Raw genomic sequence first — 57,671 nt, 5'->3', positions numbered from 1 at the left:
ATACAATACTTATATGACAAATGGGTGCATAACTTACAAAACACACTTACTCAAGCATTAGAGTTTGCAGATAAATCAGGCGAAATTACATGCACTTCTCCGTATTACTCTTCACTGATGTACTTTGGAATTTTACGTGATATTGAATGGCGTATGATTATGGGCATGCCCGCTCTGCCAGATGAGAAAGAAGCTTTTGATTATATTGAATATTGTGTAGATATTTTCTTAAAAGGCCATCATAAAGTCTAATTCTTTTGCATTTTAAAATGCTTATAGTATAGTAGACTTCTTTTTTCCCACATCCACCCAGCCAACAACAGATAATTGTTGTATTTCAAAACAATTATTATGGAGTAGCTACATGGCTCTAAGACATTTCCTGACTTTACGTGATCTATCCACTCTAGAACTTAATCGCATTTTAGAACGCGCAAGCGAACTTAAAAAAATGCAACATGACAATAAGGTCTACCAGCCTTTTGTCGGTAAAGTATTGGGAATGATTTTTGAGAAATCAAGTACGCGTACACGTATCTCTTTTGAAGCAGGTATTAACCAATTTGGCGGTAGTGCGATTTTTTTATCGCCTCGTGACACACAATTAGGCCGTGGTGAACCAATTGAAGACTCAGCACGTGTAATTTCAAGTATGCTTGATATTGTGATGATTCGTACTTTTGGTCATGACATTGTTGAACGCTTTGCATCTTATTCAAAAGTTCCTGTAATTAACGGCTTAACTGATGATCATCATCCATGCCAGTTACTTGCTGACTTACAAACTTATATTGAACACCGCGGCAGCATTGAAGGCAAAACCGTTGCTTGGATTGGTGATGGTAATAATATGTGTAATTCATATATTGAAGCTGCACACATGATGGGTTTCAAACTCAAAATTGCATCGCCAAAAGGATATGAACCTAAACCTGAATTTTTAGCAGAGTTTGGTCATTGTGTTGAGCTTTTTGATAATGCGGAAGATGCAGCAGTAAATGCTGATCTTATTGTGACAGATGTATGGGCAAGCATGGGCCAAGAAGAAGAGCAAAAACTTCGTGAAAAGGCCTTTGCTAATTTTCAGGTTAACGAAAAATTAATGAGCCTTGGTCACCCTGACTGTTTATTCATGCATTGCTTACCTGCTCATCGTGGTGAAGAAATTTCTGAAACCATGCTCGATCATAAAAATGCAGTCGTATGGGATGAAGCAGAAAATCGTCTTCATGCTCAAAAAGCTTTAGTTGAATTTTTATTGAATGAAAATCTAAAAGCTTAACTATTTAAATAAAAAAACAGCATCTTTATGATGCTGTTTTTTTATTTTAAAAGACTTGTACTTTTCCAGTTAATTATTTTTAAAATTTTGATAACGTTGTCGAATATATAAGCAGGCTGTATTTCAACTATTCTCTAGAATCGTGTATAACATTCTACACAATAAGCTAAGCCTACTCTTGTAGAGTGCGATCATGACAACCCTTGAACAATCATTATCTCAAATTCCCGCATTTTCGATTATTCATGAACATTTATTTAGTTCGGGACAGCCTTCTGTTGAACAACTAAAATTGATTAAAGAGTATGGCTGTAGCACAGTCATTAATCTTGCTTTAACTAATGCTCCAAATCATATTGAGAATGAAGATCGTATTTGTTTAGACCTTGGTTTAAATTACATCCATATTCCAATTGATTGGGAAACCCCATCAGCAGAACAATGTTTACTCGTGCTTGATCTGATTGATCACTTAGTTCAAAACGAGATTATTTGGGTGCATTGTTCCAAAAATGATCGTTCAAGCTGTCTAATGTATGTTTACAGACAGTTTTATATGAATATGGATATGCCCACTTCTCAAGATTTACTACACGAAATTTGGGAGCCTAATGAAACTTGGACAGGACTCATTCATAGTATTACCTTACAGCTACAAGGCCGTAAGGCAACTTTAGAACTTCAGCAGTCTTTACAGCAGGCTGATCACTTAGTGTGATGAGAAACTAAAACAGTCGCTGTAGCCAAAATACCTTCTTGACGACCGGTAAACCCAAGTTTTTCGGTTGTCGTTGCTTTAATGCTAATTTGATTAATATCTACATTTAGAACATCAGCAATGCTTTGACGCATTTGTAGATTATGCTTAGCTAATTTTGGACGCTCACAAGCTACAGTAATATCGGCATTATTTAACTGATAACCACGGTCTAAGATCAATTGATAAACATGCTTTAACAATACTCGGCTATCTGCACCTTTGTATTCTGGGTCAGTATCAGGAAAATGTTGTCCAATATCTCCAAGCGCTAAAGCACCTAATAAAGCATCACATAGCGCATGAAGTACAACATCACCGTCAGAGTGTGCTTTCAAACCATGTGTATGTGGAATTTGAATACCCGCCAATGTAACGAAGTCCCCCTCTTCAAAGGCGTGTACATCCATTCCTTGTCCAATACGAATCTGAGCAACCATATAAATTATTACCTTCCATAAAAACTTAAGAAATCTTGTATTCAGCCGTTCTGTTTCGCTATAGTACACCTAGCAAAGTAGACTGAAAGTATAAGCGATCATGCTGTCTAATACTGATATGAATCAATTGAAAAGATTAAGTTTTGTCGTGACACTGAGTTGTTTATGTTCACCTTTTGTCTTTGCAGAATCAATAGACTGCTCCAATACTGGAGCTGAGCTTAAAATCTGCTCAAAAACATTTAGTGAATCAAGAAAAGAACTCAATAATAAATATCTTTCTGCATATTTAGTTACTGATGCCCCCTTACAGCTCTTACAGGATACACAAAAGTTATGGTCTAAACATACTCAGCAATGCAAGAGTAATACATGCATTCAACAACAGTTTGATTTACGTACTGATGACTTAAATTTTTATGCGTCGCTTAAGCAAACGCTTACCCAGCATTATCTTAAGTTTGAAAATGGACATATAGCAGCTCAGCCTGTACACATTCAAGTCCATCAACTCGCGAAAGATAAAATCAAAATTGAAGGGATAGCATACCGTAATCCAAATAACCGCAAGGAAACTCAAACGATTTCATTGATGGCCTATAGTTCACCTGAACAAAAAAGTGAAATTTTAGACAATGAGCACAACTGTAAATATCAGTTTAATTTTCAAAAAGCCTTACTTAATGTGAAAACCCAGCAAAAAGGCTGTGAACGTTTTAGCGGAATCTACCGCTTATATGATTAACTCTTTAAATAAAAGCCAGTGTTTGAACACTGGCTTTTTACTTTCTACACTGGATATTTTTGAGCAATATCCTGACCGACTAAAACTGCGGTTGCCGCAGACAAAGTCCAACCTAAATGTCCATGCCCTGTATTATAAAAAACACGAGGTTGTTTAGATTGCTTAACAACAGGCAACATGTTTGGCATCATCGGTCTTAACCCTGCCCAAGGCACTACATGCTCAGTTGAAATATCAAAGTTACGATTAACCCAATTCACTAATGGTTGAATACGATCAGCCCGTATGTCGCGGTTATAACCATTGAACTCAGCAGTCCCCGCTACACGCAAACGATCCTTACCTAAACGAGAAGTCACGATCTTTGCACTTTCATCTAGCAAGCTCACCCAAGGAGCATTGTTTACACTGTGCTCATCTTTTAACTGCACAGTAATTGAATAACCTTTTACTGGGTAGACATTTACTCGCTCTCCAATCATATCGGCGAGTTGATAACTTCCTACACCACCGCAAACTACAAGCACATCACCCTCAAGTTGAATGTTATCGGACTCAACCAGATAAGGATGCTCCGCACTTGGCTGACAAGTCACGACTACTTTGTCTACGCCGCACTTAATATCCATAACTTCTAGGCCGAACTTATATTGAACGCCATATTGTTTAGTCTTCTCAGCCAAAGAGGTTGAATATTTATGAATATCACCCGTTGCATCACTTGGCGTGTAATAGCCGCCGAAATAGTCACCTGTCAAAGATGGTTCTATTGCTTTCATTTCATCAGGTGAAACCGAATAGCGTTCCAATGTACCTTTATTCAATACGTTATTGACTTGTTTAGCAATCTCGTAGTCAGCCTTACTATGATACATATGGAGAATTCCACGCTTCTCCAAGTCAAACTCGAGCTGTTCTTTTTCAGCAACTTCAAACAGACGCTTACGAGCGAGTAATGCCAAACGGACTGTCTCTATCGTATTCGCTTCATAGTTTTTAATATGTGATAGAAATTCAACTAGCCAACTATACTTATGCAAACTAAATGAAGGGTTTAACAATAGAGGAGCATCTTTTTGTCTCATCCATTTAAAGCCTTTAATCACGGTGGCTTTTTGGTTCCATACTTCGGCATTACAAGCCGATAGTTGCCCTCCATTGGCAAATGACGTTTCCATTGCAGGATACAAATGTCGATCAATCACTGTGACTTGATAACCCAGTTGCGATAATTCATAAGCAGAGGTAACCCCTGTGATTCCCGCACCTATCACAATAACATGTGGCATAACAGACTCCTCAGAAATGCAAAACATTTCATCAGTACAGCCCATCTGTCATTGGTACCTGAGAGTTTCGACCTCAACGTTACCTTTTAACGTTTAGATCTTCCCCTTCGGTGAGTTTATAATTTATAAGTTATTGTTTTCCATTCTTATAAATCTAAGCTTCTCTCCAGATTTTTTAATTATTACAGTCCTTTTGCCTGAGAGTTTCCGGGCTTGTTGCTCCTTCGGCGGGTTCTTAATGAACCTCTCTCCCGCAATAATTTTGTATTTATATAAGCAATGTATCTGCCACATTGAAAAAAACGCATTCTTTTCTTGTAAACTTTTGTATAAGCATTCTTAAAATTATAAGATATTGATTTAATTAATAATAAAAAAGGTGAATCTTTATAAATTCACCTTTTGTACTTAAATTAAAGTTTTCCGTTGAGTACTTGGTCTGTAACTGTACCTTTCCATTGCTCACGCAAGGTTGGTAAGTAGAATTTCTCACCAATAGTGACCAGTTCAGCATCAATCAATGCATGAACTTCGTGCATAAAAATATAATCTAGAGCAACTAAAGAAAGCTGATGATTTTTTTGTGCTGTTTTCTTACGTTTTACCTGTGCTTGTTTCACTAGCTCATTTGCAAAGTTTTTATCTTTATAAGCAGTAATTGCATTTAAACGAAGCTCAATAACACCCCATCCCGCTAATAGCTTTTTAAAGATTCCAAAATCTTTTGAGGTTGATTCCCATGTAACATTTTCCAAATTATTATCTTCAGGTAAAACTGGTAATAATAAATCCGCTGTACTTGGGAAAATCTTTTTAAGATTTAACAGAAACTTAACTGGCTGATCACTAGGATAATCATTAAATTGCACATGTTGTTGGGTATCTGTCAAATAAATAGAGAGCATTCAAAAATCCTTAACTAAGCAGCTGTTTTTAATAATTTTATCTCTAACTTTGCAAAATAAATGCAAAACAAAAAACAATATAAAAACAGGACAAGGTGGGCATTTTAACAATTATGACAGCTTATTCAACGCCAATTCTCTATTAATTAGTGAAAGTTTAGCTTTGTGATAAAAAGCTCTCCGAAGAGAGCTTAACTTTAAATAGAAAACTTAAGATCCACTTTAATCCCTAGTTTTGATTAAACTTGGTATTGATCAACTTTGTGATTGGGTTGATCTACAAGCAATTTAATAAAAGAAGGAATAGAAGTAGTGTTAAGCAGATATGGATTAAACTCATCAACATGATGATGATGAAAGAAATCTTTTATTTTCGTATTAATAGGAGCAAATTTCATACTCCAGTGTTTAAATAGCCGTTGTTCGGATCGTTCTGAAAAAATGATTTCACAGTTCTGGTGTCTCGAATCTTTCAAAATTAAATTATAAAATAGCGATTCGACCTGCTCTTTCTCACCTTCCAAATACTGCAAGAAGTATCCATTACCGTAGTAAAGCACCCCTGTAATATCATTATGAGAGTTAAAGCTAACTGCCTCTGTGAGAATATCAATTAAATCTTGTTTTATTTGACTATGTTCACTATTGGTTTTACTTGCATACATAAAGCCTATTAAACTCATAGCGATACTCGAAAATAGATTGAATATATTCTGACATCTACACTCTCTTCTTACAATGTAAGCTATTTAAAACCTTGTATTTCAAAAGTAAAGATTTTTTTCATTTTGAAAAATGACAAACTTTAACAACCCGAAATCTTTTGTAAATTAATGCCAACTTAACAACTTAATCTAACAGCATTAAGTTTAGTACAATTGAAAATTATCTTTAATGTATGGATGTCTAATGGAGAATCATGAAATTATTCTTCAAGACGAACATCATAAACAGTTTAAGATTGTGAAAGTTCAAGATGTTCGTTTTGATAAAAATACGCTTAACAATAGTTACCAATGGTTATGGATATTTGATCATAGTTCAGAGTTTTTTCCATTTGAATTATGGGATCAACTGGATCATGCAACTATTCATCAAAAGATCAAACTTGGTAATCAAGTTTTCAGAATTATTAAGATCCTTACAAAGAAAACGAAAATTAGACCCTCATAAAAGATAAGTACTTAACCAAGTTGAAATCACTGAAACCAATATCTTCGGCTGTTCAATCGGAATCATATGGCCCGTATTTTTAATTATCTCAAGCTTTGCATGTGGCAACTGATCTAATAATTCTATCGCTTCTTCCTTAGAACGCAGCTGGTCCTCTGCACCAGAAATAATTAAAGTTGGGCATGTGATCTTACTCATATCATAAGAACTTCTATCTAACATAGATTGTTTAACGAACTCTTCATAACCTAAAGCCCTGCCCATCTCTTGGATTCTTTTTACAAGAGCGCGATTCTGAACATTCGATGGATGAAGTGTTTTTTCAATCGATATTGAACTTAGCCCATGGAAATTTTTCCCCGTGTTAAGTTTAATCGCCGTTAACTTTTGATTTTTCTGCTCTTCTGTATCTGAGCGTAATGAAGACGCTATTAAAACAAGCGCCTTAACTTTTTGAGGAAATTGCTCCACTATAGATCTCGCAATGTATCCTCCAAGTGAGAATCCAATTAGTACAAAGTTCTCAGGCGCATTTTTAGCAATATTCTGAGCAATCTCTTTTATTGTTTGTCCTTCTTTTAAAGTAGCTCGATATGTATTCCACTCTTTAGGCACCTCATTTATGACTTCATTCCACAGAGATTCGTCAAGCATATAACCAGGAATTAAAACAACTGAAAGTGGCTTTTGATTCATAAGTTTTTTAATACCTTACTTGTAAATTATAGCTAACAGCATTTTATGCTAATAAAAAAATCGATAACTAGAATATTGAAGTAAAAAATAAAATCACTATATAAATTAAACAGTATTAACTTTAGAAGCGCGCCAGACTAAAGCATTCTATTACGCTTGAAGGAGGTACACATGAAAGTTAGAGCATCACGTACGTATTCCGCCTCAGCAAATAATTATTTTATTTCCAAAGAATATGACTGTACTGTTATTCCTGTAAAAGGAATGTGTTTTATCGACTCTGGTTTAACTGAGAGTGGAGTGATTCAACCCGTAGAAATTATTGAAGTGACCATAGAACCAGAATCTAACTCGTACCATGTTCTTTTAGCAGGCGATCCTCATGACCACGAAAAAGAAGAGCTAAAAAAGAAATTTGAAGCGATGAAATCTCATGGTTGGGAATATATAGAAGGCTTACTTTGATATTTTCCTATCTCAAGCTATAAGTTAGTCTCTACCTATAAAAGCCCTCGGATGAGGGCTTTTATATACACATTAATGCTTACATTGTTTTAGTGATTACTTGCTATTTGGTGAAACCATTTTTTCAGGTTTTACCACTTCATCAAATTGCTCTGCTGTAACCAAACCAAGCTCAACAGCAACCTGCTTCAACGTTTTATTTTCTTTATAAGCAGTCTTTGCAACTTTTGCAGAGTTTTCATAACCAATCACTGGGTTTAACGCTGTGACCAACATGAGAGAGTTATGTAAGAAGTGGTCAATCTTATCGCGATTAGGCTCAATTCCTACCGCACAGTGGTCGTTAAAACTATTACACGCATCACCAAGCAATTGAATAGACTGCAATAAGTTATAAGCAATTACAGGCATAAATACGTTTAACTCAAAGTTACCGGAAGCACCAGCCACGTTAATGGTCGTATCATTTCCAAGCACTTGCGCGACAACCATGGTCATTGCTTCACTTTGTGTCGGATTTACTTTCCCCGGCATAATGCTTGAACCAGGTTCATTTTCAGGAATACGGATTTCACCGAAACCACAGCGTGGACCACTGGCCAACCAACGAATATCATTCGCAATTTTATTTAAGCTTACAGCTAAAGTTTTCAATGCACCTGATGCAAAAACAGCTGCATCACGCCCCGCTAGTGCTTCAAATTTATTAGGCGCAGTTACAAATGGCAAACCTGTAAGTAGAGCAAGCTGAGCTGCTGCTTTCACTGCATAGTCAGGATGTGCATTTAACCCGGTTCCTACAGCAGTTCCGCCCAATGGCAACTCATATAAACCACTTAAGGCTTGTTGTAATCTAACCAATCCATGCTCAAGCTGAGAAACATAGCCACTAAACTCTTGGCCTAAAGTTAATGGTGTGGCATCTTGCAAATGGGTACGGCCAATTTTGACGATGTCTTGAAATTCGTCAGACTTTTTTTGCAAAGTCGCTTTAAGTTGCTCAACGGCAGGGATGAGTAATTCGTTAATTTGCAAACTTGCTGCAACATGAATAGCCGTTGGAAACGAGTCGTTTGTTGATTGAGCACGATTGACATGATCATTTGGATGTACTGGTTTTTGTGCACCTAAAGCTTGCCCTAATTTCTGGTTTGCAATATTGGCAATCACTTCATTACAGTTCATGTTACTTTGCGTACCAGAACCCGTTTGCCAGACAACTAAAGGAAACTGTGAATCCCATTTGCCATCAATGACCTCTTCAGCTGCACCCACAATATATTGGCTCAAATCTTGTGGTAATTGTTCAAGTTCAGCATTGGTTATTGCAGCAGCCTTTTTGACCAAACCCATTGCTCGAATCATGGCACGCGGTAATCGTTCTTGCCCGATTTTAAAGTTCTGCAAGCTGCGTTGAGTCTGTGCCCCCCACAATGCTTCATTCGGAACTTCAATCTCACCCATCGTGTCATGTTCAATTCGTGTTTGCATAGAAACCTCGGTTATCTCAATAAAGAACTCACGGGCTGAAGCAAGTATTTGCTCTGGCTAGTTAATTTTGAATATCCTACTCAACCATACCAGCATTGTAAATAAGAATCATTATCTTATCTTCCATTTAGCGTATTTTGATAAAAGCGCCATTCATCTTCGATCATTTGTTTTAACGTGCGTTTTGGCGACCATTGCAATAAGGTTTTTGCTTTCCCAATATTAGCCCCAACTTGACCTAACTCAACATGTTTATAAATTGCTGATTGTGTCGGAATCTCAGCTTGGGTGGCTTGGGAAATTTCATCGAGTAATTGACGAATTGAATGAACTTGATCATGGGCAATATTAAATGCTTCACAACAATGTGTTTGATCACGCAGCCAATGTAAACTCGCGCTCACCGCCTCGCATAAATCTAAAACATGTAGAAAACTACGTTCAGTCGTATGATCTGACGTTTCGGCTTGATCTTGTAATTCAATCAAATCACGCTGCATGGCTGCGACTTGCATCGCAAGTGGTACGATATTTTTAGGGAGCTGAGCGACATACTCTCCGAGTACACCATGTTCAAATGCACCTACAATATTAGATAAGCGCAAGATTGCAATTTTCCACTCATGGTCAATTTTATAAGTATCACGGATAATTTCTTCAATCATCTGTTGAGACTTAATATAAGGATTAGGATAAGCGTAATTAAATTCTTCTGTTTCGCTTAATTGCAACCCAGATTTCCCATAAGCTGCAAGACTAGACAAGTGAATAAAGTGACGAACACCTGTACGTTGCATGGCGCGTAATAAACTCATGATGCAACTGACATTATCATTGTAATATTCAAGAGGTTTAAGGTTAGATTCTTCAATTGATTTGAATCCGGCAGTATGAATAACCGCATCAATTGAGTATTGCTCAAACACCTTATTCAATGCTGGTGTATTACGTACATCAAGTTTGACAAATGGAACGTACATACCAGAAATAAATTCTAGCCGTTCAAGCGTTTGCAAGGTCGAATTAGCCAAATTATCGACGATTACCACTTCTTGCCCTTGAGCCATAAGACTCAATGCAATGTGTGAACCGATAAAGCCTAAACCACCTGTCACTAAAATCATTGTATACTTACCTTTCTCTTAATGTATCTACGCCCATTTAGACGTATGACCATAGTGAATTCTCAATGAGTACATTACTACTAATTACCTCTGCTCCTACTTCCATTCATGCTTGGCATGCGTTAGGGCTTGCTCAGGCACTCAAAAGTAAAAATGAAGACTTCCGTGTATTCTTTTACCAAGATGGCGTGCAGGTTGCTAATGATTTTCAATGGGTTCCTGACGACCAGCGTAATTTAACGCATGAATGGCAAAAGCTTGCGATTCGTCTTCCTGTTTGTGTGAGTGCTGCCCTCGCTCGTGGTATTACAGATGCAGAAAATGCCAGTCGCCATCACCTTACTCATCACAACCTTGCCAAAGACTTTGAACTTGTCGGGTTAGGTGAACTTGCTGATGCAGTACAGTCAGCATCTCGTCTTATTCAATTTTAAGTTACTTTGTTTGCTTAGATTGTTGCTTTTAAAAGGTATATTGTGTGAAATCTGTACTCGTCATTTTAAGCCAAGCCAATTTAACCAGTCTTCAAATCAATGAAAGCCTTTCCGCTACTATGGTTTTAGCAACCTTTGGCTCACCCGTCAAAGTATTATTGAAAGATGCTGCTCTTAGTCTTTTGCAAAATGATTTGAGCTTTGATCAGTTTGCTCAGGCTTTTAAAGTGGCTTCAAATATGGTCGAAAGTTTTGAGTTCTACGACTTGAGCCCCATTCTGATTGAAAGTAAAAATCAGCAACATCCTCTTGTACAAAAAACCGAACAAGAGATTGAATTTGTTCAGTTGAATGCTGAATTTATTCAATCTTTTGATCATGTTCTATATTGGTAGATGAAGGTGTAAGTTTAATGAATCCATCAACGCTTTATCTTGTGCAATCTTCTTACCACGCTACGCCTAAGATTATTGATGAGTTAAGTCATCTTTTTCAGGCAGGTGACCAGATTGTTTTTATGGGTGAATCAGTTGCACAGCTTTCTGCTGAAATGATTCAATCATTTGAATCTGTTTCATGTTTAAGCGTCGAAAAAAACTTACTTGATACCGATACTTTAGCTCAGATGAATGTATTAGATTATGATCAATTTGCTGATCTGATTTTGACGTTTAATCGCTGTATTTCTCTTAAATAATATATTTAGGCTGGTTTCATGAATCTAGAATTAGACCAAGATGGTCATTTGGTTGATTACACAATTTGGAATCCCGAAGTTGCACAAGAACTTGCCAAATCGCTTGATCTTGAACTCACTGATTGGCATTTTGAAGTCTTAGCGGCTGTACGTCAGTTTTATCAACAGTTTGGACATTCTCCAGCAACTCGCCCACTGATTAAATTTTTAATGAAAACGGTAAGTCCAGAGATTAATAATGCTGTTTTACAGCAACAATTTAATACTGGTTTAGTGGCGCGTCATTTAAGTCGTTTAGCAGGGATCCCTAAACCAGCAAATTGTTTATAAAATTAAGTAAACTTTTTGGCGGCAGCAACGCATAAAATAGTTGCTGCTGTAACCACCAACATTGACCAACTTACTTGTTCGTTTAACAAGACCGCAGCAATACCTAACCCCATTAAAGGCTGTAAGAGTTGTAGTTGGCTAATTGCAGCAATTCCTCCTTGAGCAAGCCCTTTGTACCAAAAGAAAAAGCCAATCAGCATACTAAATAAAGACACATAAATAAGGCCAACTAAAGCTGACGTAGACACGCTCTGAAATGAAGCTGGCATATAAAAAACAGTCAGAAACAGCATAAAAGGTAGTGACAAAATAAGCGCCCAACAAATGACCTGCCACCCACCTATTTTGCGCGAAAGTACGCCACCCTCAGCATAGCCAAAGCCACAAAAAATAATTGCCATTAACATATAAAAGTCACCCATCCCAAGTGATGTATCACCAGAAATGAAAAACATATAAGCGAAGACAACCGCACTCCCCAAGACTGCAAATATCCAGAAAAATTGATTTGGTTTTTCGCCTCCTCTCAATACAGCGAATATTGCTGTTGCAAGGGGTAAAAGGCTAACAAAAACGATAGAATGAGCTGCATTCATGTACTGCAGGGCAAGTGCTGTAAATAGTGGAAAACCTATCACCACACCTAAAGCAACAATGACAAGAGGCCACCAATCTTGCTTAGCTGGTTTCTCTTGTTTTAAAACTAATATCAGAATAAGACCTAAAATCCCGGCAATTGCCGCACGTGCTGCGGTTAAAAAACCAGGATCGAAACCCATTACAGCGACACGTGTTGCTGGCAATGAACCCGCAAAAATAGCTACGCCAATAAAACCATTCACCCAGCCATTCATAAACCTATTCATAATTTTCTCCGTCACTATACGAAGAATTTAAGCTGTGCTAAGGTGATTAAACCAGATACAAAGCAGTACAATTTAAAAGAACTGTTATGTACTAATAACCAGTACAGTTGGGATTTTAAGTCAGTGAATCAGAGCAAAACAAAAATTGAAATTGTTATTTCAGAGATTGAGCAACAAATAAAAAATCGGTCTTTAATGCCTGGAGCACGCTTACCTTCTGTTCGTAAGTTAGCAAATGACCTCGGCTTTTCTGTATCAACGGTTGTAGAAGCATATGAACGATTAATTGCTTTAGGCAAAATCGAATCAAGAACTGGATCTGGTTTTTATATTGTTGGTCCGCTCGCACCTTTAACTTTAAGTGAATTAGGCCCACAATTAGATCGCTCAGTCGATCCATTATGGATTTCACGTCAATCTTTGGAAGCAAAAGCAGATGTTTTTAAGCCTGGCTGCGGTTGGTTACCCGATGACTGGATGCCATTAGACAGTATTCGTAAAGCATTAAGATCAGCTGCAAGAAGCCCAGATGATTGCTTGATGAGTTATTCAACACCGTTAGGATTACCCGCTCTACGTGACTTACTGGCAAGACGCGCTCAAGCAAAAGGGATAAACGCAAACCTTAATCAGGTGCTTTTAACAGACTCAGGGACTCAAGCGATTGATCTGGTTTGCCGATTTTTATTAAAACCTGATGATGTGGTTTTGATTGATGATCCTTGTTATTTCAATTTTCATGCTTTACTTAAAGTTCATCAAGTCAAGGTAATTGGCATTCCCTACACACCCACAGGCCCTGACTTAGAGGCATTTAAAGAAGCAATTGAAACTTATAATCCGCGTCTTTATATAACCAACTCAGGAATTCACAATCCAACTGGAGCAATACTTTCTCTTTCTACGGCGCATCAATTATTAAAGCTTATTGAGCAATCCAATTTGATTGTTGTTGAAGATGATATTTTTTCAGATTTTGAATATAGCCCTGCTCCTCGGCTTGCTGCTTTGGATAATCTTTCACGTGTAATCTTTATTGGAAGTTTTTCTAAAACGTTATCAGCATCTATTCGCTGTGGTTATATTATTGCAAAACCAGAATGGATTGATCAGCTCACTGACCTAAAAATTGCCACTAGCTTTTCTCACAATGGAGTATCGGCTGAAGTTTTATTAAGTGCTTTAACAGATGGATCTTACCGTAAACATATAGAATTACTAAAGGTTCGTTTAACAAAAGCGATGCACGATACGATTACTAAACTTGAACCATTAGGTATCAAGCCATGGATTAAGCCTCAAGCTGGAATTTTTGTTTGGTGTCATTTGCCAGAGGGAGTTGAAGCTTCAAAAATTGCAAAATATTGTATTAACCATCAAGTTATTCTTGCACCAGGAAATGCGTTTAGCCAAGCTCCTAATGCTGGTCAATTCATACGTTTTAATGTAACGCAGTCAAATCATGACCACATCTATAAGACTCTAGCTGATGCGATTCAACAAGAGTCTTCATAATTAGTAATAAATTAGGCTTGTTTCTGTTTTTGCTGCATATATGCAAAATAACCCGGCCCAGCTGAAACCTGAACTTGTTTTGCATGTAAAGGTTCACGGCAAACCGAACACACCATCACTGGTTCAAACTTATGACCACAATTTTTATGACGATATTCTAAAGGTTTACCCAAACCCTGATCCATCCATTTATCTGCCCAATTTGCCATAGATAAGATAATTGGATAAAGCTCAAAACCTTTATCAGTCAATTTATATTCAAAACGTTCCTGACGGTCAAAATAAGGAGCTTTGACTAAAATTTCATATTCAACTAAACGCTTTAGACGATCCGAAAGGACATGACGAGTTACACCTAATGACTTTTGAAAATCGTCAAAACGGCGTATTCCCATAAAAGCATTACGTAATATTAGCATCGTCCATCGATCGCCAATTACTGATAGCATACGAGCAACCGAACAAGGTTGATCACCGATGTCGTCCCATTTCATCTTTATGCGTTCCTCGATATTTACTAGCCTAATGGCCCTATTATTTATACCCTAAACCACTTAGCACGATTTATGCAAGATTCATTATAAAAATAACTTCTTATGAATTTTATAAAAGAATTATCATTATAAAAAAATAGAAAGTTATTATATAAATTTGCTTAACAAATATAACTCACCCAATTGTATAGTGAGCCATATTTATCATTAATTTGAAATGAATACACCTTTCAATATATAACCCGCTTCCAATTTTACATTTGCCGGAATTCGGACCAGACAATTGGCCTGCATTAAATTACTGAGCATGTGCGATTGTTGTTTTGCCAGACTTTTAACTTTGAGTTGTCCATTGTCAAAATAAGCATGCATTCGTAGAAAGCGCTCACGTCCATCTTCTTTTAAATCATGATCCAAAATTGCACTAAACCACTCTGGCCCTGCCGAGTTTCCCTGCAAAGTGTCAAGCAATGCTTTACCGTAGACCTGCATACAGACATAGACCGCAGCAGGATTACCCGGCAATCCTAATAAATAACACTGATGATCTTTTTCAGGTTGAGAATATTCAGCAAAAAAGATTGGCTTACCCGGCTTTTGTTTTACTTTCCAAAAGATTTGTTCAAAACCAACTTCAAAAGCGCATGGTCGAACAAAATCATAGTCGCCTACAGACACTCCGCCTGTGGTTATGATGACATCATGACTATCTTTTAATCGGTCGAAATATTGTGTGACCTGTGCTGCCTCATCTGCTACATGAATAATTTCAACCTCTAAGCCATAATCTTTAAACCAAGCTTTTAATAATGGACCATTTGCATCAAAAATTTTACCTTCGGCAAGATCTTCTGCTTTTTCGGCAACTTCATCACCAGTAACTAAAACAGCGACTTTCGGTACACGGTAAATCTCAACCGTTTGTACACCTGCCATACTTAAAGCAGCCAAGCTTCCAATATTTAGAAACTGTCCAACTTGTGCAAGCAACTGTCCGTTCTGGATTTCTTCGCCAGTAAAACGGATATCAGCTTGAGAGCGAATATGTTCAGTTAACGAAATTTCTTGTGCTGAAATGACCTCTACTATTTCTTGCCTCGCAACATGTGTTGTGCCTTCAGGAATTTTACCCCCCGTAAATATACGAATTGCCTGACCTTCACTCAAAATGTCATGACTTTCGCTTCCAGCACGAATTTCACCAGTAACCTGAAACTTTTGATTATTTAAATCTTCTGCATGGCTACACAACGCATAACCATCTACAGCACTTTGAGAAAAGCTTGGCAAATTAATTTCTGAATAAATTTCTTTAGCAAGATACCTGCTTAGGCTATTTTGAAGCGCTTGCTGAATTGAACCTAATTTTTTAGGATGATTACTCATCAGCTCAATTGCTTCATCGATGCTAATCAACCCACGTTCTGTGCCACAACCTGACATTATTCATAGCCTCCCGGATGTGGTAAATCACGGCAAACATCAAAAATATGTACTAATGCTGGTAGGATAGCAGCCATTGATTCACTTGCTCCACCACGGCTTCCCGGTAAAGTCACCACTAAAGAACGATCAATAAAACCAGCTACTCCACGCGACATTGCAGCATATGGCGTGCGTTTTTGTCCAAAAGATCGTGCAGCTTCCATTAACCCATCTAGCTTACGTTCAAGAAGTGGCTCTAGCGTATCAACCGTAATATCACGCTTACCAATTCCAGTACCGCCAACGGTCATAATGCAAGCATATGATTTGCTCAGCTCAAGCACTAAGTTTTTTAAAGTATCCGCTTCATCTGGCAAAATTTGGTAATGAATTGGGTCGAATCCTGCCTCGGTTAAAGTTTCAACTACAGATTTTCCGGCAGTATCTGGCTTTCTACCCGCAGCGACAGTATCGGACAGCACAATAACAGCCGCCGAAACAGGCTGACGAAGAACTCGCTTAAAGTGTGATTTCCCACCTTTTTTCTTAAGCAATTTACATTGATCCATCCAGAGCTCTTCTGGTTCACAATGCGGTTTTAACATATCATAAATGGTTAACCCTGCAAGACTGGCAGCAGTTAAGGCTTCCATTTCTACGCCAGTTGGACCAATGGTTTCAACCACGGTAATAATCTTTACAAAATCATGTTCTAATTCATATTCAACATCTGCACGATAAATCGGCAGTGGATGACACAAAGGAATCAGCTCATCAGTTCGTTTTGCTGCCAAGATTCCTGCAACACGTGCAGTTTTTAATGCATCCCCTTTTTCAGTATTTCCTTGTCTTAATAATTCGATACAGTGTGGTGGTGCATATAAAATGGCTTGTGCTTCAGCAACACGATAACTTTCCGGCTTCATTCCTACGTTTTTCATTATTTATCCTAGTCGTGCTTATTTCAGTGTGAGTGTTCATGGCCGGTATGATGGTGATGTTTGTGTTCGTGCGGTGCATCCTTACGAATACAGCAGCCTTCTACATAGTGACTCGTGCCATCTGTAAAGAACTCTTCTTTAAATACAGGTACTTCATGCTTTACGCGCTCAACTGCTTCTTCACATGCTTGAAAAGCTTCACGGCGATGGGCTGCATAAGCAATTGCAATAATTGCTGTTTCACCAACATCTAAATATCCAATCCGATGAATCACTCGCACATAAGATACCTGATACTTTTTCTCAATTTCCAGTTCAATTTCACGTATCATTTTTTCAGAAAGCGGTTTATAGGAGGTATATTTCAACGCCTTAACAGCCTTGCCTTCATGATGATTACGAACCGTACCCATAAAAATATCAATTCCACCGCATTCAGGAAATGATTCAATTGGATCAAAGGTATCTAGACTTAAAGCCTGCTCTTGTATACGGGCAAAATCTCGCATGGCTTAGCCTCCTGCAACTGGTGACAATAAGACCAAAGTACACGGCTGACTTAAGGCAGATTGTCTGGTTATAACGTTATCCTCTATCGCACACGCACATTTTTCCATGGCCTGTGTACATTCTGGATGTAAACTAACAATTTGATCTAAGACATCTTTCACTAAAATATTGGTAGGACAAACAATCGAAAGATTTTGGGGAAGCAATTTTTCAATTGCACCGAACGATTCGATTTTAATTTGGATAGATTGCTGCATTTATCCCCCAAGCATATGCATACTGATTTTACGGGTTTGTTGATGTTGTAAGGCATGAAAGCCTTTGGCTTTGTTCCAGATATACGGCATAACTCTCTCTTTTAACTGCTGACTATGTAGCAGATGATCGCTTGAGTTCTGTGCGCGCAATAATGCTTGAAGCTGTGGCTTAATATTTAAACCCTGCTGCGCAAATAGACAGTTATACAACTCACCTTGTGCTGTTAGTCGTATGCGATCACATTGGTGGCAAAATGAATGAGTAATGGTTGAAATGATGCCTAGAGCATAGCTATTGTTAAGCAGATATTGGCGCGCTGGTTCATGCTGCTGCTCGATAACTTGTACTGAATAATGCGGTTGTAAAGCCTGTAAAATATCAGCTTCACTCACCACATCTTTATTTGACCAAAGTGCATCACCATCAAGTGGCATGAATTCAATAAAACGTAGTGGAATATAGTTAGCAATTGACCATCTCACCATGGGTAAGATTTGATCGTCATTTTTATTTTTCATTAACACGCAGTTAATTTTAAAAGGTAGACCTGCATCTTTTGCAGCTTGAATACCTTCAAGAACTGAATCTAATTTTTTCTTGGTGAGTTCTTTAAATTGAATCGGATCAAGACTATCTAAACTAATATTTAAGTCATCTAAACCAGCATCTTTTAATTGCTGAGCGTATTTAGCCAGATAATGTCCATTGGTGGTCATTGAAATACGTTTTAAGCCTAATACTTTTAAAGCTTGTAAATCACGGACGAAATGGACAATACCTTGACGCATTAATGGCTCTCCACCCGTAATACGGATGCTTTCAACACCATGTTGCACCATAAAACTGCAAAACTGAAAAAGCGCCTCAAAACTAAGCAAATCTTGTTTATTTAGCCATTCAGGATGTTCAGGCATGCAATATACACACTTAAAATTACAGCGATCGGTTACCGAAATTCGTAACTTTCGCTTGATACGCCCATATTGGTCTTGTAGAACAGATGGCGTATTTTCAGAGTGATATTGTTTCATCTTTTGCACTCATGTCGAGAACAGTTCAAATATTGCTAGCACTGATTATGAGCAATTAAACTTAAAAAATTGCGCCTTAGTAGTGCTTTAATCTTTATAGCAAAATTTGTTCCAATTCTATTTATCATCCATAATTCTTTGGGTTTTAATTAAAATATTCGCCTTACCGTTTTAGCTCAGTTTTTAAAGCTTTACAAAACCTTTGTGGCGTCAACCTGTTATATGTCTGCTCTATTTCTAGCACTTTTCTAAACGTATGGGTACATATTTATGGTACGGCGTTTTAGATAAAGGATCACAATGCTCACCAGAAATTAGCAGATTTAATTGTGGTCCAATTGGCTCTCCCCCTTGGAAACGCATGCCATAGCCATGTGGAAGTGACACCACACCTTTTCGCATTCCCTCATCAAAATCTACAGTAACCTGAATTTCTCCATGTTGTGAGATACATTTGAGCTGACCTCCTGCATCTACATTTAGCTGTCTTGCATCTTCAGGATGAATTCGTAAAGCCCCTTCAGCATCTACTTTTCGCCAAGCAGGATCACGGTAAATTTGATTGGCGTTATAACTACGTCGCTCACCTGATAAAAGTATGAATGGAAACTCTTCAGCATTAACCTGATGATTTTTTAAATTTGCTAGCTCGTTTAACATCTCTGGAATAGCAAGACGTACTTTCTTATCTTTATAAGCCACCAATTTCCAGACTTCGTCATATTCATGTTGCGATAACACCACACCTGAACGTTGCTTTAAAATTTGTTCAAATAAACGAACGCCTAAGGTTAAAGGATTACCTTTGTAACCTGCACGACGTACAGCCTTAGTATGCAAGAAAGCATATTGAATCGATAACGGCAATAAAAAAGCAACTGAATCTGCAGAATTGCCAATTCGTTTACCAAGAGTTCGATAAATGATAGAGGCAGCAAAAGGGATATATTTTTTATTTCGCGCAAAAGTAAGCCCTAATGCCGACAAGTACGGTAAATAGGCTGTTTTCTTAGAGTCAACTGAAGCTATTTTTTCTAAAATTGGAAAGCGTTTTGGAATCACCTGCATGGCTTCAAGTAATCGTGTATATATTTCGGCTTCTGGTAATGTGTTTGCTTGAGCAGTCAATACGGGATGTCGCAGGTGAAAGCCATTCTTAGGAAACTCAAGATTAAAGCCAGTAAATTCCCATTTCTCAAATTGAGTATGAGCAGGCAAAATGTAATCCGCTAGTCTTGCTGTTTCTGTCATGGCAACATCGACCACAACCAACAAATCTAATGCTTTAAAGGCTTTTTCGTAGGCAGATGTATCAGGGTAAGTTAATAGCGGATTACAACTATCTACAAACACAGCACGAATTCGTTTTTCCCCTGCTTTTAAGATTTCATCGGGTAAAATATTAGGGGGAAAGAACCCAGAAATTGGGAACATTTTATGGTAAACACTACGTCTATACTTCGGCTTTCTTTCATCTGTATCGCTTAAGATTGGAATAAACATGGTATGCAAATTATTGGTACCTTGCTTTCCAAAGTTTCCAGTCACTAAGTACAGTAGTTTTTCTAAATAGCCATTTAATGTCGTATTTAAAGTATGTTGAATACCTAAATCAATCCGCACACAGCCTCTTTTTGCCTTTGCAAAGTCTCGAATCACTTGGTAAATCAAATCGATTGGAACATCAGCTTTAGCAATATAGTCTTCAATCGGGACACTGCTAAAGGCAGCTTTTACCTCTTGAAACCCTTGTGTGTGCTGCTCAATAAACGCTGCATCATAAAGCTTTTCTTTAATAATGATTGCAATCATCGCCGACATTAAAAAAGCATCTGTCCCCGGTTTTAATTGCACATGAATATCTGCTTGTTTTGCTGTTTCAGTAACACGTGGATCAAACACCACCATGGTGCGGTTCGGATCTTTCTTAATATGTTTTAACGTGTCTCGTGCGTTGGGAATACCATGGGCCTGAAAAGGATTTGTCCCAATAAAAAGAACATAATCGGCATATTCAACATCTTCTGTGGTATGGCAAGCCTGGCTCCCGAACAAACGCCCATTGAGCCAGAAATCACCCGTTTTTTCTTGTGCAAGCGAGTTATAAGCATAATAACTTTTCATAGCCAGTAAGAGTTGTCGACCATAAGCTGCACCTAGATGATTGCCTTGACCACCGCCCCCAACAGATGCAAAAGCTGTCCCACCAAAATTATCTCTAATCTGTACTAATCGATCAGCAATTTCTTGAATGGCGACATCCCAGCTCACTTCTTGAAATGAACCATCTGGCTGGCGTTTTAAAGGTGCGGTCAAACGGTCTGCATGTTTCTGGTAGTGTTGTAATCTGGCAGCTTTTTGGCAAATGTACCCTTGAGAAAATGGATGCTCAGGATTGCCTTTAATTTTGACAAACTGATTATCTTTAACTTCAACACTTAAACCGCAGTTTCTAGAACACAAAATACATGCGGTCACATCTGTTTTATTTTGCTGAACTGCATCGATCATTTTTCTGGCTCCATTTATTTTTATACATCTGGCTAGAATGAAAACAACAAGTTCCAAAATAGAACTTAAATTCTAAATAGTCAATAACTCAAAATTTTAAAAAATGATTTCAGATTATCAATGTAAATTTCAAATCGATATGGTTAAACTTCTAATTTGTCGAAAATATCTCTTTAAATGCTTTGATTTGTTTGTATTGCTGAAGCTCATCCAATGAATTAATGCTATGAAAAAATAGGTTTTGTTTTTGAAATATAGCGACTTGGGCATGTAAAAGCTTAAAACATTCTTTCAAACTTAACCGTTGCTTTTCAATTTGCTCGGTTATTGTGCTAAGGTTTTCACGTTTTAATAGACAAAATGGGTACAAGGCATCTCCGTTAATTGAAACATAGGCTGCCTGAGCCTGTTTATTTTTCCGAAGTGCGCTGTGTAATTTTGCAACGACTTGGGTAGGAATATAAGTTACATCACAAGGGATAAATAAAACATAATCTGCGCTTACATTTGACCATGCACTTTTCATTCCCATGAGTGGACCAAAAAAGCCTGCTGCATCATCTTGATAACATTGAATGTCCGGCACAATACTTTGATAAATTGAATAATCACGATGGCTATTCACCCAAATTTCAGACACTGATGATCTTAATTTCTGATGAATTTTAATCAGTTGCGTTTCACCATCAAATTGCTGCAATAGCTTATTTAAACCATTCATACGGCGAGCTTGTCCGCCCGCCAGAATGACCATATCAGTTATGGGATACCCCTTATTCACACTTCTACCTCCTGTTGGCAAGCTTTAATCAAACCACGGATTTCAGGTAAACATGAACCACAGTTACCACCTGCTTTTAAACAAGCCGTCACTTGCTTTTCATGAGTAATATTTTGAGTTTTGATTGCGTCTATAATTTTGTTTTTACCTACTTTAAAACAACTACAGACTAAAGGTCCGTCATTATTTGTAGCAGACATTCGCATGCCAGCCAGTAACGCTTTTCGGTGTAAGGCACTTAAACGTTCCCGTTTAAACAAACTTGCGACCCAGTCACGGTCCGGTAATAAATCTGGCGGTGCAATATATAAGCTTGCAATTACAATGCCATCTTTCAAAATAATGCTATGACTCAGTTGTGAGGAAATATCTTCAATGCTTAACCATTCAAAAGTTTCATCGGCAAATGGCAAAAAGCTTTTCAGATTCTTCTGCGTGTCATGAAAAGTTTGGCGGTCTGCAAGTTCATAACGGTTGGTTTTCAGCATTTTGACCTTGGTCCACCATGCACAGTGATGTAGCGATTCTTGAATATGCGAATCGTATCCTTCACGAATATAGAGCACGCCTTGCCAAGTCGTATAGAATGGTTGAATGGTTACAGGCGTATGTTTGAACTCAGGTTCGCCTGAAATTGCATCGACTTCGGGGTTAACGACTTTACCAATACGGGCATCGGATGCGACCTGTTCAGTCCAGTGAATCGGCGCAAAAATTTGACCACGGCGTACACCAGATGAGAACGTTACGCGTAGTACACAACTGCCCCATTTCGAGCGAACTTCTACCAAGCCTTGATCACGTACACCAAATTTCAAGGCATCACTCGGATGAATCTCGCAGAATGGTTCAGCGCGATGGCTGGTCAAATTTGGTGACAAACCGGTACGCGTCATGGTGTGCCATTGGTCTCGAATACGTCCAGTGTTTAGAATGAGTGGATAGTCTTCCGAAATTGCATGAACTGGATCAATTGCAACAGTTGGAATCAATTTCGCCTTGGCATTTTTATGACTAAACTGGCCCTTGCCAAACAGTTGTTGAACGGCTTTAGCGTCTTGGTTTTTATTCCACACTGGCCATTGCACTGGTTGTAGAGCATCGTACTCGTCATTACTTAGGTTCATTAATCCTTTCAGGTTGAAATAACGGAAATTATTACTCTCTTCTCGCACATCCATATCTGCATTGTCTTGTGCAGATAACGCTGCATGCTCATTGAAAATATCAACAGCACTCGCGAAATCAAAACCATTAAAGCCTAATTTTTTTGCGACTTGACTCACCGACCACCAGTCTGCTTTTGCCTCACCTGGCGAAGGTAAGAATGCTCGCTGACGAGAAATACGGCGCTCAGAGTTCGTCACAGTTCCATCTTTTTCTCCCCACCCTAAAGCTGGAAGCAAGACATCAGCATAAGCAGTAGTATCCGTATCTGCACAGATATCTGACACGACGACTAACTCGCACTTCTCTAATGCCCGTTTGACTTGATCGGCATCTGGCAAACTCACGACTGGATTGGTCGCCATAATCCAGATGGCTTTAATTTTTCCGGCTTCAACGGCACGGAATAAATCAACTGCTTTTAAACCCGCTTGAGTTGCAATGAATGGACTGTCCCAGAAAGTTTGAACTACTTTTTGATGTAGTGGGTTATCTAAATCCATATGTGCAGCCAACATATTGGCTAGGCCACCCACCTCACGGCCACCCATCGCATTTGGCTGACCTGTCATTGAAAACGGCGCAGCGCCGAGCTTACCAATTTTTCCAGTCAATAAATGACAGTTAATAATACTGTTGGCTTTATTTACACCCTGACTTGATTGATTCACACCCATTGAAAATAGAGTAATGACTTTTTCAGTTTGAGCAAATTTTTCAAAAAACTGCTGTAATTTATCGAGTGCAATTCCCGTACGCTTTGCCACATATTCAATTTCAGTTTCTGGCTGACTACTTGCCAAAACTTCTTGCAGACCTTCGGTATAAGCATCCACAAAAGCCTGATCAGCATGTCCATTTCCATATAAATATTGAAATAAACCATTAAACAAAGCGACATCTTGACCCGGCAAAATCGATAAATGTAAATCAGCCTGCTCACAAGTACTGGTAAAACGTGGGTCAATTACCACGACAAACGTATCTGGATTTTGGCTTTTAGCCTGCATGATCCGTTGATAAAGCACAGGATGGCACCATGCAGTATTAGAGCCGACTAAGACCACCATGTCTGCATGCTCAAAATCTTCATAACTTGCAGGCACAATATCTTCACCAAAGCTACGTTTGTGACCTGCCACCGCAGATGACATACAAAGCCGTGAGTTGGTGTCGATATTAGCTGTACCCAAATAGCCTTTTACAAACTTATTCACCACATAATAATCTTCAGTCAAAAGCTGACCTGAAACATAAAATGCAATGCTGTCACGGCCATATTGGTCGATACAAGCTTGGAGTTTATCGGCAATTTTATTGATTGCCGCATCCCATGTCGTTACCACCCGATCAGCTTTGCGCCCTATCATCGGCTGTAAAACACGTGTTTCCAACCCCAAAGTATCCGCCAAGCGGCTACCTTTAATACACAAGCGTCCAAAGTTGGAAGGGTGCTCAGCATCTCCTTCAACTTGTACCAGAGGTCCTTGAGGTTTTTGTTGGACTTTTACACTGACACCACAACCTACCCCACAATATGGACATGTTGTTTTGGTGATTTTTGCAACATGGTCGGAGCTATCGATTTCAACACTTGGAATACTATTCATAACTGCTCCTTTCCCTATTTAGCCTGCATTTTTTAATGCAAAATCTCGACCAAATAGCAGCTTATTTCTAAATGAAGAAACAGGTGTTTGATCTGCAATTAACTCTGAATACCACATACCATCTTCAGTATCACCGAACAGTACTGCACCGATTACTCGATCGCTTTGAATGATAATACGCTTATAAATCTGGCGTTTTTCATCGTTTAAAACAATGTCTTCATAATCATCTTTCGGCTCAAAGTTACCCGCAGAGAACACATCGACACCACTGACTTTTAACTGAGTTGGTACAGTAGGTGCTTTAAAAGTTAAGCTGCCGTGCTCTGCTAAATGTGTCGCGCAAATAAATGCTTGGCCCCACAATGGTTCAACCAAACCAAAAGTTTGACCACGGTGCTCAATACACTCACCCACCGCATAAATACTTGGGTCAAACGTTTGCATGGTGTCATTGACCAACACACCGCGGTTACAACGTAAACCGGCACTTTGCGCCAAGCTAATATTTGGACGAATACCGACTGCAAATACCACAAGATCGGCTTCTAAAACCGTGCCATCTTTCAAACGGATTTGCTTCACATGACCGTTTTCATCACCAATTAACGCTTCGGTATTCGCTTCGGTAATGATTTGAATGCCTTTTTGCTCAATGCTATAACGCAGTAACTGACTCGCACGACCATCAAGTTGGCGTTCCATAATACGGTCCATCAAATGCAGGACTGTGACATTCATACCGCGTTGTTTTAAACCATATGCTGCCTCTAAACCCAGTAAACCACCGCCAATTACGACCGCATTAGTTTTTGAACCACAGTATTCAATCATGGTGTTAACGTCATAAATATCACGGAAAGTTAGAACACCCTTTAAATCAACACCTTGAACTGGTGGAATAAATGGTGCTGAGCCTGTTGCCAAAATCAAACGGTCATAATCAACTGTCTGGCCTTTTTCGGTGTAAACCACTTTACGCGGACGATCAATTTTTACGGCTTTATCACCCGCAATAAATTTGATGCCTTTCTCATCATACCACTTTGGTGGATGTAACATGATGTCTTCAATGGTTTTTTCGCCAGATAAAACCGGAGATAACATGATACGGTTATAGTTCCCCCAAGGTTCTTCACCAACTACTGTAACTTCATAACGGTCTGGGGCCATATCAAGTAAATCTTCTAGACAACGCATACCTGCCAAGCCATTTCCAATCAGTACCAGTTTAAGTTTGTCTTGAGACACACCTGTATTGGTAATATAAGTTTTTTGCGGCACTGCATTGATCCAAACACGACCATCAACAATTTTGCTTGGATAAACTGAAAGCTTTTGGTCTTTATCTTCTAAACAACGGCCCGTCGCTAAACTAAAATGTTGTTTATAGATTGGTGATGCAATGACACGTTCGCCTTGCAAATCACCAATAATCCCGCGGCTCATCACATTCGCTTGACTAAATGGATCTTTATTACTCAATACATAAACACGTTTTTCATGACCCACACGAAAGATTGCAACCGCTTGACCGCCCACTAGCGCTCCCGCGCCAGTGTTCGGGGTTAAATCATCGAGTGCACACACGTCAATCCATTGATCATCAGGAAGCATATTTTTGTCTTGTACAATATTCATAGAAATTCTCCTTTATGCTTCAACCATTGGAATGCGATCTTCTGAACGTTCAGCATCAGTTAATGGACGGATTTGACCACGTTCAGTCGTAAATTGAATGTGTGGATCGGCCTGTTCACTCGCGCCTGCATTGATATAGGTTTGGAAGCGTTTACGCACTTCAGGATTTTCTACCGCAGTACGCCATTCGTCTTGGTAGGTGCCAATAATGTGTTCCATACGGCGTTCAAGCTCAGCAGCTAAACCAAGAGAATCATCTACAACAACAGATTTAAGGTAATCTAAACCACCTTCCATGTTGTCACGCCATACACTGGTACGTTGTAAACGGTCTGCGGTTTGAATGTAGAACATATAGAAACGGTCGATGTAGCGGATGAGCGTTGCTTTATCAAGGTCAGACGCAAGTAACTCTGCATGACGTGGTTTCATCCCACCGTTACCACATACATAAAGGTTCCAACCTTTTTCGGTCGCGATAATACCGACGTCTTTGCCTTGTGCTTCTGCACACTCACGTGTACATCCAGACACAGCCATTTTTAATTTATGTGGTGAACGTAAACCTTTATAGCGGTTTTCAAGTTCAATCGCCAAACCAACCGAGTTGTCTACCCCGTAACGGCACCAAGTACTTCCCACACATGATTTCACGGTACGCAATGATTTACCGTAAGCATGACCAGACTCGAAACCAGCAGCATTTAACTCTTCCCAAATGAATGGAAGCTCGTGAACTTGCGCACCGAACATGTCAACACGTTGACCGCCAGTAATTTTGGTGTACAGGTTATATTTTTTCGCGATTTGACCAATGGCAATTAAACCATCTGGAGTAACTTCACCGCCTGCCATACGCGGCACAACCGAGTAAGAACCATCTTTTTGGATGTTACCCAAGTAATAGTCGTTACTGTCTTGTAAGCCTGCATGACTTGGCTCAAGTACGAAATCATTCCAGCAAGAGGCCAAAATGTTTGCCGCAGCAGGTTTACAAATGTCACACCCTAAACCATGACCATGTTGATGAATCAAATCATCGAAGGTTTTAATTTCATTAACACGAACCAAGTGATACAACTCTTGGCGCGAGTACGGGAAGTGTTCGCAAATGTGGTTATTTACCGTTACACCTTGACGTTGTAACTCAGATTTCAACACTTGAGTCACTAATGGTGCACAACCACCACATGCTGTTGCTGCTTTGGTGCATTTCTTTAATGCACCTAAAGAAGTCGAGCCATCGCAAATCGCTTGGCAAATGTCCGCTTTTGATACGTTGTTACATGAACAAATCGTTGCGCTGTCTGGCAACAAATCTACACCGCTACCACCTGACTTACCTGCCGACTGTTCAAAGCCCGGCATAATCAAGCTTTCAGGAACTTCTGGTAAAGCCAGACCGTTTAACATCATTTGTAAAAGGTCGTTGTATTCTTTTGCATCACCCACCAAAACTGCACCAAGCAATTTGGTTTTATCTGCATTTACAACAATCTTTTTATAAACCAGTGCATGCTCATCTGCATAGAAATAGCTTAATGCACCCGGCGTCATAGCATGCGCATCACCTACAGAGGCAACGTCCACACCCATCAACTTCAACTTAGTGCTCATGTCTGCACCAGCGAAGCAATGACACTCTTCATCTAAAATGTGTTTTGCTGCAATACGTGCCATGTCATAGCCCGGTGCAACTAAGCCATAGATTTTATTTTGCCAAAGCGCACACTCACCAATGGCATAGACATTGGTATCTGATGTTTGGCAGTAATCATTAATTACAATACCGCCACGCTCACCAATCGCGAGACCACTATTACGTGCAAGCTCATCACGTGGACGAATGCCGGCAGAGAATAAAATGACATCTGCCTCAAGTTCACTACCATCTGCAAATTTCATTACATGTGTAGTGCTGTTGCCCGATTCAATAGATTGAGTCGCTTTTTGTGTATGAACTTTTACACCAAGGTCTTCAATTTTACGGCGTAAAACTTTACCGCCCAAGTCATCAATTTGAACTGCCATTAAACGTGGCGCAAACTCAACAACATGTGTTTCTAGATCTAAATCACGCAACGCTTTGGCGGCCTCAAGGCCAAGTAAACCACCACCAATCACTACACCTGTTTTTGCATTAAGACTTGCTGCACGAATCGCGTCTAAGTCTTCAATCGTACGGTAAACAAAACAGTTTTCACGGTCATTACCCGGAATTGGTGGAACAAATGCATACGAACCAGTTGCCAACACCAATTTGTCATAACTGATGACATCACCATGGTTAGTTGTGACTGTTTGTGCAGTGGTATCAATTGCAGTTGCTTTAGTATTAAGACGTAAGTCAATGCCATGCGCATCAGCAAAGTCAAAACGAGCTAAAGATAAATCTTTTGCCGATTTCCCCGAAAAATATTCTGTCAAATGTACGCGGTCATACGCGATACGAGGCTCTTCCGCGAGAATCGTGATTTCCAGTTCATCATCTGCTTTTTCTAAAATGGCTTCGATGAATTTGTGGCCCACCATACCATGACCAATCATTACCAATTTCATAGTGTTTCTCCTCAAATCACGTTGCTTTTACGCTGCGTTATTGCGTTCTCAAATAGACGTTGTTTTTTGCCTTGTAGTTCTACCGAGAAGCGAATCAATCTCACAAAGCAGATAGCTGCTTGGAATACATTTCTTTCACTCGTTGATGACACCCAATGCACAGCAAAGTCATAAAAATAAATAAAAAAAGCGAGCCCCCTCATAGAGAAGGCTCGCATCGCTGGAACTGAAAAATTAAATAATTCAGATGTAAATTTTTTATGCAATAAAAATAAAGACATGGCCTTCACTCCGACTGAACGTAACTTCTTTGTGCACACTTGAATGTTCACAAACTCGATCAGAACGGACATCTTTGGCCGTCTTTAAAACTTATGGTCGTCTTCGACCTGTTAATAAATAAGCATTTTGCATGCCAGCTTTCAAAAAAATTAAATTAATTATTTTTTATTATTATTTTTCATATAGATAAAATTTTTAAAAATATAGAAGCGAATATTCTCATATGGAGAACTGCTCTAATGTTGCACATTTATAATGGTCAGGTAAAAATACGCTCTGCTACAAAATGAATCGCATTTTTGCACCAAGATTGATCAATTATGCCATTAAGCATGCTAATTTAACGTTAAAGCTCGATTTTTTCTTTAGTTTGCTATGGCATTAATCTTGCTTAAATAATTGATAACAAAAACGCGTCGAATTGGCGCATTTTCTTAGCCTGATTTTCTGAACTTATGCCAAAACTCAAAATAGCCCTTATTGATGATGATCATGCGCGAGCCGACTATATAAGAAAAAGTTTGCTTGAAAATGATTTTGAAGTAGTTGCATGCCTTACTTTGGATCATTTAAATATCTTTCGTCTAGAACATTTGCAAGCTGATGTGATCTTGCTTGATATGGATCATCCTCATCGTGACATTATTGAAAGCTGTGTCAGTAGCTATGACCTGCCTACAGTTCTATTTACCAAAAATTCTGATAAAGACACCATTAAACAAGCCATCGATGCGGGAGTCACTGCTTATATTGTCGATGGCATTGACCCTTCCCGCTTGCATACCATTTTAGAAATCTCAATTGAACAATATAAAAAGCACAAAAAACTTGAAGGTGATTTAAAAGAGGCTCAAACCAAACTTGCCGACCGTAAAGATGTTGAAAAAGCCAAAGTGTTACTTATGCAACTGCATGGCCTACCTGAAGAAACTGCATTCCAGCTTCTTAGAAAAAATGCGATGAGCCACCGGATTACGATTGGAGAAATGGCACGGCGTTTACTTGACGCTCAAAAATTACTTGGCAATCAACTTAAGGATGAATAAATGAGCACATTAGAAAAGACTCAATTACAACTCGGCTATATTCCTTTGCTTGATTGTCTTGCATTGCTTTGGGCAAAACAAAGAGGTTTCTTTGAAGAACAAGGTTTAGATGTCACTTTAGTTAAAGAAGCATCTTGGGCAAGTCTGCGCGACCGTCTTGCTTTTGGACTATTAGATGCAGCTCACTGCTTATCGGCGATGTTACCTGCAGCCGCTGTAGGCGCGGATCAAATTGGTACACCTTTACAAACCTCACTAGTTTTAAGTGAAAACCGTGCTTTCATTAGCTTAAGCCAAAAGCTTACCCATCAACTTGCAATTCAAGAAAATGACACCGCGCAAATGTCTTCACAAAAAGTGAGCCATTATATTGAACAAGGTCACTCCATTTCGTTAGCGCATGTGTTTAAGCATTCTATTCACCATTATTGTTTAAGAGAATGGTTAGCTTTAGCAAATCTAAAACTCGCGCAGTCGATCCAGCTCAAAACATTACCACCACCTTATATGGTAGAAGCACTGGATAATCATGTTATTAATGGTTTTTGTGTGGGTGAACCTTGGAATACCCAAGGTGAGCTTCTTGGTTTAAGTAAAATGATTTGCTCCAGTCAAAACATTATTCCATCTGTAGCTGACAAGGTTTTAGCCGTAACGCAAGAATGGGCCAAGCAACATCCACAAACATTAGTTGCGCTCACCACCGCAATTATGAAAGCTCAGCAAGAGCTTGGTGAATTAGAAGATTTTGCCCCAATTTTAAAATTATTGGTCGAGTCTGGAATTGTACGTTTTCATTGCTCAGAAGAAGTGCATGTCGATAAATATTATATGATTCAGAATATTGTTCGTCATTTAGTAAAAGAAAGTGCTCTTCCAAAAGTAGAAGACTTTTATTGGCTACTCGAACAAATGCAAAAGTGGGATGAACTTCAAATCGATCAAGCAGAAATCACAAGCTTGGGAGCTCAGTGCATTAATCTTGAGGCCTATAAACAAGCCAAACAGCGATATTCTTCATAAGCTCTCTAGTCTCAAATCTGCATAAAAAAGCTGGTGATAAGTGAAGGTTAAAAACTTAACACCAGCTTTTAGCTAAAATCAATTAATAATTAAAAGTATAATTCAAACCTAAGGTATGCCCTTGTGCCCGCATACTAGACACTGGTGAAAAGGTAATTTCTAACTGCTAGCTATAAACCGTGCGATAGTCTTTATTCCACACGTTATAAATTCCAAAATCCACTCGCCCCTTATAAACTGGAAAATTCACTAGGGCGTCCATAATCGCATAACCCTTTATTTTTAGGTGGATTACCATATTAAATAACTAATAAAGATTTTATACCCATAATAGTAATGACTACCATTTACATCTATAATGATAATGACTACTATTTGCACCAATATTAATATTTACTAATTGGGAATAAAAATGCGCTTGTTACCCTTCAGTCTTTGCGTACTTACAACAGCAATTTGTACCCATCTTTATGCCGATGGTTCAATTAAAACAACTACCGAATCACAAAATGCTGAAGCTAAACTTCCGACAATTGTGATAACAGCGACACGTACACCCAAAAGCATTGCTGAAATTGCAGGAACAGTTCAAACCATTTCTGCTGATGAAATTGCGCAACAGGCTGGTCCAGGTCGTAAAGTTGCAGATGTTTTGGCACAACTAGTTCCATCTTTAGCACCAAGCAGTGGAACGAGCAGTAATTATGGTCAAACTATGCGCGGACGAAATGTACTGGTGATGATTGATGGCGTATCACAAACTGGCTCCCGTGATGTAGCCCGTCAGTTGAATAGTATTAGCCCAAATATGATTGATCATATTGAGATCGTTTCAGGTGCGACCAGTATCTATGGTTCAGGTGCGACTGGCGGAATTATTAATATTATTACCAAACGTGCTGACAACTCTAAGCCTGTTAGCTTTCAAACAAAATTAGGTGTGACATCAGCCGATAATTTCCGCGGTGACAGCCTGGCTTATCAAGTTGGCCAAACGGCTTCATTTGCAAATGATAAAGTCGACGGTTTTCTTGGCATAGACTATACTAACCGTGGCTCTCAATTTGATGGTAATGGGAATCGTATTTCATTAAGCCCTTGGCAAGGCAGCACTATGGATACTGACACCATTGATGTGAATGGTCGCTTGAATTTTAATTTGACCGATAGTCAAAGTTTAAGTTTTGGTGCGCAGTATTATCAAGATGAGCAGGATACAGATTATGGAGTGGATTACGATACAACTTCGGAATTTTATGTTCCTAAAAAAGGATTAGAGCTAGATAACCAACCTTTTACAAAGCGTTATGCAGTAAATACTCAATATCAAAATACTGATTTTTTAGGTCAAATCCTCAACGTTGAAGCTTTTTACCGTAATGAGAAATCTAGATTTTATCCAGCCCGTAGAGGAACGACCACAACTTATTCTCAATCGCAGTCGAATGTTGATTACGCAGGTATTCGTGCAACAATACAATCAGTGTTAAAACTTGCCGATAAAGACTTGAAGCTGACTTATGGTTTAGATTATGACCGTGAAAAAGATCACCAATATGTGGACTGGTTAGAATCTGATAGTAGTTATTTAAGATTTAAAGAGTCTAATCCTAATAATTATGTATCGGATTATGGGCCAGATACAACGATTCAAAATATGGGGGCATTTTTACAAGGGGATTATGCGCTAACGGATCATCTAAGTATTCAAACTGGAGTTCGTTATCAATATATTCAAGCAGATAACGATAGTTACTACCGTAATGGGCGTCCAGCAAGTGACTCTACATATAGACCATCAGGTTCGACAGATAGTGATAAATTTCTGTTTAATTTAGGAACTGTTTACAAACTTACAGATACACAACAACTTTATGCCAATTTCTCTCAGGGCTATAGCTATCCAGATGTACAACGCGTATTACGTGGAAATAGTATAACAGCAAATATTGACTCTTCTGGTATTGTACCTATTGCTGTAAATAGTTATGAATTAGGTTGGAGATTGAATCCGAATGATGGATTAAATCTAGGTTTAACAGGTTTTTATAATACTTCTGACAAATTTGTAAGCTTTGCTAATAGTGATGTAAGAGTTGTAGATACAGATCAACGTATTTATGGCGCAGAAGCCACAGTGAGTTATCCATTTATGGACAACTATAAAGTAGGTGGTACTTTAGGTTATACGCGCGGACAATATAAGGATGCTTCAGATTCTTGGCATGAGTTAAATGCTTTTACAGTTTCACCAATGAAAGGTACATTGTTTGCTGAGTGGAATAATGCAGAGGGCTATGGTGTACGTGCTCAAATGTTGGCAGTCAAAGGAACTGATAAGGCGTACAAAGATGATATAGCACTCAAAGCCAAAAATTATAGTGATGATTATAATTCTGCTGCAGAGATTAAAGGTTATACCACGATGGATGTGTTAGCACACTTCCCTGTGGCGAAAGGTCGTGTGGACTTTGGTGTCTATAATCTATGGGGAAATCAATATAAAACTGTATTCGCTCAACAAGCAGCAGTAACCAATGCTAACTCATTGTTAGCAATCCCAGCCGAAGGTCGTACTTTTGTGCTAAGTTATACTATAAATTATTAAATTTAGAACTGGGAGAGACTGTTCTAAATTTTCTAAAATTAACGTAATATGCCTTATTATTTAATAAAAAGTCCAACCCTAGTGTCTGGACTTTTTTTAATGATTTGTCACGTTTAACGGTTAATTATCAATCAACTTTCACAATTTCATGTAGCCTCTCTTATTCTATTAGAGAGAAATACAGATATTAAAATTCGACTTTTTTTAACAGTCTGATTTAGGTTTTCCCAAAAAAACTTGCCCCTCATTCTTTAATCGATCATGGATTAAAATGGTATGTAAGAGCATATGATTATGAAAAATGATGCTGTATATCAAACTGGTCCTGACTATTTGAGATAAAAAATTAAGTTGTTGATTTATTATATTTTACTGTACTCTCATTTCTAATTCATTTAGTCCATCACGTTGCCGATAACTTCCACAGCGTGAGTAAAATTCATTTCGATAACAATGATATAAAACTGCTGTTTTTTCTAACATCTTTATTTTTTTCTGCGCTTGATAAGCAATATCTTCTGCAATATAGGCATAAGATTTTACATTTTCATCCGGCTCACCCACTATTCTACTGGCAGTTGAATTTTCAAAAATAAAATAACTCATCATGCGCATAACAGCTCTGAAATGCCCTTGCCCAAGCACATGTTTTTCACCAAATAAAATATGCCAGCCCAGATCAGAGTCATCAGCATCATAATAAAGCGCCAGCCGATCACGCTTGGCTTCATATATCTCAAGATAACCCACATCAGTATGTTCAATCGTAATAATAAATAACCGCTGATGATCATCACAAATCATCTTTTCAAAGTAAACTGCCAGTTCAAGCTCCGGTTTATTCAGCTGCCACTGGGGAATCACATGAGGTTCATGCATCCATTTATACAATAATGGAAAATCCTGCGGGAGTTGCACAGCCCTTAATCCATAGGCTATTCCTCTTTCCTCGTAATGGAACTCATCCAACAGCTGTGAAGATAATGTCATCATAAATATTTTCTCAATTCAATTTCATGCAGATGCAGTAAAGTGGTAATAATCTTGTGCTGAATGTTCGCTAAAAAACTGATCCCGTTTCTGCCGTTCTTGGATTTCCATTTGCTGAAATTGCTCAAGATGATGACGGGCAATATCTGGACTCAAAATAAACACACCATCGGCATCTCCAACCATTAAGTCACCAGAGGAAATACAGGTATCTCCCACCTGTATTTGCTGGTCAAACTCCACTACACACTCTCCCTGCTGACGTGTAGTCAGATAACTGACCGATGAAGCAAAAACGGGGACCTTCATGTTTCTTAAAGCAGTTATATCCGTTACAGCACCCAATATCACTACAGCGGCAAGCTGATGATATATGGCAGCGCGATGTCTCTGTTCTCCCCAACAGGCACGATGTTCCAACTGACGTGCATCAATGACCAGTACATCACCCGGTTGGCTGTTCAGCAAAGCCTGACGCAGTGCCATACCATTGACTGAATGCAATGTAGCCGTACGCACTCGGCCCACCGCATGCCCAATTTGGTTAATCGCATGAATCTGTGGTAAATGCCCTTGGTCCAATACATGACCAATGGTTGAACTGGCAATACCTGCATAGCTCTGGATTAAATTATTTAACTGGTCTTGCATGAGTATTGACCTCTGTGTTTATCTTGTCTCAGTAATGGACAACTTGCACAATATTCATTCTGTGCTTCAGGTAACTGAAAATAAAAGCAGCATTTTTTACGTTGGTAGGTGGTGGACGATTGCTGCCGACTCTGATCCAGTAAATAAAATGGGTTCTGTTTTAGACCCAGATCAGCTGCAGGTAAATCTATCAAAAACTGCCGTTGAAACTGGATACGGCTGAGTAAGGCTTGGTGAATTAGAAGATTTTGCCCCAATTTTAAAATTATTAGTCGAGTCTGGAATTGTACGTTTTCATTGCTCAGAAGAAGTGCATGTCGATAAATATTATATGATTCAGAATATTGTTCGTCATTTAGTAAAAGAAAGTGCTCTTCCAAAAGTAGAAGACTTTTATTGGCTACTCGAACAAATGCAAAAGTGGGATGAACTTCAAATCGACCAAGCAGAAATCACAAGCTTGGGAGCTCAGTGCATTAACCTTGAGGCCTATAAACAAGCCAAACAGCGATCTTCGTCATAAGCTATTGAGTCGTCAAATCAGCATAAAAAAGCTGTCTTTTATAAAAAAGGCAGCTTAAAAGACCCATAAGACAAAATGCGAAACACGCATTACTATATTTTCTAGGCTCAACTGATCCATTGAAAATATAGCGCTTATGGAAATGATCATATCTATTTAAACATATAATTTTCAGACATTTTTATATCAATAGCTGCCACTTGATCACTTTCAGTTCATTATTCAAAGCATCTTAAGTCAGTTTTTTAAATACTTCTCTCTTTTTAAGCATAAAAACTATTCTATGGCCTCTACAGAATAGTGATACATAAAGTATGTGGGTCAGATCATAAATTTCATTTTATTTCTTCAAAGTAATTTCAAGCATGCGTTTTAATTAAATTAATTTTTTTAGCTTAAAAGTAATTTATTGCCTATGTCATTATATTTAAAAAGATTTATTTATTAATCCTTTTGTAAAACTTAAATATTACGATTCAAATAATTAGATAAAAAAAATTAGTGAAAAATCCTCTAAGTCCCTCCTGTTTTGAGTTACAAATCGCAACAATCATGGCACAAATAGTAATAATAATTAAATTAATAATCATTATCATTCACACCACATAAAAACCTGAGAAGATCTACCATGATCCATGAAAATATTCTCGACTGCATAGGTAAAACACCACTACTACAATTATCAAGGCTATTCACGCATCAATCGATCTCAGTGATTGCGAAAATGGAATTGTTAAACCCAGGAGGAAGCATTAAAGACCGTCCGGCATTATTCATGCTACAGGAAGGCCTGAAATCTGGAGTGATTAATAAAGATAGTCATATTGTTGAAAGCTCATCAGGGAACTTAGCAATTGCGCTTGCAATGGCTTGCAAAATATATGGATTAAAATTTACTGCCGTTATTGACCCAAAAATTGCCTCAGCAAACTTACAAATGTTGAAGCTCTACAAGGCCAATATCGAAATGGTCTCTGAAAAAGATCAAAACGGCGGTTATTTGAAAACCAGAATTGACACTGTAAAACGACTCTGCCAACAGCTGCCAAATGCTGTTTGGATTAATCAGTATGCAAACCCAAATAACTGGAAAAGCCATTATTTTGGAGAAGCAGAAGAAATCCTAAATCAAATTGATCGCAAGATTGATTACCTCGTGATTGGAGCAAGTACCTCTGGCACGATTATGGGCGTATCTCGTCGCCTTAAAGAAAGATTTCCAGAATTAAAAGTGATCGCAGTCGATATCGTCGGCTCTGTGTTGTTCGGTGGCACATCTGGTCCACGCGAAATTCCTGGGATTGGTGCAAGTACAGTCCCACCACTACTCTCCCCCGATGAAATTGATGATGTCATTTATGTAGATGACTATGAGTCGGCACTCGGTTGCCGAGAACTTCTTGAGCATGAAGGAATTTTTGCAGGTGGTTCAAGTGGCTCATCAATTTCAGCCATCAAAAAACTGATTCCAACCATTCCCGAAGGTTCATGCGTCTTAACACTGTTGCCCGATCGCGGCGACCGTTATCTCGATTTGGTTTATGAAGATGAATGGTTCGAAATGATTAAGAAGCGTCACTTCAATCGAAACTTACGACGCCAAGAAAACCTTACTTTACAAAATGTTGTTTAACCTTCTCCTTAGGAAATATTCATGAGCAATTTGGCTACCCTTCGCTATTTAAGTCAATCAGATTTATTAAATCTTGGCGCAAATCATAGTAATTCATTTATTGAAGCGATTACTGAAGGTTTAACCCTGCATGCAAATAAACAGTTTGTACAACCCTTAAAACCTTATCTTCGCTGGCAAGGTGCAGACCATATTGCCGACCGTATTATTGCAATGCCTTGTTATTTAGGTGGCAACGACCCAATTGCCGGAATTAAATGGATTGGTTCAAGACAACATAACCCTAAAAAATTCAATATTCCGCGTGCCAGCGCACTGATTGTTTTAAATGACTCAGAAACAAATTATCCAGTTGCGGTGATGGAAGGCAGTCTCATCAGTGCCATGCGAACTGCGGCAATTACTGGTGTTTCAATTAAATATCTAGCGAAAAAAGACTTTTCAGACATTACCGTGATTGGCTGCGGACCAATTGCTCAAATGCAGATTAAGACTGTACTTGAACAATATGCTCAAGTGAAAAAAATACATTTATTTGATGTAAACCCTGAAGCAGCTGAAAAACTCAAAACATTGTTCTTATCAGAATATCCAAATTTAGAAATTGAAATTCATGGCAGCGCTAAGTCTGCGATTCAACAAGCCGATGTCCTCATTACCTGCACAGTTTCAGATAAACCTTACATTCCATTTGAGTGGCTTAAAAAAGGCTGCTTTGTTTCAAATATTTCAATTATGGACATTGAGCCTGAAGTCTTCTTAAAAGTGGACAAAGTGATTGTGGATGACTGGGACCAATCAAACCGTGAAAAGAAAGTCATCAACGTACTTGTTGAAGATGGCTTATTCAGCCGTGAAAAACTACATGCTGAACTTGGCGACATCATTATTGGTCATAAAAACGGCCGCGAACACGAAGATGAAATCATTTTGCTCAACCCAATGGGCATGGCGATTGATGACATTGTCTGCGCTAAATGGTTCTTCAATGCTGCACAAGAACAAAACGTTGGCACGGTTCTACCGCTTTTATAAGAATAGGAATAACTAAAATGTTAGATCGGATTTACACAGCACAACTACAAAAAACGATAGATGCACTCTACATGGAGAATTATGGAGATTTTAGAGATCATATTTCCTACAAAAAGCCTTATCTGGCAATTACTCTAAACGATGAGTTAGAACTCTATTTCAACTGTTTAAAAGTAGATGGTGTAAATCCTTTCTATGTTACCCAACCCGAAGTTTTGCTTCATAAACTCTTGAGCAATACAACTTCTAAAATTTCTATTTCTGAGGTTTTTAACTATTTAACCAAAGCATCTTGGTGGCCATCTCCACACCATCAAAAAGCGATTAATTATTGGCTAGATAACTTAGTAACAGCTGAAAAAATTCCTCAAATTTTACAGTCAGCCCTTTCATTTTCTTCACCTTTAATTACTAGTGAATTGCTCTCGCTGGTAGCCGATCGCCCATTTCATCCATTCGCTCACTCAAAAGGTGAACTTGCACCACTCACCACTCAAAAAGAAATTGAGGTGTACTGGTGGGCATTTAAGAAGGATGACGTCATCAACAATATGGAATCGATTCCTCACAAAGAGCTTCTGTTATCAGAAGTTGAGGAAAGTCTTATTGCTGACAAAATGGCTCAGCTTTCAGATGATTACTTAGCCCTACCTTTGTTAGAGACGCAACATCGCTATTTAAAGCTTGATGAAAATAAGTATGAAGGTATTGACCTAAACCATGTCACCACAATTGGTTTACCGACTTCTTCTTTAAGAACGCTTATTCACAACGCAAACCCTACTCTTCATTTAAAACTCTCAACCAATGCCAAGACATTAGGTGCAATCCGCTCTATGCCAGGCCGTTATTTAATGAATGGGCATACGGCTTATGATTTTTTAAATGACGTTATTAATGAAACTTCTTTATTAAAAAATCGTCTCTTTTTGAGTAATGAAACACATTGGTGGGTACTCGGTAAACAAGAGCCGATTGTAAAAAATTTAGGTGTAATCGGTTGCCAAGTCCGACATTTACCGGATATTTGCCGAGACCAAAACATTACTCCAATCACTATGTCAGCTTTAAGCTGTACTTATGTTGACCCATGGGAAAATTTAGGCGTTGAAGGTGACAAATGGTCATTATTAAAAGACTTAAGTGTTCATTTTATTCAAACATTCTTAACCCTTTGGTCGAAAGGCATCATGCCTGAATGCCACGGGCAAAACACCATGGTGTGTTATGAAAATAATAAGTTTAAATGTTTTATTTTACGTGACCACGATACCCTAAGAATATGTACCACAGCCATTGAAGAAAGCGGTTTTACACCTCCGATCTATACCATTGATATCAGTACGCCGAACAATCTTATCTTTACTAAAAATGAGGACTTATTTAACTACTTCATTACTTTAGGGATTCAAATTAACCTCTACCCGATTGCTTTAGCGACCTTGAAATATACGGATCGTACAGAAAGCGATTTTTGGGAGATGGTTCAAGACATTATTCAAGATTTTGTAGAAACCCAACCCATTTCAGAACAAACAAAATCGCAAATTCAAACCTATCTTTTTGACAATAAGACTTGGCCATTCAAACAGTTGCTTACCCCTTTACTTGCACAAGAAAGCGACTCAACAGGCATGCCAAGTAAAATCGGAAGTACGCCAAATCCTTATCAGAGTTTGTCTGTTTCTAGCTATGAGACCATGGATATCTAAATCATGCGCTCATCTCGCCTAGATCATTTCATTATTTTGCTCTGTCAGTTTTTTTCCACTTTCGGGCTCATGGTGCTTATTCCGATCATGCCGCTCTATATGGAAAAACTGACGGCGCATATGAGTGCTCCCACTATCTGGGCAGGTTTGGCACTCGCAGCTCCGGCTATTGGCAGCTTATTTACAGCACCAATTGTGGGTCATCTATCCGACACATTCGGCCATAAAAAAGCCTTATTACTTTCTCTAGCTGGTTTCTGTATTTCAATACTGCTCATGGCGAGCGCCCAGCATTTATACCTATTTATTTTCGCGCGAATTTTACTCGGTTTTTGCGGTCTCTCAGTCATTTTGAATGCCTATGTTTCATATCTTTCAAATGAACAACAAAGAGGTGCCGCCTTTGGGCAACTACAAAGTAGTGTTGCACTCGCTTGCCTATGTGGTCCCGTGCTCGGCGGGATATTTATGGATCAATGGCGGGTTGAAGTATTACTCAACGCAACAGCATTTGTTGTGATGACACTCATTGTGATCGCGTCATTTGTATTAACCAATCCCGTTAAAACCGAAACCACAAAAACCAAAGAGAAATCCAAGCTTCCAGCTTTCTTTGATAGAACGATTTTTTCATGGTTAAGCGCTGGCATTTTGGTTCAAGCTGGTGGCTTTGGTTTGGTGTCTTGCTTCGTTTTATACATTAGTGAAATAAGCCAAAGTACTCACTCATCGTTATCTGCTGCGAGTTTAACGGGAACTATTCATGCGCTTTCATGGGGAGCAGCCTTTATTGCTGCGACCTATTGGGGAAAAAGAAATGATGATAAAGGAGATTCTTTTAATAACTTCATTTACGCATCTTTGATTTGCGGCATCACAATTTTCGCATTGATCTGGGTTTCTAATCTCTGGCTGATTCTTGTATTACGACTTATACAAGGCTTTTGCTTTGCAGCCCTTATTCCTTCGATCTTACACACAATTTCTCTAAAAGCTGGCGCTCAAAGCCAAGGAAAAGTGATTGGTATTTCTAACAGTGCCTTTGTCTTAGGACAGCTTATTGGCCCAATCACGATCACGCTCACCTACTCATTTTTCAATATTACTGCTGCATTAATCTGCACCTCACTATTTTTTATCGGTGCGGGATTAGTGGTGATTTTGAACAGATTCTTAATGGATACAATTTTAGAAGAGGCACAAGAATGAACTCAATTATTACAACCGACGCATGGTCTTATAAACTTTTCGAACAGTACCTGAATACTTTCTTTCGTGAACTTAAAGTGAATATTGAAGAGCATATTATCCCAGCTCAAGATTCTCCTTTATTCACACTGTATGCGGAACGCCCAGACACACTGTATTTTGCTTATACATTTAATGCATCTAACACGATTGTTTATGGCGCAGTTCAGCACTTATCGACCACTGGCTATCACAGATATCAACGTGGTTTTGTTCTGCAAAATTTAAGCGACAATACATTTGACTCACTCACCGACCCTAAAAAATTAGTGAAGCTTATTACAGATGAATTGAATAGCTTATTTAAAGATAAAAATCAAAATAAGAACCTGTACTCCGATATTGCCAATAGTATCGAAAACACAAAATTCTTTTTAGAAAATAAGCCATCTCAATCAGTAACTAAAGCGTTGAGTGGTTTTCAGGCAACAGAACAAGGCATGCTATATGGGCACCCTTTTCATGTGACCTCTAAAGCCAATTTAGGCTTTTCTAAAGAAGACATGAAAAAGTATAGCCCTGAGTTAGGCGCAAGTTTCCAACTCCACTACTTCGCAATTCATTCTTCTTTAATCCAAAAGCTTGTAAGTGAAGAACAGCCATCTCACCGTATTGAAGATGAAGTTTTAAAAACAGCAAAAGATCGTTTGCAAGCAAACTTAGCAAATTATGAATTGATGCCAACTCACCCTTGGCAAGCCAACTTCTTACTTCAACATCCATCTTTAAAGAAACATTTAGACAGCCAAGACGTGATCTATCTGGGAGCTTTAGGTCAAACCGTATGGCCGACCTCATCCGTTCGTACCGTGTGGTTACCTCAATCGAACCTATTCTTAAAGCTTTCCATTGATGTACGAATTACCAGTTTCATTCGTAATAACCCAATGGATGAAATGGAACGCGCGATTGATGCGAGCAAAATTATTATTAATCACAAGATCAATGAACAATATCCAGACCTTGTGTTTCTGCCGGAGTTAGAGGCAAAAACAGTCAAAATTCCAGAGCTTGAAAGTTCATTTGGCATTCTCTATAGAGCAGGACTCACGCCAGAGGTATTAGAAAATACCAGAATGCTCGGTGGCTTGGTTGAAGAAAATGAAAACCATGAAATCCCGCTTTTAAGCATTATTCAGCAAGCCGCACCCAACCAAAATCTACAATTGAACGATGCCAAAGATTTCATTACTTTTTGGTGGAAACAGTACGTTAAAGTTTCACTTATTCCATTAATTGAGTTGTTTGCAAATAAAGGCATTAGTGTAGAAGCCCACATGCAAAACAGTTTAATGGAATTTAAAAATGGCTATCCGCATCGCCTTATTCTTCGAGATATGGAAGGCATTAGTATTGTTCCAGAAATGATAGAAGACGACTCATCTATTTCTGAAGATAGTACCGTTTGGTTCTCTCAAAAAGATGCATGGACCTTTTTAAAATATTACCTTGTGATCAATCACATTGCTCATCTCATCAGTGCAATTGCACGAGTTACGGTCATTGAAGAATCTGAGCTTTGGCAAGCCACCCGTCTTACGCTTGCACAAGAAAATTTTAGTGCCAAAGGCCAGCAGTACCGCGATTTATTAATTAATTCACTTACATTACCAATCAAGGCAAATATGTTAAATACGCTCTATCACAGTGGTGGCAATCCAATCTGGATTGAAGTTGAAAACCCTATTTATAAATATCGCGGTGCAGAAGCGCTTTGCCCTCTTCAAGCAACACAACAAACCGATTATAAAACCCTCGCGGAAAATCGCGTGATGGGCCAATTATTAGAAGCACTCATTTTTGAAAATACTTTTAAATACGAGTTTTCTAAAGGTCAGATCAAGTTTTATGTTTCCGATACCGTTTTTTATACTTGTGCGGCCAAACGACATTTCAGTTTTAAACGCATTAAGTTAGATCCTTCAAGTTTAGTCCGTTCTGATATTACTTTAGGCACTGAAACTCACCCTAACTTAAAAATGCTACTTGCCGATCTAAAAAATATTATTGAAGCTGACCCAGTTAAATGGCAAAACTTTAATGATGAGCTGAATTTAACTTACGTTAAGCATGCGCAAACTTTGAGCCAAGCCCCTGCTCAAACTTTAAGAACTTTGCCTTACCTAGAACAAGAAGCACGCATCACCAACGCACATTTATATCACCCAAGTTTTAAATCTCGTATCGGCTTCGATTTAAAAGAAAACCAGAAATATGCACCAGAACTTTCTGAAGGTTTTACGATTCAATGGGTAGCGACTCATAATAGTCTATGCAAACTGGTTTTAAGTGAAACCATTAACTTAGAGCAGCTTTATAAACAGCATTTTTCAGAAAAAGATCTACAAGCCATTAACGATCAATTGAAAGAGAAAAATGTAGATTTTAAAGATTATATCCTCACTCCAATTCACCCGTGGCAGTGGGATAAAATTATTGAATTATATTATCAAGATGCAATCAGCAACCAACTGATCATCCCGTTAGATATCGAAGGTCCGACTTATTTACCACAGCAATCGATTCGCACATTATCAAATATTAGTGATATCTCGGCGCTTTCTCTTAAATTGGCAATGAACTTGGTCAATACTTCTACCTCTCGTGTATTGGCACCGCATACCGTTCAAAATGCGGCAAAAATGAGTGACTGGCTTTATAACATTGTTGAACAAGACCATATTTTAGAAAAACAGCGTAAGCCTGTTATTTTAAGAGAGATTGGTGGTCTTTCAGTGAACCAGCAAATTGCGCTACCTGTTCAATACGGCGCTTTGGCTTGCATTTGGCGCGAAAGTATTTACAGCTACTTAAAAGAAGGCGAATCAGCAACGCCTGTAACGGGTCTAATGCAAGTTGATACGGACCAAAAACCTCTCATTGATGAGTGGATTCAAGAGTACGGTATTGAGTTCTGGTTAGAAAAGTTACTCACCAATGCTTATTTACCGATCATGCATATTTTATGGTGCCACGGCCTCGCTTTAGAGTCACATGCACAAAACATGGTTCTGATTCATAAAAATGGTCTACCCGTTAAAGCGGCTTTGAAAGATTTCCATGACGGCATTCGTTTTAGCCGTCATCTGTTGCGCGAGCCCGACCTTTTACCTAACTTGCAAGATGCGCCGAAAGAACATGCCAAAATTAACCCGAACTCTTTCTTGGAAACCCATTCTCCAAATGAGTTAAGAGACTTTACCCAAGATGCACTTTGGTTTGTAAATCTGGCCGAGTTAGCAATTTTCCTAAATGAACATTATGACTTCGATGAAATCAAATTCTGGACTATGTTAAGAACCATCATCAATCAGCATAAAGAAGCTCACCCCGAATTTAGCGAACGATATGAATTATTTAACTTTACAGATGACACCATTGATATTGAACAGCTCGCAAGCCGCCGTTTCCTTCCGGAAATTCGCTTAAGAGTACAAACCACTCCGAACCCGCTAAGTCTCATTAAGGAAATTGAATATGAATAAACATTCGATTTCTTTTAAGAAACGAATAGCACACGGCGAGACGCTCTACGGAATATTTTGTTCCGTAGCTTCTCCGATTAATGTTGAGCAACTGGCACTTGCGGGCTACCACTTTATTATTATCGACTTGGAACATACTTTATTTAGTACGTCTCAAGTTGAGACCATGATTTTAGCTGCTAGGGCCATGAGTCTTGACGTCTTTGTAAGAGTGCCGTTAAATGCCAATCATTTAGTTCTACCTCTGCTCGATGCAGGGGTAACGGGTATTGTGTTTCCACGAATTGAAAATGCCCAGCAGGCACAAGAAGCCGTGCACCATTCTCACTATATGCCGCTTGGGCAAAGAGGTCTGAATTCGACAAGGTTAAATCGATATGGCATGGATGATTTAGCTAGTTTTGTTCAACAGGCAGCAAACGAGACGATTGTCGTTGCCATGATTGAAAGCTTAGAAGGACTGGAACAACTAGATGAAATATTAAAAGTTAAAGGTATTGATATTATTCTGGAAGGTGCTGCCGACCTTTCTCAATCTATGGGCATGCCGTGGCAATCTAGTCATCCAAAAGTAAAAGAAAAAGTTCAAGAGATGTATGCCAAGACTAAAAATAGTCAAAAGCATTTCTGTGCTATTCCCCGACAACCTGAAGATATTGCGGCTTGGAAACAACAATCTGTTCAGCTTTTTGTACTAGGTGATGACCGTAGTATTATTCGCCGCGCCCATCAAAATCATCTGAATTCCTTTAGAGAAATCTCATAAATTTTCAGTTGTGTAGAGCGATGGGTGTACCGTACTCTACACAACAATTAATAAAAATAAATTTTATTATTTTTTGTCCAACAACGATATTGTGAATTACAATCATTCTCACTTATAATTCGACAAATTTAAAATCACTCTCAGGGCGAGACAATGGGAAATAAGATAAAAAGTCACAAACTTTTTACGAGGAAGTCTGAAGTAAAAAATATCATTCCACTCCTTTCACTTGGTGGAGCCATCTTTCTCTCGAATTCGGCCTTTGCAGCCTCAGCCTCTGAGACAACAGATGTTGAAAAAAAGCCTGAAGCACTCCCAACAATTACAATTACCGCTTCACGCGCAGATGAACTTTCTACTTCTGCCAAGCAAGTCACCAAACTAGATGAAAAACAAATTGAACTTTTAAGAAATGGTTCATCTGGCAGTATTGCAACAGTTCTAGCGAAAGCCGTACCAGGCCTGTCTGACTCAAGCCGCACCATTACCGATTATGGTCAAACTTTACGGGGTCGTAATGCCCTCATCTTGGTCGATGGCGTTCCAATGAACCTGACTCGCGACACATCACGCGGACTTTCAGCAATTGATCCTGAAAGTATTGCCAACATCGAAGTAATTCGAGGCAGTAATGCAATTTATGGTGGAGGTGCTTCTGGCGGTATTATTTCAATTACTACGAAAGCGGCTGGTGGCGAACCTACAGCTAAAACCGTAGTTGGGCTTCAAACACCTTTAACAAATTTCCGTTCTAATGCTTTAAGTGGCGATATTCATCAATATTTCACAGGCAGCTTTAACGCTTTTGACTATGCACTCGACTTTGGTTACCAACGTATTGGTAGCCCGTACGATGCAAGTGGTGACCGTGTTGCACCGGAACCAAGTCAAGGCGACCTTTATGATTCCGATGGCTACAGCGTAGGTGGTAAACTTGGTTATCATATTGATGACAACCAATACCTACAGTTTGCTGCAAACTACTACAATGCTGAGCAAGACTCAGATTATGCATCTGACCCAAGTGTGAAGAATGCCCCTGCCGGAACCGTACCAGCCAAAGCCATTAAAGGCTTAAAGCTCAAAGACCAAAATAAAAACGAAAACCAGATCTACAATTTAACCTATAACCATAAAGACTTTTTTGGCAATAAGGTTGATGCTCAAATTTATTACCGCGACTTCTTTACACGTTTTTCACCATTTGATGCAAGAAAAAATGCAAATCGTGGGGGACAAGTAGATCAGATCTATCAAGAAAATAACGTACTCGGTAGCCGCTTAACTGTGACCACACCGCTTGAGTTTTTAGGTGATACCTCATTGGTTTGGGGTGGTGATTTTAGCCGCGAAAAAAGCGAAATGCCTTTAGATATTTTCGACCCTAATATTTATGACCAATCTGGCGGTTTAGAGTTTGTAAAAATTGGCAAACTTATTTATTTACCTGAACTCACCACACAAAGTGTGGGTGGCTTTGTACAATTAAAACACCGCTTTAATGACCAATGGTCAGCAGAAGCTGGTACGCGTTATGAAGACAGCTATGCCCAAATTGATAGCTTTGTTCCATTATCACAATTAGGCAAAACCAATCCTTACACGGTTCCGGGCGGAAAAGTAAAAGCTGATGCATGGTTATACAATGCTAATGTGACTTTCTCACCAAACGACCAGCACTCAATTTATGCATCGTTTAACCAAGGTTTTCAGTTACCTGATGTTGGTTTAATTATTCGTAATGCTGGTGAAGGTTTTAACCTTGGTTCATCATTCTTAGAGCCTGTAAAAGTAGATAACTACGAGCTTGGCTGGAAAGGTAACTTTAATAACTTATCGTCAAGCTTAGCTGTATTCCACTCTACTTCTGACTTAGGTGCTGTGCAATCATTCAACAATGGTTTAGTACTCGCCCGAACCAAAGAGAAAGTTACTGGAGTTGAAGCAACACTTGATTATCTTGACGATGCGAATGTGTGGGGAACTGGCGGTAGCGTTACATGGATGAAAGGCCGTGAAACACCTCAAAATGGTTCCGAGCAAGACATGACAGGTTTCCGTATTCCACCATTAAAACTCACAGCTTACGTTTCTTATAGTCCAACGGAAACATGGACGAATCGCCTACAAGCCACTTACTTCGGTTCAGAAGACTACCGCCTAAATGGCAAAAATAGTTTTGGTCGCTATGATGTAAAAACTTATACAACAGCAGATTTAATCAGTAGCTTTGCACTTAACAAAAAGGACACTGTGACAATTGGTTTAGAAAACATGTTTAACCGCAAGTACTATCCTCTCTATAGCCAATTATTACGAACTAGCGATAACACTAGCCATTTAGTGGCAAATGGCGCAACGCTGAAAGTTACTTATAGCCATAAGTGGTAATCAAAACAGACTCAAAATGTGCCACAAAAAAGGAGATTAATGCGATCTCCTTTTTTTATTAAAAATATTAAATCCTTATCTATTTTTTCCATGGTTAACCTAAGTTAAACCCAAAGAACCACCCTAGCATTCTGCTAGAAATTTTGTTAACTTGATTTTGTTACATATTCAAGATACAACTTTTTCATCCTACACTTCCCCTCACTGTGTTTATGAAAACAATATCAATATGTAGTTTTACCAATATTTTTCATGGGGCAAATCATAATGGAAATCTCACACCGCGAAATTTACGCGCTTGTCGACATTAATAATTGTTATGTGAGTTGTGAGCGACTATTTAATCCCAAACTTATTGGCCTACCAGTTGTGGTACTTTCTAATAACGATGGATGTGTTGTATCACGTAGTGAAGAAGCAAAAAAAATGGGTATAAAAATGGGTATCCCATGGTATCAAATCGAGCAAGACGCTCTTCAAGCAGGTGTACATGTATATTCAAGCAACTACACTTTATATGCGGAAATGTCGCGTCGCTTTTTTTCAGTGCTTGGGGAATTTTTCTCACCCGATGATTTAGAAGCTTATTCTATTGACGAATGCTTTATTCGCCTTACCCCTTACCTACAGTCTATAGATATCCACTCTTACTGTGCCAAAGTCGTAGAAACTCTAGAAAGTTGGTTAAGCTTACCTTGCTGTATTGGCATCGGATATTCAAAAACTCAAGCAAAATTAGCCAATCACTATGCTAAAAAAATTAGAAGCTTTAATAGACTTTGCAATTTCACCACCTTAGACCCTTTGCTTCTTGAAGACCTCATGCAGCATACTTCGGTCAAAGAAGTCTGGGGAATTGGCTATCAATTGGTCAAACAATTACGAAGTTATGAGATTTATTCATGCTTAGACTTAACTTTTGCCAATGAGCATCATCTAGCAAAAGCTTTTTCTGTGGTTATGGCACGTACCATTCGTGAGCTAAAAGGCCAATCCTGTATTCAACTCGACGATCCTGCCATTGTCACCAAACGAATTTTAGCATCACGCAGTTTTGCTCAAGCTTTGTCCAGCATTGAGATTATTAAACAAGCGCTTATTTTTCATCTTAACCGAGCTCACCGCCGCTTAATGAAACAAGAACAGCTGTGTGCCTGCGTTCAAGTCATGCTTTATGAAAAAATAGATAAACCACCTTATAAAAAAGCATCTTCTCAAGCGATAGGCTTAAATTATGCAACAGATGATTTATGTATATTAACAAAAGCAGCCATGCAGCAAATAGATGTTTTATATAAAGAAAATAAAAAATACATTAAAATTGGAGTTTTATTTTGTGGTTTGCATCCCCGTCAACATCACATTGATGATTTATGGCAACCTCTTGAGTTGATTCAGCAAAGACGACAATTAATGCAAACACTCAGCACAGTTCGCAACCGATTCGGTAGTCACTATTTACAAGTCGGTTATCATTCTCGAAGTTCATCTTGGCATATGAAACAATGCCATCGTTCAAAAAACTATCTGACCCGATGGAATGAACTATTAGTGATTGAAGAGAACGCTATAGCCGTTACACAAAATACATGAACTGTTTTTGTCAATTCAGTTTAAAATAAGGTCCATTAAATTACTTGAAATTTTGTCATTTTTTAACATTGCTAAATCATCGCAAAATTTACAATATATAAGCCGAATTTGGTATACCCTTTCTGCGACGATGAAAACAAATTATAAAAAAATTGTAGAAACATATGCCATAATAAGCAAACTTTGCAGAGATCTTGCAAAGAATATTTGCAACTTTAGAGCTGGAGCAATCTGAATGAGTTCGACCATTTTGGTGATTCATGGACCGAATTTAAATTTGCTGGGAAAACGCGAACCAGAAGTATATGGTCATCTTACCTTAGATGATATTAACCAACAACTTATTAGCCAAGCTCAACAAGCTTCAATTACATTAGATACTTTTCAAAGCAACTGGGAAGGTGCCATTGTTGATCGTATTCATCAGGCACAAACTGAACGCGTGGAACTTATTATTATTAATCCTGCTGCCCTCACCCATACCTCTGTTGCTCTACGCGATGCCCTACTTGGCGTTGCCATTCCATTTATTGAAGTACATTTGTCGAATGTCCATGCCAGAGAGGCATTCAGACACCATTCTTATTTATCTGATAAAGCAATTGGCGTGATTTGTGGTTTAGGTGCAAAAGGCTATCGCTTTGCACTCGATTACGCTATTGAAAAAATTCAACCATCTAACCCAAACTAGTTTAGGAATAGTCGCCCATGGATATCCGCAAAATTAAGAAACTCATCGATTTAATGATTGAGTCTGACTTGCAAGCGATCGAAGTTAAAGAAGGTGATCAATCAATCGCTTTAACTCGTCGCAATCCTGTCGTTGCTGCGGCTGGTGTAGCACTTCCGGCTGCTCCTGTTGCAGAAGCACCAGTTGCAAAAACACCGCGTGGAGCAGTTGAAACTTCTCCAATGGTTGGCGTGTTCTACGCTGCTCCAAGCCCAGGTGAAGCACCATTTGTTAAAGTAGGCCAAACCGTATCTGCTGGTGAAACTTTGGGTATTATTGAAGCAATGAAAATCATGAACCCAATTGAAGCAACTCAAAGTGGCGTGATTGAAGAAATTTTAGTGAAAAATGGTGAAGTTATCCAATTCGGTCAACCTTTATTCCGTTATCGCGCGTAATTACCCCGGGGACGTCTATGTTGCAAAAAGTTTTAATTGCAAACCGTGGTGAAATCGCTTTACGTATTACCCGGGCTTGTAAAACATTAGGAATCAAGACTGTGGGTATCTATTCAGATGCCGACAAGGATTTGATGCATTTACGTTTTGTTGATGAAGCAGTATGTATTGGTCCGGGCGCAAGTAGTGATAGCTATTTAAATATCCCGGCAATTATTACTGCTGCAGAAATTACTGGTGCTGATGCTATTCACCCCGGTTATGGTTTCCTTTCAGAAAATGCTGAGTTTGCTGAAATTGTAGAAAGTTCAGGCTTTACTTTTATTGGCCCTCGTCCAGAACATATTCGCCTTATGGGGAATAAAGTTTCTGCGATTGTTGCCATGAAAAAAGCTGGCGTACCTACTGTACCAGGTTGTGACCATGCAGTGACTATCCACAATGCATTGGCAGAAGCAAAAGAAATTGGCTTCCCGCTCATTGTTAAAGCCGCTTCTGGTGGTGGTGGACGTGGTATGCGTATTGTTGAGCGTGTAGATACACTACTTGAATCAGTTCAAGCAGCGCAACGTGATGCAGAAATGTGGTTCGGTGATGATACCGTTTACATGGAACGCTTCTTACAAAAACCTCGCCATGTCGAAGTTCAAGTTCTTGGTGATGGTAATGGTCATGCAATCCATTTATATGACCGCGACTGTTCATTACAACGTCGTCATCAAAAAGTACTAGAAGAAGCACCTGCACCGAATTTACCAGAGCAAGCTCGAGCTGATATTTTAGAAGCCTGTGTTCATGCCTGTCAGTTAATGCAATATCGTGGTGCTGGTACATTTGAATTCTTATTTGAAGACGGTGAATTCTTCTTTATTGAAATGAATACTCGTGTTCAGGTAGAGCATCCTGTAACTGAAATGGTTACTGGTGTAGATATTATTGAACAACAGTTACGTATTGCTGGTGGCCTAGGACTAGAGCTTCAACAAGAAGATATCAAAGTTCAAGGACATGCAATTGAATGCCGTATCAATGCAGAAGATCCAACAACGTTCTTACCTTCTCCGGGTAAAATCGAAAGTTTCTATGCACCAGGCGGTGCAGGTATTCGTTTAGATTCTCACATCTACCCTGAATATAGCATTCCACCTTACTATGACTCTATGATTGCTAAATTGATTTCTCATGGTAAAGACCGTGAAACTTCAATTGCACGTATGCGTCAAGCATTAGATGAAATGATCCTTACAGGAATTAAAACAAATATTCCTTTGCATAAAGATCTTATTTTGCAAGATAAGAATTTCTGCTCTCAAGCAATGGATATCCATTACCTTGAAAAACACTTATTAAAGCAAGTGGAAGAAAAGAAAGCTGAAACTGCATAATAAAAAAAGCCTCTTATCTTTAAGAGGCTTTTTTTATATCTATAATTTTATGGTAATACTCGACGCAAAGTCGCAAAGCACTGTTCACCCTTAGCTGTTGAACAGAAATTGATGGTATGGTCATTTTTCCATTGCACAAAATATTGCGAGACATCACCTGTTTGGTCTTGCTTTTGGCCAGAACAATCTACTTTGTTATTATCAAATTTAATTTGCATGACTAAAGCGGCCAACTGTTCTTTAGGATCATCAGACGGTTGATATTCGTAGATACCATAAGACCATTCCTGACCGCTTTTGATTACTACATCATTACTGCTACGAAAGTTATAATATTCCACACATTTCTTATTATTTGGAATTTCCATTCCCCATAATCCCATAATTTCAGGACGCGTAACAATACGTATAGCATTAGGATTACTTGCAGTCCGAACAGGTTGTTCGGCTGGCTGCTCTGTCGCTGTTTCTGCCACAGCTAAACCAGAACAAGCCCACAATAATCCAATAATATAAATATTTTTCATAGATTTATTAATCGTTAAACGCATGAACTTAAGTTAGCATATTTTTTTAGAAAATCATTGGTCCATAACCATATAAAAACAATATTTTTCAACTGTAACGTGCAACTATAGCTCATCAAACAATTTTTATATTTATCTGCATTTTTTGATACAAAGTTATGAAATTTTACCTTACTCAAACTTATGTTGATAAATCAATTTGTTTAGGAAGCCACATCACAAAGCCCAAACCTAATAGCACAATTAAACTTGCACACATAAAGATGATTTCACCAGAAAGAATATTCCAGAAATGCCCAGCTAAAACACTACCAAAAGCTACTCCCAAACCCCACATGGTGCTGTAAAGTGCCTGACCACGTCCCTGTTGTCCCGCTGAGAAGTTTTGGAAAATAACTCGCATCGCAATTAAATGAAATAAACCAAAACTAAAAGCGTGCAAACACTGTGCAAAAAGCTGTCCAATAAAATCATGTGAAAATATAGCAACTAACATCCAGCGTATACTCGTCAATATTAAGCACGCAATTACCAAAATACGCCACGAGAAATATTGAAAAACTTTTGCAGCAATTGAAAACATGAAAATTTCAGCAAAAACGCCCATAGCCCATAAGAAACCAATTTGCGTGGTGCTAAAACTTAAAGATTTCAAGAAATTACTATAGAAACTATAAAAAGGTGCGTGTGAAAAAAGTAGAATAAATTCAATTGTAAAAAATGCAGCTACTGTAGGGCGCTTAAGAACTGGAAGTAAAGGTTCTAAATGTTTTTGTGAGGTAGGTGCACTATCAGGTTCGCGAATTGTGAAAGACCAAATAAATGCCAGTGAAGCAATAATTAACAATAAAATTGGGAGCATTGAAATAGGCACTATTTCTAAAATTGCACCAATAGTGAATACCCCGACAATAAATCCAACAGAGCCCCACTTACGAATTTTGCCATAAAGTTTAGCTTTTTGATCACCCAACCAAAATAAAGTAACCCCTTCAAATTGAGCCAAAATCGCATTTTGAAAGAAGCTAAAAATAAGCATAAGTAAAGCAATCGATTGGAAAGTATTTGGCACTATAAAAATGGCCAACCATATACACGACTCCATCCATGTTGCCAGCCGGACAAGTAGCATTCGTTTACCAGATTTATCAGCAATCCATCCCCAAATTAAAGGCGCAAAAAAACGCGTTACAATCGCAATTGATGATAAAACACCAATTTCCTGATAATTAAACCCTTGATCTTGAAGATATAAATTCCAATAGGGCATAAATGTGCCCACAATAGAATAGTAGAAAAAGTAGAATCCACCGAGTCGAGTTTGGAGGGTAAGTGGTTGGAACAAGTTGTAAACCTTTGCATTTTCAATAGGTTAAAATTCGAGATAGTCATATATGTCAAAACATCCCAACGCTTCAATTTTAACACTTTGTTTTGCAATACAAATAACTAAATAATTGATCATTTACTTGTCTCTAAAAGAATTTTTTATTGATAAGAAAGAATAAATAAAGTAAAGAGAACTGTAATTTAATTTGTACAATCTGTTAACTTGTGTAAAAATACATTTAATATTCATAAGGTATTTAATCATCAGATGTTTTTTCTTATTTTTTTAATTTGTCTTTTTCTGTTTTTACTCATCCTTAAACAACATTATCGATAATCTGGTTGTTACACCTATTTTTTTAATAGCTTTCATATTTTCTTTAAATTAAAAAATTAAACATCATATTTTATAGATCAAATTCTTTTTAAGCTAAGTTTTCAAATCGAACTTAGCTTAAATATCAAATTTAAAACTTCTCATTATTCATATTTACTAATTAAAACACGAGCAAAAAATTCAAAATTAGAATCAAAAAGTCATTAATAAGTCACTGTAACGACTATCGCATCTGAGTAATTACCAGGGGCTGTTGAAATAGAGGTACCTTGCGGAATTTTTCCATAAACTGTGGTGCTTTGAGTACTCCCAGAACCTGTTTTAGAAACACCACCTGTACCCCCAACAGTAATCACGCCTCCTGTGGCATCCCATACCGTACTATAGTTAGAGTCTTTATAGAGTTGATAGGGAATAAATTCATTATTACTATTCACCATACGCCTAAAACCACCACTTATACGGTTATTACCATCCCCTAAATAAATACTGTATGACGTTCCATGATTACAGGTCGTATTCACAGCGCCTTGAGCTGTATAATCACGACGAGTCGTGCCCATATCATTAATATTCCCAAAATCGACATTTGATGTTGAATCTATTTGACACAAACTTGGCACAACATAATTAGCAGTGATTGTGGTATTACCCGAGTCCCAACCTCCACCACTATTCCCCTCACACACAGTGCTAGAGCTTGCTTGCATGTCCCAAAATAGCTGAACCGTACCAGTATAGGTTCCTTTAGGGTATGCCATGAGCGACCCTGTACGGGCTGGTACTTTTATATTTACAGAGTAACTAATAACATTATTTGAAGCGACCGTTCTTACAGGACCATACCAGACATTTGAAATGTGGCTTGTAGTAGAAGACCCTGTCCCACCTACAGTTGCGGTGACCGTATAAGGTAATGAAACATTGTTAATTGCATTTGTAGTGCCCGTAAAGACGGTTTTCATGCACATATAACTTGAAATTTCTGGTGTTGAACGTCCCCCATAACAACGTATTGTCCCTGTATATGTCAGAACAGCATCACTATTAATAGTGGCCGCTGTGTAATTGTAAGTATTATTGGTTGTTCCCGTTACCGTACAACTGGCATGTGCTGAGCTAAAAAACGCATACAGAATAAAAACAAGAACCATGACCAGAAGATATTTTATAAGCAAGGGAAACTTTCCACCCACCATCCAGAGAATATATCTTTCAATACTTATCGGCATATATATGGCCCCAATTTTTTAGTTGAGTACTGATTACTGTTATAGGTGAAATCAACTTGGCACGAGCCACGATCTAAAAGATCCACTTCGAGTGTGTTTTGTTTTAATAGATTTTGAATAAATACTTCGCCCTCATAACCAACTACCCCCTCTTGCTGCCCATTAATCCGAACCGTATAACCCGGCAATAACGGTGAATTGTTTAGATCAACAAGTTTTACTAATCCTGAAATAACCCGATGAGCCCCAAAGTCAATTAAGGCCCCTTGGCGGTAGCCTACAAAGACCATCTGATTTGTAGATGTAACATCCCACTCCAAAGGCAAATATGATGGATCTAGGTAGATATGATGAGATAGGTAGGGCCTCAAATTCGCAATTAAGAATCGACCAGACTTGTCGGTTGCTCCTAAATTAGCACCACCATTTATAATTTGGCTTTTCGGTCCGGCATTGGTGACAACCGCATAACCCTCTCCAATTTCATTGGCCGCAAAGATACGCCCTGCGGCTGCAACCAAGGAACCCGTCGCTGATAGTGCAACCTGATCGTTGTCTCCAAATCGGTTATAGCGTCCTGTCAGGTAAGCAGCTCGCGCTCGGTAAGAGGCATAAATCGAAGCATTGTTTTCATTCGCATCCTGATCTCGCTCAACATAACCACCCCAGCCAAATGATCCGATTTTTGGTTCTGATAAGCCGAAGATTTCCTCGCGGTAACTCAGCCTGCCACTGTCACTAGAGACACTCGTAATCGCATTAAGCTTACTGGACGGTGTATAACGCAGGGCAAAGTAAAGACCATAGTCCTTGTTATTTTCATAATCTTTATAGGCTGAGGTATAAAATCCCCAATTCTTGTTAAGACTGCCACTTAAGTTGGCAGACAGTAATTTATAGGAGTTATCGCTATATTTGATCTGGTTATAGCCCAGATAAGCCCCGTAGCCTGCGTAAAAGTTGTAGTTAATCCCTGCCCTAAAAATCTCATCTGCCAGTGCACTGTAGCTCAGATAGTTGTGTGGCTCGGCATCGGTCTGGTTATCTTTTAAATATCTGACTTGAGATACACGGGCAAGATCAAAGTAGTTATCAAAGACTTTGCGATAACTGGTGTTGAGTGAAATATTCTTACTGATGCGTCCTTCTAGACCCAGCAAGGCAGAATAGCCGTTTTCATCTTTATACTGGCTTGCTGCAATATCGGCATTAATCACTCCAATACCAAACAGATTCTTGGCAAAGCCTGTGCCGAGATTCGACAGGCCATCTGTTGATGCTTCTGCTCCACCGCTTAAAGTCAGTGAGTTGCTGTAGCCGTATCGGATCGCACCTGATGCAAAGGTGGCATCGTCATAATCGTTGGAAAACAGTCCGTAGTTATAGCGTGGAACGCCGACGTCTACTGAAAACTCATTAATGCCTTTTGCCAGAATCTTGGAGGAAAAATAGTAAGGTTTTTTGGTAATGCTCTGCTGGCCTGTTGCATCGGTGGTCACCAGCGTGACTTCATTTCCGGAAATAAACGGCAGTTGCTTAATATCAAAAGGACCTGAAGGGACTAGCCCTGAATAAATCTTTTGCTGGTTAACGTATAAATCTAAAGTTGA

General features: G+C 38.7%; 51 protein-coding genes, 4 pseudogenes and 1 riboswitch (1 of these 56 running past the window's edge). Of the genes and pseudogenes, 26 read left to right on the top strand and 29 right to left on the bottom strand.

Features of this window, described 5'->3' with window-relative positions; all coding sequences use genetic code 11:
• The 3 genes from AWW73_RS02435 to AWW73_RS02425 form a co-directional block, all read left to right on the top strand.
• Positions 1–252: the 3' portion of a TetR/AcrR family transcriptional regulator gene (locus tag AWW73_RS02435; RefSeq protein WP_057106883.1), read on the top strand. Its footprint begins 402 nt before the window's first position; 252 of the gene's 654 nt are visible here — the last part of the coding sequence; the start codon falls outside the window, past its left edge; it ends in the stop codon at positions 250–252.
• Between the two features lie 112 nt (positions 253–364).
• Entirely contained in the window at positions 365–1,282 is a 918-nt protein-coding gene (argF, locus tag AWW73_RS02430) for an ornithine carbamoyltransferase (protein WP_062848648.1), read from the top strand.
• Positions 1,283–1,475: 193 nt separating this feature from the next.
• The gene (locus AWW73_RS02425) at positions 1,476–2,000 is read left to right on the top strand and encodes a protein tyrosine phosphatase family protein (protein ID WP_062848647.1); all 525 of its coding nucleotides are present in this window, start codon (positions 1,476–1,478) and stop codon (positions 1,998–2,000) included.
• Here the strand turns inward: AWW73_RS02425 and ispF are convergent.
• A complete protein-coding gene (gene ispF / locus AWW73_RS02420; RefSeq protein WP_062848646.1) occupies positions 1,988–2,479 on the bottom strand; it encodes a 2-C-methyl-D-erythritol 2,4-cyclodiphosphate synthase in 492 nt (163 codons plus the stop codon). The genes AWW73_RS02425 and ispF overlap by 13 nt on opposite strands.
• A 100-nt stretch (positions 2,480–2,579) precedes the next feature.
• Here ispF and AWW73_RS02415 point away from each other — a divergent pair, with 100 nt between their 5' ends.
• Complete coding sequence (locus AWW73_RS02415; RefSeq protein ID WP_062848645.1) at positions 2,580–3,224, top strand: A1S_1983 family putative colistin resistance protein; 645 nt, start codon at positions 2,580–2,582, stop codon at positions 3,222–3,224.
• Between the two features lie 44 nt (positions 3,225–3,268).
• On the opposite strand, the gene AWW73_RS02410 is transcribed toward AWW73_RS02415, so the two are convergent.
• The 3 genes from AWW73_RS02410 to AWW73_RS02400 all read right to left on the bottom strand — a co-directional run bounded on the left by AWW73_RS02410 (position 3,269) and on the right by AWW73_RS02400 (position 6,101).
• Complete coding sequence (locus AWW73_RS02410; RefSeq protein ID WP_062848644.1) at positions 3,269–4,513, bottom strand: D-amino acid dehydrogenase; 1,245 nt, start codon at positions 4,511–4,513, stop codon at positions 3,269–3,271.
• 175 nt (positions 4,514–4,688) lie between these two features.
• Positions 4,689–4,777, bottom strand: a riboswitch (glycine riboswitch).
• Between the two features lie 149 nt (positions 4,778–4,926).
• A complete protein-coding gene (locus tag AWW73_RS02405) occupies positions 4,927–5,418 on the bottom strand; it encodes a hypothetical protein (protein ID WP_061874508.1) in 492 nt (163 codons plus the stop codon).
• 239 nt (positions 5,419–5,657) lie between these two features.
• Entirely contained in the window at positions 5,658–6,101 is a 444-nt protein-coding gene (locus AWW73_RS02400) for a BLUF domain-containing protein (RefSeq protein ID WP_031948581.1), read from the bottom strand.
• A 226-nt stretch (positions 6,102–6,327) separates the two neighbouring features.
• Between AWW73_RS02400 and AWW73_RS02395 the strand changes: the two genes are divergently transcribed.
• A complete protein-coding gene (locus AWW73_RS02395) occupies positions 6,328–6,591 on the top strand; it encodes a hypothetical protein (protein WP_016145660.1) in 264 nt (87 codons plus the stop codon).
• Here the strand turns inward: AWW73_RS02395 and AWW73_RS02390 are convergent.
• Positions 6,586–7,287: an alpha/beta fold hydrolase gene (locus AWW73_RS02390; protein ID WP_062848643.1), complete on the bottom strand. Its 702-nt coding sequence runs from the start codon at positions 7,285–7,287 to the stop codon at positions 6,586–6,588. The two genes, AWW73_RS02395 and AWW73_RS02390, sit on opposite strands and share 6 nt — an antisense overlap.
• 171 nt (positions 7,288–7,458) lie before the next feature.
• Here AWW73_RS02390 and AWW73_RS02385 point away from each other — a divergent pair, with 171 nt between their 5' ends.
• A complete protein-coding gene (locus AWW73_RS02385; protein ID WP_016145661.1) occupies positions 7,459–7,752 on the top strand; it encodes a hypothetical protein in 294 nt (97 codons plus the stop codon).
• A gap of 96 nt (positions 7,753–7,848) precedes the next feature.
• On the opposite strand, the gene fumC is transcribed toward AWW73_RS02385, so the two are convergent.
• Positions 7,849–9,243, bottom strand: a complete 1,395-nt coding sequence (fumC, locus tag AWW73_RS02380) for a class II fumarate hydratase (RefSeq protein WP_005068873.1) — start codon at positions 9,241–9,243, stop codon at positions 7,849–7,851.
• A 116-nt stretch (positions 9,244–9,359) separates the two neighbouring features.
• Complete coding sequence (locus AWW73_RS02375) at positions 9,360–10,367, bottom strand: NAD-dependent epimerase/dehydratase family protein (protein ID WP_062848642.1); 1,008 nt, start codon at positions 10,365–10,367, stop codon at positions 9,360–9,362.
• A gap of 65 nt (positions 10,368–10,432) precedes the next feature.
• Between AWW73_RS02375 and tusD the strand changes: the two genes are divergently transcribed.
• From tusD to AWW73_RS02355, 4 genes are read left to right on the top strand one after another with little or no spacing between them, the layout of a single operon-like run.
• Positions 10,433–10,801, top strand: coding sequence for a sulfurtransferase complex subunit TusD (gene tusD, locus AWW73_RS02370; RefSeq protein ID WP_002115623.1), 369 nt, complete (start codon positions 10,433–10,435; stop codon positions 10,799–10,801).
• Positions 10,802–10,845: 44 nt separating this feature from the next.
• Complete coding sequence (locus tag AWW73_RS02365) at positions 10,846–11,196, top strand: hypothetical protein (RefSeq protein WP_016145663.1); 351 nt, start codon at positions 10,846–10,848, stop codon at positions 11,194–11,196.
• Between the two features lie 17 nt (positions 11,197–11,213).
• Entirely contained in the window at positions 11,214–11,498 is a 285-nt protein-coding gene (locus AWW73_RS02360; RefSeq protein WP_031948584.1) for a hypothetical protein, read from the top strand.
• An 18-nt stretch (positions 11,499–11,516) separates the two neighbouring features.
• Positions 11,517–11,828, top strand: coding sequence for a TusE/DsrC/DsvC family sulfur relay protein (locus AWW73_RS02355; protein ID WP_002115694.1), 312 nt, complete (start codon positions 11,517–11,519; stop codon positions 11,826–11,828).
• Positions 11,829–11,830: 2 nt separating this feature from the next.
• On the opposite strand, the gene AWW73_RS02350 is transcribed toward AWW73_RS02355, so the two are convergent.
• Positions 11,831–12,694, bottom strand: a complete 864-nt coding sequence (locus tag AWW73_RS02350; RefSeq protein WP_062848641.1) for a DMT family transporter — start codon at positions 12,692–12,694, stop codon at positions 11,831–11,833.
• A gap of 123 nt (positions 12,695–12,817) precedes the next feature.
• Here AWW73_RS02350 and AWW73_RS02345 point away from each other — a divergent pair, with 123 nt between their 5' ends.
• The gene (locus AWW73_RS02345) at positions 12,818–14,209 is read left to right on the top strand and encodes an aminotransferase-like domain-containing protein (protein WP_062848665.1); all 1,392 of its coding nucleotides are present in this window, start codon (positions 12,818–12,820) and stop codon (positions 14,207–14,209) included.
• 11 nt (positions 14,210–14,220) lie between these two features.
• On the opposite strand, the gene AWW73_RS02340 is transcribed toward AWW73_RS02345, so the two are convergent.
• The 12 genes from AWW73_RS02340 to AWW73_RS02285 all read right to left on the bottom strand — a co-directional run bounded on the left by AWW73_RS02340 (position 14,221) and on the right by AWW73_RS02285 (position 29,490).
• On the bottom strand, positions 14,221–14,703 hold the full coding sequence (locus AWW73_RS02340) for a winged helix-turn-helix transcriptional regulator (RefSeq protein WP_062848640.1): 483 nt from the start codon (positions 14,701–14,703) through the stop codon (positions 14,221–14,223).
• 207 nt (positions 14,704–14,910) lie between these two features.
• Entirely contained in the window at positions 14,911–16,146 is a 1,236-nt protein-coding gene (locus AWW73_RS02335) for a molybdopterin molybdotransferase MoeA (protein ID WP_062848639.1), read from the bottom strand.
• On the bottom strand, positions 16,146–17,069 hold the full coding sequence (gene moaCB / locus AWW73_RS02330) for a bifunctional molybdenum cofactor biosynthesis protein MoaC/MoaB (RefSeq protein WP_000799986.1): 924 nt from the start codon (positions 17,067–17,069) through the stop codon (positions 16,146–16,148). Before moaCB ends, AWW73_RS02335 begins: the two co-directional genes overlap by 1 nt.
• Positions 17,070–17,092: 23 nt before the next feature.
• A complete protein-coding gene (locus AWW73_RS02325) occupies positions 17,093–17,578 on the bottom strand; it encodes a molybdenum cofactor biosynthesis protein MoaE (protein ID WP_062848638.1) in 486 nt (161 codons plus the stop codon).
• 3 nt (positions 17,579–17,581) lie between these two features.
• Positions 17,582–17,836 (bottom strand): MoaD/ThiS family protein, encoded by a 255-nt coding sequence (locus AWW73_RS02320; RefSeq protein WP_031948591.1) that lies wholly within the window; start codon positions 17,834–17,836, stop codon positions 17,582–17,584.
• The gene (moaA, locus tag AWW73_RS02315) at positions 17,837–18,877 is read right to left on the bottom strand and encodes a GTP 3',8-cyclase MoaA (protein WP_081409460.1); all 1,041 of its coding nucleotides are present in this window, start codon (positions 18,875–18,877) and stop codon (positions 17,837–17,839) included.
• Between the two features lie 228 nt (positions 18,878–19,105).
• Complete coding sequence (locus AWW73_RS02310) at positions 19,106–21,379, bottom strand: molybdopterin-dependent oxidoreductase (protein WP_062848636.1); 2,274 nt, start codon at positions 21,377–21,379, stop codon at positions 19,106–19,108.
• 151 nt (positions 21,380–21,530) lie between these two features.
• A complete protein-coding gene (gene mobA, locus AWW73_RS02305; RefSeq protein ID WP_062848635.1) occupies positions 21,531–22,160 on the bottom strand; it encodes a molybdenum cofactor guanylyltransferase in 630 nt (209 codons plus the stop codon).
• Positions 22,157–24,937: a nitrate reductase gene (locus tag AWW73_RS02300; protein WP_062848634.1), complete on the bottom strand. Its 2,781-nt coding sequence runs from the start codon at positions 24,935–24,937 to the stop codon at positions 22,157–22,159. Before AWW73_RS02300 ends, mobA begins: the two co-directional genes overlap by 4 nt.
• 18 nt (positions 24,938–24,955) lie before the next feature.
• On the bottom strand, positions 24,956–26,578 hold the full coding sequence (gene nirD / locus AWW73_RS02295) for a nitrite reductase small subunit NirD (RefSeq protein ID WP_062848633.1): 1,623 nt from the start codon (positions 26,576–26,578) through the stop codon (positions 24,956–24,958).
• 12 nt (positions 26,579–26,590) lie between these two features.
• Positions 26,591–29,137 carry a nitrite reductase large subunit NirB gene (nirB, locus tag AWW73_RS02290; RefSeq protein WP_062848632.1) on the bottom strand — a complete coding sequence of 849 codons (2,547 nt, stop codon included), beginning with the start codon at positions 29,135–29,137 and terminating at the stop codon, positions 26,591–26,593.
• An 11-nt stretch (positions 29,138–29,148) separates the two neighbouring features.
• Positions 29,149–29,490: a hypothetical protein gene (locus AWW73_RS02285; protein WP_062848631.1), complete on the bottom strand. Its 342-nt coding sequence runs from the start codon at positions 29,488–29,490 to the stop codon at positions 29,149–29,151.
• A 384-nt stretch (positions 29,491–29,874) separates the two neighbouring features.
• On the opposite strand from AWW73_RS02285, the gene AWW73_RS02280 reads away from it, so the two are divergent.
• Both AWW73_RS02280 and AWW73_RS02275 read left to right on the top strand, forming a co-directional pair.
• The gene (locus AWW73_RS02280; RefSeq protein ID WP_016140698.1) at positions 29,875–30,465 is read left to right on the top strand and encodes an ANTAR domain-containing response regulator; all 591 of its coding nucleotides are present in this window, start codon (positions 29,875–29,877) and stop codon (positions 30,463–30,465) included.
• Positions 30,466–31,488, top strand: coding sequence for an ABC transporter substrate-binding protein (locus tag AWW73_RS02275; protein WP_062848630.1), 1,023 nt, complete (start codon positions 30,466–30,468; stop codon positions 31,486–31,488). It begins immediately after the preceding gene.
• 82 nt (positions 31,489–31,570) lie between these two features.
• On the opposite strand, the pseudogene AWW73_RS19130 reads toward AWW73_RS02275, so the two are convergent.
• Positions 31,571–31,771, bottom strand: a pseudogene (locus tag AWW73_RS19130) (hypothetical protein); the annotation flags it as partial.
• A 129-nt stretch (positions 31,772–31,900) separates the two neighbouring features.
• Here AWW73_RS19130 and AWW73_RS02270 point away from each other — a divergent pair.
• The gene (locus tag AWW73_RS02270; protein ID WP_062848629.1) at positions 31,901–34,096 is read left to right on the top strand and encodes a TonB-dependent receptor; all 2,196 of its coding nucleotides are present in this window, start codon (positions 31,901–31,903) and stop codon (positions 34,094–34,096) included.
• A gap of 369 nt (positions 34,097–34,465) precedes the next feature.
• Here AWW73_RS02270 and AWW73_RS02265 read toward each other — a convergent pair whose 3' ends face one another.
• From AWW73_RS02265 to AWW73_RS18330, 3 genes and pseudogenes are all read right to left on the bottom strand, one after another.
• Entirely contained in the window at positions 34,466–35,089 is a 624-nt protein-coding gene (locus AWW73_RS02265) for a GNAT family N-acetyltransferase (protein ID WP_062848628.1), read from the bottom strand.
• Positions 35,090–35,110: 21 nt separating this feature from the next.
• Complete coding sequence (locus tag AWW73_RS02260) at positions 35,111–35,737, bottom strand: RraA family protein (RefSeq protein ID WP_062848627.1); 627 nt, start codon at positions 35,735–35,737, stop codon at positions 35,111–35,113.
• Positions 35,722–35,973 (bottom strand): annotated as a pseudogene (locus tag AWW73_RS18330) ((2Fe-2S)-binding protein); the annotation flags it as partial. The gene AWW73_RS02260 and the pseudogene AWW73_RS18330, both read right to left, overlap by 16 nt.
• Between AWW73_RS18330 and AWW73_RS18890 the strand changes: the two are divergent.
• Positions 35,967–36,260, top strand: a pseudogene (locus AWW73_RS18890) (nitrate transporter); the annotation flags it as partial. The pseudogenes AWW73_RS18330 and AWW73_RS18890 overlap by 7 nt on opposite strands.
• 57 nt (positions 36,261–36,317) lie before the next feature.
• On the opposite strand, the pseudogene AWW73_RS19125 reads toward AWW73_RS18890, so the two are convergent.
• Positions 36,318–36,380: pseudogene (locus AWW73_RS19125) on the bottom strand (hypothetical protein); the annotation flags it as partial.
• 508 nt (positions 36,381–36,888) lie between these two features.
• Here AWW73_RS19125 and sbnA point away from each other — a divergent pair.
• From sbnA to accC, 11 genes are all read left to right on the top strand, one after another.
• Positions 36,889–37,893: a 2,3-diaminopropionate biosynthesis protein SbnA gene (sbnA, locus tag AWW73_RS02245; RefSeq protein ID WP_031948605.1), complete on the top strand. Its 1,005-nt coding sequence runs from the start codon at positions 36,889–36,891 to the stop codon at positions 37,891–37,893.
• A gap of 21 nt (positions 37,894–37,914) precedes the next feature.
• Complete coding sequence (gene sbnB, locus AWW73_RS02240) at positions 37,915–38,928, top strand: 2,3-diaminopropionate biosynthesis protein SbnB (protein ID WP_031948606.1); 1,014 nt, start codon at positions 37,915–37,917, stop codon at positions 38,926–38,928.
• 71 nt (positions 38,929–38,999) lie between these two features.
• Positions 39,000–40,640: an IucA/IucC family protein gene (locus AWW73_RS02235; RefSeq protein WP_081409465.1), complete on the top strand. Its 1,641-nt coding sequence runs from the start codon at positions 39,000–39,002 to the stop codon at positions 40,638–40,640.
• A 3-nt stretch (positions 40,641–40,643) separates the two neighbouring features.
• Positions 40,644–41,849, top strand: a complete 1,206-nt coding sequence (locus AWW73_RS02230) for an MFS transporter (RefSeq protein WP_005073856.1) — start codon at positions 40,644–40,646, stop codon at positions 41,847–41,849.
• Positions 41,846–45,373 (top strand): IucA/IucC family protein, encoded by a 3,528-nt coding sequence (locus tag AWW73_RS02225; RefSeq protein WP_062848623.1) that lies wholly within the window; start codon positions 41,846–41,848, stop codon positions 45,371–45,373. Before AWW73_RS02230 ends, AWW73_RS02225 begins: the two co-directional genes overlap by 4 nt.
• Positions 45,366–46,139: an HpcH/HpaI aldolase family protein gene (locus AWW73_RS02220; RefSeq protein ID WP_062848622.1), complete on the top strand. Its 774-nt coding sequence runs from the start codon at positions 45,366–45,368 to the stop codon at positions 46,137–46,139. Before AWW73_RS02225 ends, AWW73_RS02220 begins: the two co-directional genes overlap by 8 nt.
• Before the next feature lie 153 nt (positions 46,140–46,292).
• Entirely contained in the window at positions 46,293–48,530 is a 2,238-nt protein-coding gene (locus AWW73_RS02215) for a TonB-dependent receptor (protein WP_062848621.1), read from the top strand.
• 267 nt (positions 48,531–48,797) lie between these two features.
• Positions 48,798–50,123 (top strand): Y-family DNA polymerase, encoded by a 1,326-nt coding sequence (locus tag AWW73_RS02210; protein WP_062848620.1) that lies wholly within the window; start codon positions 48,798–48,800, stop codon positions 50,121–50,123.
• Positions 50,124–50,358: 235 nt separating this feature from the next.
• Positions 50,359–50,814: a type II 3-dehydroquinate dehydratase gene (aroQ, locus tag AWW73_RS02205; protein ID WP_062848619.1), complete on the top strand. Its 456-nt coding sequence runs from the start codon at positions 50,359–50,361 to the stop codon at positions 50,812–50,814.
• Positions 50,815–50,831: 17 nt separating this feature from the next.
• Positions 50,832–51,251 (top strand): acetyl-CoA carboxylase biotin carboxyl carrier protein, encoded by a 420-nt coding sequence (gene accB / locus AWW73_RS02200; RefSeq protein WP_000354611.1) that lies wholly within the window; start codon positions 50,832–50,834, stop codon positions 51,249–51,251.
• Positions 51,252–51,268: 17 nt separating this feature from the next.
• On the top strand, positions 51,269–52,636 hold the full coding sequence (accC, locus tag AWW73_RS02195; protein WP_016145691.1) for an acetyl-CoA carboxylase biotin carboxylase subunit: 1,368 nt from the start codon (positions 51,269–51,271) through the stop codon (positions 52,634–52,636).
• A gap of 47 nt (positions 52,637–52,683) precedes the next feature.
• Here the strand turns inward: accC and AWW73_RS02190 are convergent, their stop codons facing one another.
• From AWW73_RS02190 to AWW73_RS02175, 4 genes are all read right to left on the bottom strand, one after another.
• Positions 52,684–53,187: a hypothetical protein gene (locus tag AWW73_RS02190; RefSeq protein WP_031948612.1), complete on the bottom strand. Its 504-nt coding sequence runs from the start codon at positions 53,185–53,187 to the stop codon at positions 52,684–52,686.
• 157 nt (positions 53,188–53,344) lie between these two features.
• The gene (locus AWW73_RS02185) at positions 53,345–54,508 is read right to left on the bottom strand and encodes an MFS transporter (RefSeq protein ID WP_081409459.1); all 1,164 of its coding nucleotides are present in this window, start codon (positions 54,506–54,508) and stop codon (positions 53,345–53,347) included.
• Between the two features lie 524 nt (positions 54,509–55,032).
• Positions 55,033–56,061: a Csu type fimbrial protein gene (locus tag AWW73_RS02180; RefSeq protein WP_062848617.1), complete on the bottom strand. Its 1,029-nt coding sequence runs from the start codon at positions 56,059–56,061 to the stop codon at positions 55,033–55,035.
• The coding region (locus tag AWW73_RS02175) for a fimbria/pilus outer membrane usher protein (RefSeq protein ID WP_062848616.1) at positions 56,052–57,671 on the bottom strand (1,620 nt) is incomplete at its 5' end. The genes AWW73_RS02180 and AWW73_RS02175, both read right to left, overlap by 10 nt.

The sequence above is a fragment of the Acinetobacter lactucae genome (assembly GCF_001605885.1).
Taxonomy (GTDB): Bacteria; Pseudomonadota; Gammaproteobacteria; order Pseudomonadales; family Moraxellaceae; genus Acinetobacter; species Acinetobacter lactucae.
This window is presented reverse-complemented; position numbering and strand designations above follow the sequence as displayed.

Excerpts from the sequence above, each read along its gene's own strand:
- argF (WP_062848648.1), top strand. The coding sequence starts at position 365 with ATGGCTCTAAGACATTTCCTGACTTTACGTGATCTATCCACTCTAGAA.
- AWW73_RS02425 (WP_062848647.1), top strand. The coding sequence starts at position 1,476 with ATGACAACCCTTGAACAATCATTATCTCAAATTCCCGCATTTTCGATT.
- ispF (WP_062848646.1), bottom strand. The coding sequence starts at position 2,479 with ATGGTTGCTCAGATTCGTATTGGACAAGGAATGGATGTACACGCCTTT.
- AWW73_RS02415 (WP_062848645.1), top strand. The coding sequence starts at position 2,580 with ATGCTGTCTAATACTGATATGAATCAATTGAAAAGATTAAGTTTTGTC.
- AWW73_RS02410 (WP_062848644.1), bottom strand. The coding sequence starts at position 4,513 with ATGCCACATGTTATTGTGATAGGTGCGGGAATCACAGGGGTTACCTCT.
- AWW73_RS02405 (WP_061874508.1), bottom strand. The coding sequence starts at position 5,418 with ATGCTCTCTATTTATTTGACAGATACCCAACAACATGTGCAATTTAAT.
- AWW73_RS02400 (WP_031948581.1), bottom strand. The coding sequence starts at position 6,101 with ATGAGTTTAATAGGCTTTATGTATGCAAGTAAAACCAATAGTGAACAT.
- AWW73_RS02395 (WP_016145660.1), top strand. The coding sequence starts at position 6,328 with ATGGAGAATCATGAAATTATTCTTCAAGACGAACATCATAAACAGTTT.
- AWW73_RS02390 (WP_062848643.1), bottom strand. The coding sequence starts at position 7,287 with ATGAATCAAAAGCCACTTTCAGTTGTTTTAATTCCTGGTTATATGCTT.
- AWW73_RS02385 (WP_016145661.1), top strand. The coding sequence starts at position 7,459 with ATGAAAGTTAGAGCATCACGTACGTATTCCGCCTCAGCAAATAATTAT.
- fumC (WP_005068873.1), bottom strand. The coding sequence starts at position 9,243 with ATGCAAACACGAATTGAACATGACACGATGGGTGAGATTGAAGTTCCG.
- AWW73_RS02375 (WP_062848642.1), bottom strand. The coding sequence starts at position 10,367 with ATGATTTTAGTGACAGGTGGTTTAGGCTTTATCGGTTCACACATTGCA.
- tusD (WP_002115623.1), top strand. The coding sequence starts at position 10,433 with ATGAGTACATTACTACTAATTACCTCTGCTCCTACTTCCATTCATGCT.
- AWW73_RS02360 (WP_031948584.1), top strand. The coding sequence starts at position 11,214 with ATGAATCCATCAACGCTTTATCTTGTGCAATCTTCTTACCACGCTACG.
- AWW73_RS02355 (WP_002115694.1), top strand. The coding sequence starts at position 11,517 with ATGAATCTAGAATTAGACCAAGATGGTCATTTGGTTGATTACACAATT.
- AWW73_RS02350 (WP_062848641.1), bottom strand. The coding sequence starts at position 12,694 with ATGAATAGGTTTATGAATGGCTGGGTGAATGGTTTTATTGGCGTAGCT.
- AWW73_RS02340 (WP_062848640.1), bottom strand. The coding sequence starts at position 14,703 with ATGAAATGGGACGACATCGGTGATCAACCTTGTTCGGTTGCTCGTATG.
- AWW73_RS02335 (WP_062848639.1), bottom strand. The coding sequence starts at position 16,146 with ATGTCAGGTTGTGGCACAGAACGTGGGTTGATTAGCATCGATGAAGCA.
- moaCB (WP_000799986.1), bottom strand. The coding sequence starts at position 17,069 with ATGAAAAACGTAGGAATGAAGCCGGAAAGTTATCGTGTTGCTGAAGCA.
- AWW73_RS02325 (WP_062848638.1), bottom strand. The coding sequence starts at position 17,578 with ATGCGAGATTTTGCCCGTATACAAGAGCAGGCTTTAAGTCTAGATACC.
- AWW73_RS02320 (WP_031948591.1), bottom strand. The coding sequence starts at position 17,836 with ATGCAGCAATCTATCCAAATTAAAATCGAATCGTTCGGTGCAATTGAA.
- AWW73_RS02310 (WP_062848636.1), bottom strand. The coding sequence starts at position 21,379 with ATGATCGATGCAGTTCAGCAAAATAAAACAGATGTGACCGCATGTATT.
- AWW73_RS02300 (WP_062848634.1), bottom strand. The coding sequence starts at position 24,937 with ATGAATAGTATTCCAAGTGTTGAAATCGATAGCTCCGACCATGTTGCA.
- nirD (WP_062848633.1), bottom strand. The coding sequence starts at position 26,578 with ATGAATATTGTACAAGACAAAAATATGCTTCCTGATGATCAATGGATT.
- nirB (WP_062848632.1), bottom strand. The coding sequence starts at position 29,137 with ATGAAATTGGTAATGATTGGTCATGGTATGGTGGGCCACAAATTCATC.
- AWW73_RS02285 (WP_062848631.1), bottom strand. The coding sequence starts at position 29,490 with ATGTCCGTTCTGATCGAGTTTGTGAACATTCAAGTGTGCACAAAGAAG.
- AWW73_RS02280 (WP_016140698.1), top strand. The coding sequence starts at position 29,875 with ATGCCAAAACTCAAAATAGCCCTTATTGATGATGATCATGCGCGAGCC.
- AWW73_RS02275 (WP_062848630.1), top strand. The coding sequence starts at position 30,466 with ATGAGCACATTAGAAAAGACTCAATTACAACTCGGCTATATTCCTTTG.
- AWW73_RS02270 (WP_062848629.1), top strand. The coding sequence starts at position 31,901 with ATGCGCTTGTTACCCTTCAGTCTTTGCGTACTTACAACAGCAATTTGT.
- AWW73_RS02265 (WP_062848628.1), bottom strand. The coding sequence starts at position 35,089 with ATGATGACATTATCTTCACAGCTGTTGGATGAGTTCCATTACGAGGAA.
- AWW73_RS02260 (WP_062848627.1), bottom strand. The coding sequence starts at position 35,737 with ATGCAAGACCAGTTAAATAATTTAATCCAGAGCTATGCAGGTATTGCC.
- sbnA (WP_031948605.1), top strand. The coding sequence starts at position 36,889 with ATGATCCATGAAAATATTCTCGACTGCATAGGTAAAACACCACTACTA.
- sbnB (WP_031948606.1), top strand. The coding sequence starts at position 37,915 with ATGAGCAATTTGGCTACCCTTCGCTATTTAAGTCAATCAGATTTATTA.
- AWW73_RS02235 (WP_081409465.1), top strand. The coding sequence starts at position 39,000 with ATGGAGAATTATGGAGATTTTAGAGATCATATTTCCTACAAAAAGCCT.
- AWW73_RS02230 (WP_005073856.1), top strand. The coding sequence starts at position 40,644 with ATGCGCTCATCTCGCCTAGATCATTTCATTATTTTGCTCTGTCAGTTT.
- AWW73_RS02225 (WP_062848623.1), top strand. The coding sequence starts at position 41,846 with ATGAACTCAATTATTACAACCGACGCATGGTCTTATAAACTTTTCGAA.
- AWW73_RS02220 (WP_062848622.1), top strand. The coding sequence starts at position 45,366 with ATGAATAAACATTCGATTTCTTTTAAGAAACGAATAGCACACGGCGAG.
- AWW73_RS02215 (WP_062848621.1), top strand. The coding sequence starts at position 46,293 with ATGGGAAATAAGATAAAAAGTCACAAACTTTTTACGAGGAAGTCTGAA.
- AWW73_RS02210 (WP_062848620.1), top strand. The coding sequence starts at position 48,798 with ATGGAAATCTCACACCGCGAAATTTACGCGCTTGTCGACATTAATAAT.
- aroQ (WP_062848619.1), top strand. The coding sequence starts at position 50,359 with ATGAGTTCGACCATTTTGGTGATTCATGGACCGAATTTAAATTTGCTG.
- accB (WP_000354611.1), top strand. The coding sequence starts at position 50,832 with ATGGATATCCGCAAAATTAAGAAACTCATCGATTTAATGATTGAGTCT.
- accC (WP_016145691.1), top strand. The coding sequence starts at position 51,269 with ATGTTGCAAAAAGTTTTAATTGCAAACCGTGGTGAAATCGCTTTACGT.
- AWW73_RS02190 (WP_031948612.1), bottom strand. The coding sequence starts at position 53,187 with ATGCGTTTAACGATTAATAAATCTATGAAAAATATTTATATTATTGGA.
- AWW73_RS02180 (WP_062848617.1), bottom strand. The coding sequence starts at position 56,061 with ATGCCGATAAGTATTGAAAGATATATTCTCTGGATGGTGGGTGGAAAG.